At 63.6% G+C, this 57,671-nt stretch carries 46 protein-coding genes, 2 tRNA genes and 1 pseudogene (1 of these 49 running past the window's edge); 17 read left to right on the top strand and 32 right to left on the bottom strand.

Annotated elements, in window-relative coordinates; translation table 11 throughout:
* Nucleotides 1-110, bottom strand: partial view of a 5-(carboxyamino)imidazole ribonucleotide mutase gene (gene purE, locus HMPREF3172_RS03080; RefSeq protein ID WP_061943977.1) — the 5' end (the start) only. 412 nt of this gene lie to the left of the window's left edge; only the first 110 of its 522 coding nucleotides appear in the window; the start codon lies at nucleotides 108-110; its stop codon lies beyond the left edge, outside the window.
* A 14-nt stretch (nucleotides 111-124) separates the two neighbouring features.
* Nucleotides 125-1,273, bottom strand: a complete 1,149-nt coding sequence (locus HMPREF3172_RS03075; protein WP_026022823.1) for a 5-(carboxyamino)imidazole ribonucleotide synthase — start codon at nucleotides 1,271-1,273, stop codon at nucleotides 125-127.
* 97 nt (nucleotides 1,274-1,370) lie between these two features.
* Between HMPREF3172_RS03075 and HMPREF3172_RS03070 the strand changes: the two genes are divergently transcribed.
* Complete coding sequence (locus tag HMPREF3172_RS03070; protein ID WP_070515333.1) at nucleotides 1,371-1,919, top strand: GtrA family protein; 549 nt, start codon at nucleotides 1,371-1,373, stop codon at nucleotides 1,917-1,919.
* Here HMPREF3172_RS03070 and HMPREF3172_RS03065 read toward each other — a convergent pair.
* Both HMPREF3172_RS03065 and HMPREF3172_RS03060 read right to left on the bottom strand, forming a co-directional pair.
* Entirely contained in the window at nucleotides 1,878-3,041 is a 1,164-nt protein-coding gene (locus tag HMPREF3172_RS03065) for an alkaline phosphatase family protein (RefSeq protein ID WP_070515331.1), read from the bottom strand. The genes HMPREF3172_RS03070 and HMPREF3172_RS03065 overlap by 42 nt on opposite strands.
* Before the next feature lie 90 nt (nucleotides 3,042-3,131).
* Nucleotides 3,132-3,719, bottom strand: a complete 588-nt coding sequence (locus HMPREF3172_RS03060; protein WP_070515329.1) for a DUF5998 family protein — start codon at nucleotides 3,717-3,719, stop codon at nucleotides 3,132-3,134.
* 70 nt (nucleotides 3,720-3,789) lie between these two features.
* Between HMPREF3172_RS03060 and HMPREF3172_RS03055 the strand changes: the two genes are divergently transcribed.
* Together HMPREF3172_RS03055 and HMPREF3172_RS03050 are read left to right on the top strand one after the other, a co-directional pair.
* The gene (locus HMPREF3172_RS03055) at nucleotides 3,790-6,459 is read left to right on the top strand and encodes a bifunctional acetate--CoA ligase family protein/GNAT family N-acetyltransferase (protein WP_070515327.1); all 2,670 of its coding nucleotides are present in this window, start codon (nucleotides 3,790-3,792) and stop codon (nucleotides 6,457-6,459) included.
* Nucleotides 6,460-6,585: 126 nt separating this feature from the next.
* Entirely contained in the window at nucleotides 6,586-9,222 is a 2,637-nt protein-coding gene (locus tag HMPREF3172_RS03050) for a DNA gyrase/topoisomerase IV subunit A (protein ID WP_070515326.1), read from the top strand.
* Between the two features lie 51 nt (nucleotides 9,223-9,273).
* Here HMPREF3172_RS03050 and HMPREF3172_RS03045 read toward each other — a convergent pair whose 3' ends face one another.
* The gene (locus HMPREF3172_RS03045; RefSeq protein WP_070515324.1) at nucleotides 9,274-10,644 is read right to left on the bottom strand and encodes an adenylate/guanylate cyclase domain-containing protein; all 1,371 of its coding nucleotides are present in this window, start codon (nucleotides 10,642-10,644) and stop codon (nucleotides 9,274-9,276) included.
* Nucleotides 10,641-11,459, bottom strand: coding sequence for a biotin--[acetyl-CoA-carboxylase] ligase (locus HMPREF3172_RS03040; protein ID WP_176746122.1), 819 nt, complete (start codon nucleotides 11,457-11,459; stop codon nucleotides 10,641-10,643). The genes HMPREF3172_RS03045 and HMPREF3172_RS03040 overlap by 4 nt, the downstream gene beginning before the upstream one ends.
* Nucleotides 11,460-11,535: 76 nt before the next feature.
* On the opposite strand from HMPREF3172_RS03040, the gene HMPREF3172_RS03035 reads away from it, so the two are divergent.
* On the top strand, nucleotides 11,536-13,122 hold the full coding sequence (locus HMPREF3172_RS03035; protein WP_062019694.1) for an acyl-CoA carboxylase subunit beta: 1,587 nt from the start codon (nucleotides 11,536-11,538) through the stop codon (nucleotides 13,120-13,122).
* Complete coding sequence (locus HMPREF3172_RS03030; RefSeq protein ID WP_062019692.1) at nucleotides 13,119-13,316, top strand: hypothetical protein; 198 nt, start codon at nucleotides 13,119-13,121, stop codon at nucleotides 13,314-13,316. Before HMPREF3172_RS03035 ends, HMPREF3172_RS03030 begins: the two co-directional genes overlap by 4 nt.
* On the opposite strand, the gene HMPREF3172_RS03025 is transcribed toward HMPREF3172_RS03030, so the two are convergent.
* Complete coding sequence (locus HMPREF3172_RS03025; RefSeq protein WP_070515321.1) at nucleotides 13,304-14,506, bottom strand: MFS transporter; 1,203 nt, start codon at nucleotides 14,504-14,506, stop codon at nucleotides 13,304-13,306. The genes HMPREF3172_RS03030 and HMPREF3172_RS03025 overlap by 13 nt on opposite strands.
* 80 nt (nucleotides 14,507-14,586) lie before the next feature.
* Between HMPREF3172_RS03025 and HMPREF3172_RS03020 the strand changes: the two genes are divergently transcribed.
* Entirely contained in the window at nucleotides 14,587-16,263 is a 1,677-nt protein-coding gene (locus HMPREF3172_RS03020; protein WP_070515319.1) for a DUF885 domain-containing protein, read from the top strand.
* 69 nt (nucleotides 16,264-16,332) lie between these two features.
* Here the strand turns inward: HMPREF3172_RS03020 and HMPREF3172_RS03015 are convergent, their stop codons facing one another.
* The 6 genes from HMPREF3172_RS03015 to HMPREF3172_RS02990 all read right to left on the bottom strand — a co-directional run bounded on the left by HMPREF3172_RS03015 (nucleotide 16,333) and on the right by HMPREF3172_RS02990 (nucleotide 22,925).
* Nucleotides 16,333-16,692 carry a hypothetical protein gene (locus tag HMPREF3172_RS03015; protein ID WP_070515317.1) on the bottom strand — a complete coding sequence of 120 codons (360 nt, stop codon included), beginning with the start codon at nucleotides 16,690-16,692 and terminating at the stop codon, nucleotides 16,333-16,335.
* A gap of 1 nt (nucleotide 16,693) precedes the next feature.
* On the bottom strand, nucleotides 16,694-17,518 hold the full coding sequence (locus tag HMPREF3172_RS03010; RefSeq protein WP_070515315.1) for a Bax inhibitor-1/YccA family protein: 825 nt from the start codon (nucleotides 17,516-17,518) through the stop codon (nucleotides 16,694-16,696).
* Between the two features lie 118 nt (nucleotides 17,519-17,636).
* Nucleotides 17,637-18,836, bottom strand: coding sequence for an NAD(P)/FAD-dependent oxidoreductase (locus HMPREF3172_RS03005; RefSeq protein WP_070515314.1), 1,200 nt, complete (start codon nucleotides 18,834-18,836; stop codon nucleotides 17,637-17,639).
* A 59-nt stretch (nucleotides 18,837-18,895) separates the two neighbouring features.
* The gene (locus tag HMPREF3172_RS03000) at nucleotides 18,896-20,095 is read right to left on the bottom strand and encodes an NAD(P)/FAD-dependent oxidoreductase (RefSeq protein ID WP_070515312.1); all 1,200 of its coding nucleotides are present in this window, start codon (nucleotides 20,093-20,095) and stop codon (nucleotides 18,896-18,898) included.
* Nucleotides 20,096-20,135: 40 nt separating this feature from the next.
* Complete coding sequence (locus HMPREF3172_RS02995; RefSeq protein ID WP_070515310.1) at nucleotides 20,136-21,221, bottom strand: inositol-3-phosphate synthase; 1,086 nt, start codon at nucleotides 21,219-21,221, stop codon at nucleotides 20,136-20,138.
* Between the two features lie 120 nt (nucleotides 21,222-21,341).
* Nucleotides 21,342-22,925 carry a peptide chain release factor 3 gene (locus tag HMPREF3172_RS02990; RefSeq protein WP_070515308.1) on the bottom strand — a complete coding sequence of 528 codons (1,584 nt, stop codon included), beginning with the start codon at nucleotides 22,923-22,925 and terminating at the stop codon, nucleotides 21,342-21,344.
* Between the two features lie 80 nt (nucleotides 22,926-23,005).
* On the opposite strand from HMPREF3172_RS02990, the gene HMPREF3172_RS02985 reads away from it, so the two are divergent.
* Nucleotides 23,006-23,392, top strand: coding sequence for a hypothetical protein (locus HMPREF3172_RS02985; protein WP_070515306.1), 387 nt, complete (start codon nucleotides 23,006-23,008; stop codon nucleotides 23,390-23,392).
* A 63-nt stretch (nucleotides 23,393-23,455) separates the two neighbouring features.
* On the opposite strand, the gene hrpA is transcribed toward HMPREF3172_RS02985, so the two are convergent.
* Complete coding sequence (hrpA, locus tag HMPREF3172_RS02980; RefSeq protein ID WP_070515304.1) at nucleotides 23,456-27,628, bottom strand: ATP-dependent RNA helicase HrpA; 4,173 nt, start codon at nucleotides 27,626-27,628, stop codon at nucleotides 23,456-23,458.
* A 197-nt stretch (nucleotides 27,629-27,825) separates the two neighbouring features.
* Here hrpA and HMPREF3172_RS02975 point away from each other — a divergent pair, with 197 nt between their 5' ends.
* Together HMPREF3172_RS02975 and HMPREF3172_RS02970 are read left to right on the top strand one after the other, a co-directional pair.
* Complete coding sequence (locus HMPREF3172_RS02975; RefSeq protein ID WP_070515303.1) at nucleotides 27,826-28,755, top strand: AEC family transporter; 930 nt, start codon at nucleotides 27,826-27,828, stop codon at nucleotides 28,753-28,755.
* Between the two features lie 76 nt (nucleotides 28,756-28,831).
* Nucleotides 28,832-30,211, top strand: a complete 1,380-nt coding sequence (locus HMPREF3172_RS02970) for a TIGR01906 family membrane protein (RefSeq protein ID WP_070515301.1) — start codon at nucleotides 28,832-28,834, stop codon at nucleotides 30,209-30,211.
* Between the two features lie 74 nt (nucleotides 30,212-30,285).
* Here HMPREF3172_RS02970 and ppk2 read toward each other — a convergent pair whose 3' ends face one another.
* Nucleotides 30,286-31,188, bottom strand: coding sequence for a polyphosphate kinase 2 (ppk2, locus tag HMPREF3172_RS02965; protein WP_062019668.1), 903 nt, complete (start codon nucleotides 31,186-31,188; stop codon nucleotides 30,286-30,288).
* A gap of 236 nt (nucleotides 31,189-31,424) precedes the next feature.
* Here ppk2 and HMPREF3172_RS02955 point away from each other — a divergent pair.
* Nucleotides 31,425-31,498: transfer RNA gene (locus HMPREF3172_RS02955), tRNA-Leu, on the top strand.
* A gap of 443 nt (nucleotides 31,499-31,941) precedes the next feature.
* Here HMPREF3172_RS02955 and HMPREF3172_RS02950 read toward each other — a convergent pair.
* The 8 genes from HMPREF3172_RS02950 to mfd all read right to left on the bottom strand — a co-directional run bounded on the left by HMPREF3172_RS02950 (nucleotide 31,942) and on the right by mfd (nucleotide 42,343).
* Nucleotides 31,942-33,300 (bottom strand): NAD(P)/FAD-dependent oxidoreductase, encoded by a 1,359-nt coding sequence (locus HMPREF3172_RS02950; protein ID WP_019175672.1) that lies wholly within the window; start codon nucleotides 33,298-33,300, stop codon nucleotides 31,942-31,944.
* A gap of 24 nt (nucleotides 33,301-33,324) precedes the next feature.
* The gene (locus HMPREF3172_RS02945) at nucleotides 33,325-34,569 is read right to left on the bottom strand and encodes a S8 family peptidase (RefSeq protein WP_070515299.1); all 1,245 of its coding nucleotides are present in this window, start codon (nucleotides 34,567-34,569) and stop codon (nucleotides 33,325-33,327) included.
* Nucleotides 34,570-34,580: 11 nt separating this feature from the next.
* Nucleotides 34,581-35,534: a Ppx/GppA phosphatase family protein gene (locus HMPREF3172_RS02940; protein WP_070515298.1), complete on the bottom strand. Its 954-nt coding sequence runs from the start codon at nucleotides 35,532-35,534 to the stop codon at nucleotides 34,581-34,583.
* Complete coding sequence (locus tag HMPREF3172_RS02935; RefSeq protein WP_070429015.1) at nucleotides 35,531-36,031, bottom strand: DUF501 domain-containing protein; 501 nt, start codon at nucleotides 36,029-36,031, stop codon at nucleotides 35,531-35,533. Before HMPREF3172_RS02935 ends, HMPREF3172_RS02940 begins: the two co-directional genes overlap by 4 nt.
* Nucleotides 36,028-36,444: an FtsB family cell division protein gene (locus tag HMPREF3172_RS02930; protein ID WP_062019655.1), complete on the bottom strand. Its 417-nt coding sequence runs from the start codon at nucleotides 36,442-36,444 to the stop codon at nucleotides 36,028-36,030. The genes HMPREF3172_RS02935 and HMPREF3172_RS02930 overlap by 4 nt, the downstream gene beginning before the upstream one ends.
* A 254-nt stretch (nucleotides 36,445-36,698) precedes the next feature.
* Complete coding sequence (gene eno / locus HMPREF3172_RS02925) at nucleotides 36,699-37,979, bottom strand: phosphopyruvate hydratase (RefSeq protein WP_070515296.1); 1,281 nt, start codon at nucleotides 37,977-37,979, stop codon at nucleotides 36,699-36,701.
* Between the two features lie 57 nt (nucleotides 37,980-38,036).
* A complete protein-coding gene (locus HMPREF3172_RS02920; protein WP_070515293.1) occupies nucleotides 38,037-38,801 on the bottom strand; it encodes a MazG nucleotide pyrophosphohydrolase domain-containing protein in 765 nt (254 codons plus the stop codon).
* Nucleotides 38,798-42,343, bottom strand: a complete 3,546-nt coding sequence (mfd, locus tag HMPREF3172_RS02915; RefSeq protein ID WP_070515291.1) for a transcription-repair coupling factor — start codon at nucleotides 42,341-42,343, stop codon at nucleotides 38,798-38,800. Before mfd ends, HMPREF3172_RS02920 begins: the two co-directional genes overlap by 4 nt.
* 123 nt (nucleotides 42,344-42,466) lie before the next feature.
* On the opposite strand from mfd, the gene HMPREF3172_RS02910 reads away from it, so the two are divergent.
* On the top strand, nucleotides 42,467-43,159 hold the full coding sequence (locus HMPREF3172_RS02910) for a rhomboid family intramembrane serine protease (protein WP_070515289.1): 693 nt from the start codon (nucleotides 42,467-42,469) through the stop codon (nucleotides 43,157-43,159).
* Here the strand turns inward: HMPREF3172_RS02910 and pth are convergent.
* The 5 genes from pth to HMPREF3172_RS02885 form a co-directional block, all read right to left on the bottom strand.
* Complete coding sequence (gene pth / locus HMPREF3172_RS02905) at nucleotides 43,156-43,737, bottom strand: aminoacyl-tRNA hydrolase (RefSeq protein WP_070515288.1); 582 nt, start codon at nucleotides 43,735-43,737, stop codon at nucleotides 43,156-43,158. The two genes, HMPREF3172_RS02910 and pth, sit on opposite strands and share 4 nt — an antisense overlap.
* Before the next feature lie 105 nt (nucleotides 43,738-43,842).
* On the bottom strand, nucleotides 43,843-44,505 hold the full coding sequence (locus HMPREF3172_RS02900; RefSeq protein WP_070515286.1) for a 50S ribosomal protein L25/general stress protein Ctc: 663 nt from the start codon (nucleotides 44,503-44,505) through the stop codon (nucleotides 43,843-43,845).
* A 181-nt stretch (nucleotides 44,506-44,686) separates the two neighbouring features.
* Complete coding sequence (locus tag HMPREF3172_RS02895; RefSeq protein ID WP_019175683.1) at nucleotides 44,687-45,661, bottom strand: ribose-phosphate diphosphokinase; 975 nt, start codon at nucleotides 45,659-45,661, stop codon at nucleotides 44,687-44,689.
* Nucleotides 45,658-47,106 (bottom strand): bifunctional UDP-N-acetylglucosamine diphosphorylase/glucosamine-1-phosphate N-acetyltransferase GlmU, encoded by a 1,449-nt coding sequence (gene glmU, locus HMPREF3172_RS02890; protein WP_070515285.1) that lies wholly within the window; start codon nucleotides 47,104-47,106, stop codon nucleotides 45,658-45,660. Before glmU ends, HMPREF3172_RS02895 begins: the two co-directional genes overlap by 4 nt.
* A gap of 41 nt (nucleotides 47,107-47,147) precedes the next feature.
* Nucleotides 47,148-47,219: transfer RNA gene (locus HMPREF3172_RS02885), tRNA-Gln, on the bottom strand.
* A 75-nt stretch (nucleotides 47,220-47,294) separates the two neighbouring features.
* Here HMPREF3172_RS02885 and HMPREF3172_RS02880 point away from each other — a divergent pair.
* Complete coding sequence (locus HMPREF3172_RS02880) at nucleotides 47,295-47,699, top strand: hypothetical protein (protein WP_019175685.1); 405 nt, start codon at nucleotides 47,295-47,297, stop codon at nucleotides 47,697-47,699.
* A 118-nt stretch (nucleotides 47,700-47,817) separates the two neighbouring features.
* Complete coding sequence (gene pcrA / locus HMPREF3172_RS02875; RefSeq protein ID WP_070515283.1) at nucleotides 47,818-50,211, top strand: DNA helicase PcrA; 2,394 nt, start codon at nucleotides 47,818-47,820, stop codon at nucleotides 50,209-50,211.
* 9 nt (nucleotides 50,212-50,220) lie between these two features.
* Here the strand turns inward: pcrA and HMPREF3172_RS02870 are convergent, their stop codons facing one another.
* Genes HMPREF3172_RS02870 through purN form a run of 3 tightly spaced genes read right to left on the bottom strand, consistent with a single transcriptional unit; the run spans nucleotide 50,221 to nucleotide 52,783 of the window.
* A complete protein-coding gene (locus HMPREF3172_RS02870) occupies nucleotides 50,221-50,580 on the bottom strand; it encodes a hypothetical protein (RefSeq protein ID WP_070515281.1) in 360 nt (119 codons plus the stop codon).
* A 21-nt stretch (nucleotides 50,581-50,601) separates the two neighbouring features.
* Nucleotides 50,602-52,152, bottom strand: coding sequence for a bifunctional phosphoribosylaminoimidazolecarboxamide formyltransferase/IMP cyclohydrolase (gene purH / locus HMPREF3172_RS02865; protein WP_070515279.1), 1,551 nt, complete (start codon nucleotides 52,150-52,152; stop codon nucleotides 50,602-50,604).
* Between the two features lie 22 nt (nucleotides 52,153-52,174).
* A complete protein-coding gene (gene purN, locus HMPREF3172_RS02860; RefSeq protein ID WP_070515277.1) occupies nucleotides 52,175-52,783 on the bottom strand; it encodes a phosphoribosylglycinamide formyltransferase in 609 nt (202 codons plus the stop codon).
* A 217-nt stretch (nucleotides 52,784-53,000) separates the two neighbouring features.
* Here purN and HMPREF3172_RS10260 point away from each other — a divergent pair, with 217 nt between their 5' ends.
* From HMPREF3172_RS10260 to HMPREF3172_RS02845, 3 genes are all read left to right on the top strand, one after another.
* Entirely contained in the window at nucleotides 53,001-53,363 is a 363-nt protein-coding gene (locus HMPREF3172_RS10260) for a Cd(II)/Pb(II)-sensing metalloregulatory transcriptional regulator CmtR (RefSeq protein ID WP_081499761.1), read from the top strand.
* Entirely contained in the window at nucleotides 53,360-53,959 is a 600-nt protein-coding gene (locus HMPREF3172_RS02850; protein WP_070515275.1) for a cadmium resistance transporter, read from the top strand. Before HMPREF3172_RS10260 ends, HMPREF3172_RS02850 begins: the two co-directional genes overlap by 4 nt.
* A 141-nt stretch (nucleotides 53,960-54,100) precedes the next feature.
* The gene (locus tag HMPREF3172_RS02845; RefSeq protein WP_062019630.1) at nucleotides 54,101-54,553 is read left to right on the top strand and encodes a hypothetical protein; all 453 of its coding nucleotides are present in this window, start codon (nucleotides 54,101-54,103) and stop codon (nucleotides 54,551-54,553) included.
* Between the two features lie 15 nt (nucleotides 54,554-54,568).
* Here HMPREF3172_RS02845 and HMPREF3172_RS02840 read toward each other — a convergent pair whose 3' ends face one another.
* The gene (locus tag HMPREF3172_RS02840) at nucleotides 54,569-55,744 is read right to left on the bottom strand and encodes a cell division protein PerM (RefSeq protein ID WP_070515272.1); all 1,176 of its coding nucleotides are present in this window, start codon (nucleotides 55,742-55,744) and stop codon (nucleotides 54,569-54,571) included.
* 122 nt (nucleotides 55,745-55,866) lie between these two features.
* On the opposite strand from HMPREF3172_RS02840, the pseudogene HMPREF3172_RS10735 reads away from it, so the two are divergent.
* Nucleotides 55,867-57,671 (top strand): annotated as a pseudogene (locus tag HMPREF3172_RS10735) (hypothetical protein); the annotation flags it as partial.

Here is a 57,671-nt window from a genome sequence, read left to right as displayed (position 1 = left end):
TCCGCCGTAAACTCAATGCCCAGTTCCTCCAGGACATCCGCGGCGGCGCTCATGGTGGGCCAGTCCGAGTCGGACCCCATGACGATGCCGACTTTCGGCTTGGTGCTCATGTCTGCGTCCTCCCTCAGGGCAGGTCAGGGTGCGGGTTGGTGTCAGTTCCGGCAATGAAGTGCGCCGCGTGGCGGGCGCGCGCCAGAACCGATTCGACGTTGTCACCGCTGATGTTGACGTGTCCGAGCTTACGACCGGGACGTACACCCTTGCCGTACATGTGGACCTTGACCTGCGGGTCGTGAGCCAAAACGTGCAGATAGGCCCGGTAGAGGTCTTCGCGGTCGGCACCGAGGACATTCGCCATGACCGTCACGGGTGCTTTCGGGGCCGGGTCACCCAGCGGGAGATCGAGGATGGCCCGCAGGTGCTGTTCGAACTGGCTCGTGATTGAGCCGTCCTGTGTCCAGTGACCCGTGTTGTGCGGCCGCATGGCCAGTTCGTTGACCATGTAGCCGTCAGCGGTTTCGAACATCTCCATCGCCATCACACCGGTCACGCCGAGCGATTCGGCGACCGTGAGCACATCAGCGGTGATTGCCTGGGCCTTCGCGGGATCGAGGTCGGGAGCGGGTGCGACGGCTTCAGTGCAGATGCCGCCTTCCTGCAGGGTTGCCACAACCGGCCACACGGCGGTCTGGCCCATGGGCGAACGGCCGACCATGACGGACAGTTCGCGGGTGAAGTCAACGGCCTCTTCGGCCAGCAGCGGGCCCTTGCCGAACCAGTCGGCGGCTTCGTCGGCGCTGTTGATGAGCTTGACCCCGTGGCCGTCATAGCCGCCGCGGGGTGTTTTCACGATGATCGGCCAGCCGATCTCATCGCCGAAGGCCTGCAGGGAATCAGTGTCTGTTACTTCGCGCCACGTGGGATTGGGCAGGCCGAGTTCGTCCATTTTGGCGCGCATCTTGAGCTTGTCCTGCGCGTAGACGAGCGCATGGGGGCCGGGGTGGACGCTGTGACCGGCTGACACAAGGGCTTCGAGGTGCTCAGTCGGCACGTGCTCGTGGTCGAAGGTGATGACGTCGACCGTTTCAGCAAACGCGCGCAGCGTGTCGAAGTCCTTGTAGTCCCCGACGGTCACCTGAGAGGAAACCTGCGCGGCAGAAGACCCTTCTGCCTCCGACAGAACATGAAAAGCAACACCGAGAGCTTCGGCAGCCGGCGCCATCATGCGCGCCAGCTGACCGCCGCCGATTACACCAATACGTGGAAAAGACACGCCCTCACTCTAGCGCCCGCCACCTGACCAAGCCCTGAGTGACTCGCACCCAGTGTCGACCAACCCGCAGTGGGTGCAGCCTGCCTATAGTGGGCGCGTGGGCAAGAAGAGACGCGAACTCGTCAAAATCGGCCGCTTCACGGTGGTCGGGACTGTCGCATTCTTCGTCGACGTCAGCGTTTTCAACCTGCTCATGCTGACTGTCCTGCAGGGCCACCCCGTGTGGTCGAAGACCGTGGCGGTTCTGTGTGCAACAGCTGTTTCATGGATCGGGTCGCGGCGCTGGACCTTTGCCGACCAGGAGTCGCGCTACCGGCCCGCTTTTGAGGGCATCCTGTTCTTCGCCGTCAATGCCGCGGGGATGGGCATCGCGCTTCTCACCCTCTGGGTCTCCCACGATGTTCTGGGCTTCACATCGCTGCTGGCCGACAACATATCCGGCAATGTCATCGGACTGCTGCTGGGCAACATCATGCGGTACTTCGCCTACCGGTCCTGGCTGTACCGCGGAAAGTCGCACAGGCGCGAGGTCCTGACAGACACCTCGTCAGATTTCGGCAACCCGGTACCTGCCCCAGAATCAGACTCAGCCCAAAAAGCAGACTCAGCCGTGCAGAACGAGCAGCGGGATGGTGAGCTCGGCTGAGCTCACTCCCCCGTGGTGGCCCAGCAGGCTCAGAGCCGAAGGCGAATCATTGCGCGAATCGACAATGGCGGTTGTTTCGTCACACACCACCACGAGGTCGCCGATGCGAGCGCGGAAGGCATCGGCGACTTCCCCGAACCAGCCTTCGCGAATGGCTTCGTCACGGGTCATGACGCGTCCCCGACCGGCCAGCTGTGCGCGGAGGGCTTCCGCTGTGTCGTCGCGAGCGCCGTCGCGGGTGTAGAGGTGTGCCGCCCGGGGCTCTCCCCCGACGGCTGTCAGTCCCGCCGGCAGCTCAGGGTGTTCGGCCAGGTCAATGCGGTTGTCGTGGGCGACATCGACCATGCCGTGATCGGCGGTGATGATCATTGTCATGTTCGGCCCGAGCGCTGAGGCGAGGCTGCTGAGCATCTGGTCGACCTGTTCGAGCTGTTCGATCCACTGGTCGGAGTTCCAGCCGGCCTGGTGTCCGGTTTTGTCGAGTTTGCCCCAGTAGAAGTAGACCAGCCGGCGGCCGGGAGCGCGCATTTCTTCGTGTGCGTGACGCACCCGCTGCTCCCAGGAGTCAGAGCCGCGGAAGCGACCCCCGCGCAGGGTTGCCGCATTGAGTCCGCCGCGGCTGAACTTCGGTTCGCCCAGCTGCACGACGTCAAGACCGGCGGCGGTCAGCCTCTCGAACAGCGTGGTGTCCGGCACCCACCGGCTGGGGTCGACTTCGCTCGAACCTGTCAGCTGATTGAACACCTCGCCGCTTTCGGGGTCGAGGAGTTTGTAGCCCATGATTCCGTGCCCACCGGGCAGCATTCCCGTACCGAGCGACGACAGCGAGTTCGCGGTGGTCGACGGAAAGCCCGCACTGCCGGCCCGCAGGTGCTGGCCGACGGAACGCAGAAACGGCGTGTAGGCCTTCCGGGCGCGCAGCAGTTCAAGCCCCATACCGTCGATGAGCACGACAACCACAACCCGAGCTTCGGCCGCACTGCCGCTGAGAATCTTCTCGGTGCGCAGTCGCTGATCGGCTGACAGCACACTCTGGGCATCGAGTGCGGCGGCCGCTGCCGGAACGATGTCCGACAGCAGCGGGCTGTTCGCGTAGTCCGGCGGCTGAAACTGGTGTGTCACGCTGGGCTTTCTGACGTTGCGTACGGGATTTCTCTGACGAGGCGGAGGCCCGGTTCCGCACTGCCGTGCGGCCTGGGCGGGATGTTGGGTTTATCGGCGCTGGGTGCGTGCGGCGTGGATGACCCGGCGCAATGTGTTCGCGAAGCTGACGGTCGCATCGACGGCCTGCTGGCCTTCGGCCTGGGCGGATACGCGCAGGGCGACGTCTTCGCTGAACGTGCCGCCGCTGAAACCGTGGTCGACATCGCAGTCGGGGTTGCCGCAGTTTTCGGGGAACACCTCCAGGCGACTGCGTGCACCCCAGGACATGATGAGCTGCACTTCCACAGGGCTGTCACCGGGGCGGTAGTGGGCGGGATCAGCGTAGGTGGCGAAGATTGCCGGGGCCGCGAGCTTGTCGAGTTCCACTTCTTCTGTGCTGCACAGGGCACGCGGTTCGCTCCACCCCGGTTCGGGATGTGGTTCGTCGTCAACGCGCGCAAGCACCAGTCGGGTGGGGGTGAGCACGAAAACGCTCACCAGCCGGTGGATGGTGTCGAGGTCCATGTGCGTGTCGGTGTAGACAAGGTGGTCGAGCACGGGTTCGTCCAGCAGGGCTTCCGCTATTGCGGTCGCTGCTATCTGCGGGTAGTAGCCGGCGTCTTGGATGTCGGCGATGAGTCGCTGTGGAAGGTCCATTGCACCATTGTCTACTGCCGCCCGCGCGTAGGGCTAGGCGGGAGGCCCCGCGGGGCATAAGCTGGGTGGTATGAGCGCCTATCCACAGTCTTGGGAAGCCGACGTTGTCCTCCGCGATGGTGCGACGGCGCGTCTGCGCCCCATTCTTCAGAGCGATGCTGACGGTGTGCAGGCTATGCACTCGAAGCAGTCAGCCGAATCCATCTACATGCGGTTCTTCGCCCCGATCAAGCAGATCCCGGAAAAGGACCTCGAGCGGTTCGTCAACGTCGACTACCGCGACCGCGTTGCCTTTGTCATGACGATCCGCGACGAGATCATCGGCATAGGCCGCTACGACCGGCTGGATGAGAACTCTGCCGAGGTGGCGTTCAACATTGCGGATGCGCACCAGGGCCGCGGCATCGGCTCAATTCTTCTGGAGCACCTGGCCGCTGCGGCCCGCGAAATGGGCATTGACCGTTTTGTTGCCGAGGTTCTGCCGCAGAACCGCCCTATGCTGCAGGTGTTCGCCGCCGCCGGCTACGAGGTCACCCGCGAATTCGATGACGGGGTTGTGGCTGTTGCTTTCGACATCGACCCCACGGAGAAGTCCCGGCAGGTGCTGGCATCGCGTGAGCATCGTGCTGAGGCCCTGTCGGTGCGCGGCATTCTGCACCCCGAATCGATTGTTGTATTCGGGGCTTCGCGCAGCCGTGCGTCGATCGGCAATCTGCTGCTGCGCAATCTGACCGCCGGCGGCTTCCGGGGTCGGCTCAACATCGTCCACCCGGAGGCTTCCGAAGTTGCGGGCCTGCCCACCGTGTCGAGCTTGGATCAGATTGAGGGCGACATCGATGTCGCCGTCATCGCGGTCCCTGCTGTCTCTGTCCCCCAGGTTGTCCGCGACTGCGCGGAACGAGGCGTCAAGGGCGTTGTCGTGGTCTCCTCTGGTTTTGCGGAGACTTCAGAAGAGGGTGCGCGACTGCAGGAGCAGGTGCTCACCACCGCCCGCACGTGGGGCATGCGCCTGATCGGCCCAAACTCCTTTGGTGTTCTCAACTCCGACCCCGAAGTTGACCTCAACGCTTCACTGTCGCCGTTCCTGCCCGATCCCGGCCACGTGGGCGTGTTCAGCCAGTCGGGTGCTCTGGGCACGGCAATGCTGGCGGCTGCCCGCGAGCGCGGCATCGGCATTTCGACTTTTGTGTCTGCCGGCAACCGTGCGGACTTGTCGGGCAACGACATGATGCAGTACTGGCAGGAAGATCCCGCCACGAACGTCGTGTGCCTGTACCTCGAATCGATCGGCAATCCGCGAAAGTTCTCGCGCATTGCCCGCAGGGTCACCCGCAATAAGCCCGTCATCGTCATCAAGTCCGATCTCACCGGAGGTGAGCTCCCGCCGGGTCACGCGGTGCGCGTGTCGTCCCTGTCTGCCAGCGCCATGGATCAGGTTCTTGCGCAGGCGGGTGTTATTCGCGCCCGCTCGGTCAGCCAGATGTACGACATTGCGCAGGTGTTCGACACGCAGCCGCTGCCGGACGGCAAGCGCGTGGGCATTGTGGGCAACTCCGCGGCCCTGTCAACACTTGTCGAACAGTGTGTGCGCGCAGAAGGGCTGAAGCTCGGCACCGCCCCGGTGTCCATGCACCCGGAGGCCACGGTCGATGACTTCGAAGCTCAGCTGCGGCAGGTGTACGCCAACCCGCACGTGCATTCGGTCGTCGTCATCATCACGCCCTCCCCCAGTGTTTCGTCATCCCAGATGGCGCAGGCCATTGCGGATGCAGCAGCCCAGTCGGGCAAAACCACGGTCGCGTGCTTCCTCGGGGTGTACGGCAAGGACGAAATGCTCACGTCCTACACCCGGTCTGCCGACGGCGAGCGCACCAAGCACGTCGTCCCGTCCTACGGCGGTCCCGAAGCTGCCGTGTGGGCGCTTGCCCGGGCAACCGAGTACGCGGTGTACAAGAAGTCCGATCACGGCCACTACCCGATCTTCACGGACCTGAAGGTTCGCGAGGCTCGCCGGATCATCGAAAGCAGCCTGGCGGAAGCCGATTCGCCCAGGGTGACCATGACTGATGAGGCCGCGCACGCTCTTCTGGGCGCCTACGGCATCGACGTGCTGCCCTATATATCCACCTCGACTGTCGAGGAAGCCAAAGAGGCCGCCGCGAAGATCGGCTATCCGGTAGCGCTGAAGGCTGTCCACAGGAAGCTGCGTCACCGCTTTGAGTTCGGCGGGGTGCGCCTTGCCATTCAGACCGAGGCGGAGCTCGTGGGCGACTGGAATGGCATCGCCGAGGTCATCGCGCAGTCGCTCGATGACGATGATGACCGCCGCATCGACGTGCAGGCGATGGCGCCGGCGGGTGTCGGGTGCGTCATCCGCGCCGGTGAGGACCCGCTGCTGGGGCCCATGGTGTCGTTCTCCATTGCCGGTGACTCCACCGAGCTGCTGGACGATGTTGCCCACCGGGTCGCTCCCCTGACCGACCTCGATGCCCGCAACATGGTGCGCACTCCGGGAGCCTCACCTCGTCTGTTCGGCTACAAGGGCCTGCCGGTGGCCAACGTCGAACCGGCCGAAGAGATCCTGTTGCGCCTGGCGGCGCTGGTTGACGAGTTCCCCGTCATCCGCAGCATTGAGATCCGCCCGATCATGATCACCACCGATAAGAGCTACCTCCTGTCGGCCCGCATTCAGCTGGCGGCTGATGCGGACCGCATGGATACTCTGCGCCGCAGGATGTGAGCCGCTGACTGACTGACGCTTAAGCGCGCTCAGCCGACGCGGCGACCGTGAAATCAGCGGTTTCTGCCCTGCTGAGCGCTACACTGACCTCCTGATGGCACAGCCGCTGCACAAGGAGGAAGCCGCGTGACCGACGGTCAGATCGTCGATATCGATGTCACCCAGGAAATGGAGACGTCGTTCCTCGAATACGCGTACTCGGTCATCTACTCCCGCGCGCTGCCGGATGCTCGCGACGGCCTCAAGCCCGTCCAGCGCCGCATTCTCTATCAAATGTCGGAAATGGGGTTGCGCCCCGACCGCCCGTACGTCAAGTCCTCGCGCATTGTCGGCGATGTCATGGGCAAGCTGCACCCGCACTCCGACACCGCCATCTACGACGCGCTGGTGCGCATGGCTCAGTCCTTCGTCATGCGCGTCCCGCTTGTCGACGGCCACGGCAACTTCGGTTCGCTTGACGACGGCCCCGCGGCTCCCCGCTACACGGAGGCCAGGCTGGACCAGGCGGCCATGCATATGCTGCGCAACCTGGACGAAGACACCGTCAACACTGTGCCGAACTACGACGGTTCACTCACTCAGCCCGAAGCGCTGCCCAGCGCACTGCCGAACCTGCTGGTCAACGGGGCCTCCGGCATTGCGGTCGGCATGGCCACCAACATGGCCCCGCACAATCCCGGCGAAGTCATCGCCGCCGCCCGCCACCTGATCTTCAACCCCGACGCATCCCTGGATGAGCTCATGCGCTTCGTCCCGGGTCCGGACCTGCCGACAGGCGGCCGGATCATCGGCCTGTCGGGTGTGCGGGATGCCTACGAAACCGGCCGCGGCACCTTCCGCACTCGCGCAACCGTGAAGTTTGAGAACATCACGCCGCGTCGCCGTGGCATCACCGTGACCGAACTTCCCTACCTTGTGGGCCCCGAAAAGGTCATCGAAAAGATCAAGGACAACGTCCAGGCCAAAAAGCTGCAGGGCATCAGCTCGGTTGATGACTACTCTGACCGCAAGCACGGCCTGCGCCTGGTCATCGGCATCAAGTCCGGTTTCAATCCGGAAGCTGTTCTCGAAGAGCTGTACCGCCTGACCCCGATGGAAGACTCCTTCGGCATCAACAACGTCTGCCTGGTGGACGGCCGTCCCCGCACCCTGGGACTGAAGGCCCTGCTCGAGGTGTTCATTGCCCACCGGATCGACGTCATCCGCCGCCGCAGCGAATTCCGCCTGCAGAAAGCACTCGACCGCCTGCACCTGGTGGAGGGTCTGCTCATTGCGATCCTCGACATCGACGAGGTCGTCCAGCTGATCCGCTCCTCTGACGATGCCGCACAGGCGCGCACCCGGCTGATGGACGTCTTCGACCTCTCCGAGATCCAGGCGACCTACATCCTTGACCTGCAGCTGCGCCGCCTGACGAAGTTCTCCCGCATTGAGCTTGAAGCTGAGCGCGACGAACTGCAGGCCACGATCGAAGACCTGCGGGAGATCCTCGGCGATGAACACCGTCTGAAGACCCTCGTGTCGGATGAGCTCGAAGAGACCGCGGAGGCTCTTGACACCGGCCGCCGCACGGTGCTCGTTGAGGGCAGCCTCAAGGAGATCAAGGCCGCCGGCCGCAAGAAGGGCAAGAACCTGCAGGTTGCCGACGAACCCTGCTGGGTGCTCATGTCCACCACCGGAAAGATCGCCCGCACGGCCACAGCCGGCGAACTCTCAGCCACCGGCCGCAGGGCCGCCAATGACGCTCTTATCGCGCAGATCCCCTCGAGCACCCGCGGATCCCTGGGTGCTCTGACGAACAAGGGGCGGGTCCACAAGATCGACATCATCAACTTGCCGTCCCTGCCGGACCAGGCCACCCGCCCCGTGCTGTCGGGCGGGGTGAAGATCACCGACTTCATCGAACTCGAACGCGGAGAACAGGTCATCACGCTTATCGACCCCACTGCCGAGGTGGTGCTCGGCACCCGCTTGGGCGTGGTCAAACGCGTTGCCGCAGGTGAAATCCCCAATAACCGCGACGTGTGGGACATCATTTCCCTCAAGGGCAAAGACACCGTCGTGGGCGCCGGCCAGCTGCCCAACCTCGATGAGGGTGCAGCTGTGTTCATCACCCAGGCGGGCAATCTGCTCAACTTCACCCTCGACGGTGTTCGCGCACAGGGGCCCGGTGCTGGCGGTGTCGCGGGCATTCGCCTGCCGAAGGACATCGAGGTCATCAGCTTCAGCGTTGTCGACCCAGCCGTGGAAAACCGGGTTGTGACGGTTGCCAAGGGCGTGAACTTCAACGGCGAGGAAACCGAATCCGTCAAGGTTTCCCTGCTGTCGGACTTCCCCGCCAAGGGACGTGCCACCGCGGGTATGCGCAGCCACCGCTTCCTCAAGGACGAAACCGAGCTCGTAACAGCCTTTGCCGGACCCAACCCGCAGGCGGCCGCCAAGACCGGCGGTGCACGCGCACTGCCGGACGAACTGTCTCGCCGCGACGGTTCGGGCGCTCCCGTTGAAGGCCGGATCGATGCGATCGGCACCCTGCCGCGCACCGGCATTGCCGCAGATCCAGCGGCAGCCGACGGCACCTCGGCAGAGGGAACCGCACCCGCCGGTGGTGGAGAAGCCGCGAAGAGCGGTGCCAAGAGCACAGCCAAGGGCGCTGCAGGCGCACCTGATTTCAGCGACGACGACCGCTACGCGCAGATCGGCCGGGACAAGGATGACGACAGCGGCGTCATTGTGTCCCACGACGACGAACAGCTGTTCTGACCGGCGCACTGCTCTGACAGGGCACGCTCAGCCGACCGTCAAAGCTCGATCTCAGGGTTCGACGTCGACGACCATGCGCGGCGCCTGGCCGCGGTGCATGTCGACGATCGTGATATCGCCCAGTCCCTGCAGGCTCACGGTACGGCGATTGGAGAACTCATAGGCCTCCGTCTGCGCAATGACGGACGAGGTTTCCCAGTCGGTGGTGACCGTTCCGGGTTCGCCGATTGAAGTCAGGCGGGCTGCCAGGTTGACGGTCGAACCGAAGATGTCGCCCAGGCGGGACAGAACCTTGCCCCACGAAAAGCCCACGCGGGCTTTCGGCAGGTCAGGATCTTCGGTAATGCGCTCCATGAGCCGCACTGAGATCTCGGCACCCGAACGCGGAGTTTCGGCGGCGAAGAACACTTCGTCGCCAACGGTTTTGATGACGCGGCCGCCGCCGGCGGTCACGATGTTGTAGCACAGGGTTTGGAAGCGCTTGACCAGGCTGGCAAGCTGCCTGGGCTCCATCTGCTGCGATAGTCGGGTAAACGACACGAGGTCGACAAAGCCGATTCCGCGGGCAAGCGGCATGGCTGAATCATAGAAACCTGGCTGGCCGGCGTTCTTGCCGCCGGGACCGGCGTCGTCGCCCAGGTTCACGTTGAGCCGGCCGAAGACGTTGGCCATGTTGTGCTTCCACGCGTACAGCATGACCTTTTCCAGCGACGGCAGGATCTGCTCAAACAGGCTCAGCGCAACCGCACGCGCCTGACGCTCATCCAGCTGGCGTGATTCAGCGAGGTATTCGACAACCGTCTCCATCTGCCACACCACCAGACGGTCGGTGGTCTGGCCGATGGCGCGAGCGAGCGCCACCGCGGTATCTTCGTCCACCATGTTGCGCGCCACAAGATCAGCCATTTCGGCCAGCGCATTGACATCGCGAATCGTGAAGGCGGGTGTGCCCTCTTCTGCGATTGGCAGGCCGAGGGCTCGCCAGAACTTCTTGGCAGACACAGTAGAAACACCTGCCAGCTGGGCTACTTCGCGTCTGGTCAGGACCCGTTTGCCGCCCAGCAGCTGTTCTTCCAGCAGCGACGCCGCCGCGCGCAGTCGCTGTATGCGCTGCTCGATGAGCTCCGGGTTGTCCAAAAGGTCCGGTACCGCTTCTGTCTGCGGGTTGGGGTCGTCCGCCAGTCCTTGCGAAAACTCCAGGCGGTCGCGCAGTTCAGAGACGCTGGAGTCATCGGAAGACCGCGCGTTGGCGCGTGCGCGCTCTTCCTGGAAGCTCGAACTGAACTCTTCGGAGGTTTCGGCAATCCGCTGGATTTCGGTTGTTGCCGTAGCGTCGCGGTTCCACGGTGCGTCCGGCCGTGAGAAAACGGTGTGCTCGTTGATCTGCGGCAGAGCTCGAGTGCGCGGATCAGGTTCGGTCACAGCAGCCTCGCGTGTATGACATCCCCGGCGGTAACGGTCTGCAGGCCCTCAGCGGTTTCAATGACGAGCCCCCCGTGCTTGTCAAGGCCAACTGCCCGCGCGGTGAGGGGTTCCTGGCCGGGCAGTTCAACCCGAACGTCGCGGCCAATGGTGGCCATGGAGGCAGACATGTCCGCACAGAATTCTGCTGTTCCGACCGCCGGACGGCTGAACGCCGAGTCCAGGGCCTCGCGCAGCCGGCTGACAACAGCGGCCAGGAGCGCTTCGCGGCTGAACTCGAAGCCCTCAACGAGCAGCGACGTGGCGGTCTCAACCGGAAGGTCGTCCTGTGCGAGGTGCACATTGATGCCGGTGCCGATGACGACTGTCTTTTCGCCGTCAGCTCCGATGACAATCCGAGTGAGGATGCCGACGAGCTTGCGGTCGCGGATAAGGACGTCGTTGGGCCACTTGAGTTCGGCCGGAACTCCCTCGGCGCGCAGAGTGTCAACAACAGCGCGGCCCGTGATCAGCGGAATCCAGCCGAGGTCGTCCGCGGCGACTGTCGACGGGACTGGAACGGCAATGGAAAAGGTCAGGCACGTGTTCGGAGGTGTCGTCCACGTGCGCGCCAGGCGGCCGCGGCCGGCCTGCTGATGGTCCGTGCCGATAATGCTGAAAGGTGCTGCGCTTCCGCTTTCTACGGCTGCAACGAGGTCGTCGTTGGTCGAGCCGGTTTTCTCCGACCACTCGATGTCCGGCTGAGGCAACCGGCTTTCCAGGCTCCAGGCTTCGCTGAAGCGGCTGAGGTCAAAAGGAGAAACGCAATCATGCACTACATCACTGTAGGCTGTTTTATCGGCCGGACACAACACCGGCCCACCGTGTGAGAATCACCGCTAGTCTAGTGACATGAGTCCTTCTACCGCACCGCAGACGACAGCGCAGCGGTTGGCCGCTTTCATTGAGCGCCGCCGTAACGCGCACACTCCCGATCCCCAGGCTGCTGAACGCCAGCACAACCGCGGCAAGCAGACCGCCCGCGAACGCATTGCGGAACTCCTCGACCCCGGCTCTTTCCAGGAGATCGACGAGTTCGTCCGCCACCACAGCCACCAGTTCGGCATGGAGAAGAAGCGTCCCGACGGCGACGGCGTGGTCTGCGGTCTGGGCACAATCGACGGCCGCACCGTTGCGGTCTTCGCCCACGACTTCACTGTGCTCGGCGGTTCGCTTGCCGAAGCCAACGGCCGCAAGATCGTCAAGGTGCAGAAACTCGCGCTGAAGATCGGCTGCCCCATCATCGGCATCAACGACTCCGGCGGTGCCCGCATCCAGGAGGGTGTCGGATCGATCGCCCTGTTCGCCGAAATCTTCCACTGGAACGTCAAGTCCTCCGGTGTGATCCCGCAGATCAGCCTCATCATGGGACCCTCGGCAGGCGGTGCCGTCTACTCCCCCGCTCTGACCGACTTCACGATCATGGTCGACGGCACCTCGCACATGTACATCACCGGCCCTGACGTCATCAAGACCGTCACTGGTGAAAACGTCGGCCACGAAGAACTGGGCGGCGGGTACACCCACAACACGGTGTCCGGCAACGCGCAGTACCTCGCACAGGACGAAGAAGACGCACTGAACTATGTGCGCGACCTCCTGTCCTTCCTGCCGTCGAACAATATGGACCCCGTTCCGACGGTGCCGGCCCCGGCCGACCTTGAACTGACGGAAGCCGACAACGCGCTCAACACGATCGTGCCGGACTCCGCATCGCAGCCCTACGACATCCTGGATGTCGTCACGACGGTCCTCGACGACGGCGAGTTCCTCGAAACCAGCGAACTCTTCGCCCCGAACGTCGTCACCGGTTTCGGCCGCGTGGAAGGCGAAACGGTCGGCATCATTGCCAACCAGCCCATGCAGATGGCCGGCACGCTCGACATTGACGCATCAGAAAAGGCAGCCCGCTTTGTGCGCTTCCTCGACGCGTTCAACATTCCGATTCTGACCTTCGTCGACGTTCCAGGCTTCCTGCCCGGCACCGACCAGGAGTACAACGGCATCATCCGCCGCGGCGCAAAGCTCATCTACGCCTACGGTGAAGCGACCGTGCCGTGCCTGACGCTCATCACCCGCAAGGCCTACGGCGGCGCGTACTGCGTCATGGGCTCCAAGCAGCTCGGCGCTGACCTCAACCTGGCCTGGCCGTCGGCACAGATTGCCGTCATGGGTGCGCAGGGTGCTGCGAACATCGTGTACCGCCGCACGCTGAAAGAAGCAGAAGCCGCAGGCGAAGACGTCGAAGCCAAGCGAGCCGAACTCGTCCAGGAATACGAAGACGCTCTGCTCAACCCCTACCTGGCTGCGGAAGAGGGCTACATCGACGCGGTCATCGCACCGTCTGAAACCCGCGAACGGATTGTCCGAGGCCTGCGCGCCCTGCGCAACAAGCACGTGCAGGCACCCGCCCGCAAACACGGAAACATCCCGCTGTGAGAGAAAAACCGAAGACCGGAACCCCGAAGGAGCAGCGCCTGGCGCGCTCGGCGGCATTCGCCGCCGTCATGGCGCTGCGCCACTCCTCCGGTGGAAACGAAAACACCAGCCAGCCGGGCACCGGCTACAGCAGCCCGGTTCGCCGCATGCGCGAACCGGGTGCTGGCACCTGGGCTCGGCGTCAGCGTCCCTGAGCGACTGAGCGCCGGCCAGCCCAGTAGACAAGCAGTCCGAACAACACGACAAACGTCGAAACGCCGAACATGCCCCGCTGACCCACCACGGGTTCCAGCGCACCCAAAACGACGGAGCCGATTGCCGTTCCCAAATCGAGCATGATGAAGAACGTCGACACGACAACCCCGTAGCGGGCCGGCAGCGCATCGGCGACACACACGGCCTGCACTGCAGGAAGCAGAGTTCCAAAGCCTGCTCCCACGAGCGCACCCGCAACGACGATGGCGAACTCACCGTGAGCAAAGGTAAGCACCGCGAGTGATGCAGCGTAAATGAGGATGGCTGGGTAGATCACCCAGCCATCCCCGTACTTGTCCTGCAGGCGGCCCACAAAGGAACGGCAGATGAGCATAGCGGCAGCGAGCGCAACAAAGAACCAGCCTGCCGCCTCGGACGCCCCTATAGCCTCCGCATAGGAGCCCAAAAAGGCCATGACGACCGAGTACACGAGACCGGCGAAGAACATCACAGAAGAGGTCTTCAACGTGTCCTTCTCAAGGAACGAACTCGGGGTCAGCCGCCATTTATCAGCTCGCTGTTCAGCACTTGGCGGGTTCTCCGGAAGAGTCAGCAGAAGCGACAGCAGCGAGGCGACGACGGCAATTGTCGCGCAGATGTAGAACAGCGGCTGGTAGCCGTGTGACGCGGACACCGTCACCGCGAGGAACGGGCCGCTGGCCATTGCCAAAGAGGTTGCCATGCCGAAATATCCCGTTCCTTCGGCCCTGCGGTGCGGCGGGATGACGGTCTGCACAGCGGCCGACGTTGCCGTGTGGTTGAACCCGAACGCAAAGCCGTGCAGGAAGCGCACCGCAATGAACAGGTCGAGCGTGCCGGTCGGAATGTACGCCAGGGACAGCAGAATCTGGATGATCGAAGACAGCAGGATGACCCGCTTGCGACCGATGAAGTCGAGGTACTTGCCCGCAGGGACGCGGGACACCACAGCACCCAGAACGAAGGAGCTCGAGGCGAAGCCGGCCGCCGCCTGCCCCGCACCGAACGAAATCACCGCGTATGCCGCCATGGACGTCAGCAGCATGTAGAACACCAGTGAGCCCATGAGGCTGATGCTGAAAGACAGGATGAAGTTCTTGTTCCACAGTCTGCTCGGGGTCACCGCGGCATGCGCCTCCAATAAAGCCATTGAGAAAGTCGGCGCACAAACCGCTGTTCGCCGACTGGGCAATGGTAGATCACGCGGTTTCCGCCGTTTACAGTGGGACCATGACTGAACTATCGCGAACCCCTTCGGCAGTCGATGAAGTCGCCGAAGACTACGCCCGCTCCCTTGTTGACCTGTTCCCCACCCTGTCCGTCACCGCTGGTCTTGACGGAGATCGCGCGCGCCTGGATTCCCAGAGCCGCGAAGCCGCAGACCAGCTCGATGAGCTCAACGCCCGCACGCTGCGCGAACTCGACAAAGCAGAACGGGAAGCGCAGAACCTCGACGAGGTCGATGCCGTCACGCTCGATGCCATGCGGGAGCGCCTGGGCTGTGAGCGCGAACTGCACGCCGCCGGCCTGACGTCCGGTGAACTCAACGTCATTGCATCCGCACCGCAGGATGTGCAGATGCTCTTCGACCTCGTGCCCACTGACACGGAAGACGACTGGAAGGACAACGCCGTCCGCCTATCGCAGGTGCCCAGGGCACTCACCGAGTACCGACACGCACTGAGCCAGGCCGCTCACGACGGCCGGCCGCCTGCGCTGCGGCAGGTCAAGCGCGTCATCGAACAGTGCCGCGACCATGCGAAAGCCGACGGCAGCTTCGACCGCTTCGCCCAGCAGGCAGCCGACACCGCCTCTGAAGCCCTGGCAGAAGAGGTCCGCACAGCCGCTGACGGCGCGCGGGAAGCCTATGAGTCGCTCGCTGACTTCCTCGGCGACATCATCGCTCCCCTGGCCACCGAAACCGACGCCTGCGGTCGCGACGACTACGCCCTGTTCTCTCGCCAGTTCCTGGGAGCCGAGGTCGACCTCGACGAAACCTACGCCTGGGGCCTCGAACAGCTGGCCACCATCGACGCCGAACAGCGCCGCGTGGCAAACGAGCTCTACCCCGGTTCCACCGTCTCCGAATGCTTCGACAAGCTCAATGCCGATCCGCAGCGCCAGGTGCACGGTCTGGATGCTTTGCGCGCCTGGATGCAGGACAAGGCCGACCGGGCCATTGAGGAACTTGCGGGCGTGCACTTCGACATTCCCGAACCGGTCAAGAAGATCGAATGCATGGTGCTGCCCGACGGCACGGGCGGCATCTACTACACCGGCCCAACTGATGACTTTTCACGCCCGGGCCGCATGTGGTGGTCGGTTCCGGCCGGGGTTGAAACATTCAACACGTGGCAGGAGCTCACAACCGTCTACCACGAGGGCGTTCCCGGACATCACCTGCAGGTGGGCGGGGCGACCCACATGGCTGACAGCCTCAACACATGGCGTCGTCACCTGTGCTGGGTGTCCGGTCACGGCGAAGGATGGGCCCTGTACTCCGAGGCGCTCATGGCCGAACTCGGCTTCCTGGACGATCTGGGCGACTACATGGGCATGCTCGACTCCCAGCGGCTGAGGGCAGCCCGGGTGTGCCTCGACATCGGCGTGCACCTGGGTCTGCCGGCTCCCGAATCAATCGGGGGCGGCACGTGGGATGCGGACAAGGCCTGGACGTTCCTGACCGACAACGCGGCCATGGAGCGCAGCTTCCTCGCGTTCGAACTCGACCGCTACCTGGGCTGGCCGGGCCAGGCGCCGTCCTACAAGATCGGCCAGCGCCTGTGGGAGCAGACCCGCAACGCGGCGAAAGCCAGCGACCCGAACTTCACACTCAAAGACTTCCACACCAAAGCCCTGGCAATCGGCTCGGTCGGTCTCGACACCCTCAAGCGCGCACTCACCTGATGTGCACGGGCACTGGAGCCGTACGGCTCCAGTGCCGCACAGAAACGGACGAGGTGCCGCAGCAGCTCCTCACAGACTGCGCCTGAGGTTTTCGGCAAGGGCAAGTGCTTCTGCCGTGTGCCCCTCGCCGGCTCCCCTGCGCGGCTGTGCCGCTTCCAACAGAGCGAACAAGCGGAACGGAAGCTGCGCCTCGTCAGCCCTCCAGATCTCTGGTGCGCCCTCCGGTGGGCCTGTCAGATCACACAGCTGACGAACAGCGGCAGCGACCAGCTGCCGACGGTTCAGCTGCTGGCCGTCGGGCACCTGAGACCATGCGTCGACCGTAAGCGAAACCAGCCGGACACGAAGACGGCGGACCTCAGTTTCGAGGTCCGCCGCTTTCTGTCGGTGCTGTTCGCCCACCGGTCCGGCAGCGAACACGTCACTCATGTCAGTCCTGTCGGAAGTAGGACAGCAGGCGCAGGATTTCGACGTACAGCCAGATGAGCGACACCATGAGGGAAAACGCCATGGTCCAGGAGTAGCGCTCCGGGATCTTGTTGTCGACGCCGGCTTCGATTGCCTGGAAGTCAGTGATCAGGGTCAGCGATGCCAGCACCACGGCGACAACGCCGATGATGACGCCCAGCGGGAAGGTCATGCCGAACAGTTCAATCTGCACGTTGCGCGCACCGCCGTTGCCGGTGAACAGAACGTAGAAGAAGTTGATGAGCGAGAACACCGCGTAGCCGCCGACGGCCAGCATGAGGAACTTCATGCCCTTGGCACCGAAGCGGATGACCTTGAACTTGAACAGCGCGAACATCACGGCGAAGACGCTGAGTGTTGCCAGCACCGCCTGCATGACAATGCCGTCGTATGAGGTTTCGAAGATCTTCGAAATGCCGCCGAGGAAAACACCCTCAACGGCGGCGTAGGCCAGGATGAGGAACGGGACGGGTTCGCGCTTGAACGCGTTGATCAGGCCGAGAACCAGGCCGATGAGCACGGCTGGCAGCGCCAGAGCAGGCATCACCCAGCCGACGATTGCGCCAACGAGAAGAACACCGAAGCAGGCCAGCGACTTCATGAAGACGTCGTTGTACTGCATGGGGCGCTCTGCGGCTGGAGCCTGCGGCTGGACTGGCTGGCCGGGGCCGGCGTTGCGGTTCTCTGCCGACGGGGCCATGTACATGGAGTTGAGGTGATCGGCCGAAGGGGTCTGGCGGTCTTTCACGCCTTCGTTCAGGGCCCTGTTCATCAGCGGGTTTGCCATGAGACTCTTTCTGATCGCTTCCGTTGCACGGGAGTTTACTGTCTTTGCTGTTTCAACAGCAAAGTGCCGCCGCAGAATTCCCCTGCGGGAGGATTCTGCGGCGGCACTCAGGAAAGCATCACTTGAGGGTGCGCTTGACGATCTGTGCGATCTGCTCACCGGCACGCGGTCCGTGGGCAATGCCCCACATGCCGTGGCCTGCGGCGACGAAGCTACGCGGCGAGAGGGCTTCGATCTTCGGCGGACCGGTGGGGCTGACCGGGCGAGGACCAACCCAGTGGTCGGTGGTGTTCTCGAGGTCGATGCCCTTCATGTACTTGCTGGCCACGCGCTTCATAGATTCAATGCGCTCGGGACGCAGCGGAGCATCCGGGTCGAGGAACTCCATGGTTCCGCCCACACGCACGCCACCGCGGTACGGAGTGAACACAACGCGCGTGGTGGGCAGGTACACGGGGGTGGTCGGCAGGTACTCGGGGTCGACCTGAGCGGTGAACGAGTATCCGCGGCCAGCGGCCATGCCGATGGTGGCGGACTTGCCGTGCAGCTTGCGCAGCAGTTCGTCCGACCAAGCGCCCGCGGCGATGACAACACCGTCGAAGCTGTAGCTGCGGCCCTGAGCGTCGACCAGGCCGACGGCGTCCGCACCGACGTGGCCGGTGACGATCTCGGCGTCGGTCACGATCTTCACGCCCAGCTTCTGGGCGGCATCTGCGATCGACTGGACGAATGCCGGCGGGTCGATGTACGCCTGGTCCTTCACGATTGCACCGTGGGTGACGAGGTCCGTGAAGTACGGCTTTTCGCGGGGGTCGAAGGTTTCCACAACAGAGGGCACACCGGCGTCGCGGTTGATGCCGGTCTCTTCGATGAAGTGGTGGAGTTCGGCTTCCGAACCCAGGCCGACGGTGAAGTCGGAGTGGTTGAACTTGCCTTCGACGCCGAAGTCCTTGAGACGTTCGAACGATGCGATGGAGTCCTTGAGGTCCGGTGCGAGTTCGTCGACTGCGCGCTTGAACTTCTTTTCGGTCATCTGCAGCGTGAAGGTCGTGAGGAACTTCCACAGCTTCGGGTTGAACGGCTGCGGCAGGGCCAGCGGGGCATCCTTGTTGGTGACGGCGTCAAAGCCGTTCTTCCATTCGCCCGGTGCCGACAGTGGGAAGGTCATCGACGGGCAGATGAAGCCGGCGTTGCCCCAGCTTGCGCCGGCGGCAACACCCTTGCGGTCGAGTACGGTGACGTCGTATCCGGCGTCAGCCAGGTTGAGTGCACTTGCCAGGCCGACCATTCCGGCCCCGACTACTGCAATGTGCGTCATAGTCTCCTCCTTGACTATAGGAACGCGAGGGGACGCTCTCCCCTGTGAATTCTAGTGCGTCAGCGACCCAGTCGCTCTGTGACGAGCTTCGCAATGATTTCGCCGGCCCGCGGGCCGAGCGTGATGCCCCACATGCCGTGGCCAGAAGCGACGAAGGTGCGCTGAGATACAGCTTCGACGCGCTCGCTGCCGTCGGGGCTGACCGGACGGGGACCCATCCAGTGATCCGTGGTGTTCTCCAGGTCGATGCCGCGAACCAGCGGGCGCAGGGCTTTCTTGATCGAGTCGATGCGCGCTGGGTTCATGGGGGCGTCTGCCGGCAGGAACTCCATGGTTCCGCCCACGCGGACTTTGCCGCGGTAGGGCGTGACAACAACGCTGACCGAGGGGAAGCGCACCGGTTCGGTCGGCAGGAACTCGGGGGCAACCGAGGCCGTGAACGAGTAGCCGCGGCCCGCTGCCATGCCGATGCGGGCCTTCTTGCCGTGGAGGGTTTCCAGCAGGTCGTCCGACCACACGCCGGCAGCGATGACAACCGCGTCACCACCATAGGAGCGGCCTTTGCGATCAACGAGCCCGACACCGGAGTCGCCCTCATAGCCGGATACGACGTCGGCGTCTTCGATGATGTTCACACCGGCAGTGCGGCAGGCCTCAGCGAGAGCCTCCATGTAGGCCGGCGGGTCGATGTAGGCCTGATCGCGCACCTGAGCGGCGTGCGTGATCTTGTCGGAGAAGAACGGCAGAACGTCCGGCGATACAACGTCGACGCTGCCTTCCAGGCCAACCGAGTTGCTTTCGGCCATGCCGGCTTTCAGACCCTCAAGACCGTCGGCGGATTCAAAGCCCATCGTGAAGGTGGCCCGCGTCAGCGACGCCTTGACGCCGAGCTCTTCCATCCGACCGAAGGCCGCGAAAGCGTCCTTGAGAGCAGGTGCTTCGGCGCGCACGGAAGCGGCGTAGCGCTTCTTCGTCATCTGGGATGCGAACTTCGCCAGGAACAGTGCCAGGCGCGGCGAGAACGGCTGCGGCATGGACAGCGGGGCGTCCTTGTTGAGCATCATGTCGAAGCCGTTGACCCACGCGCCGGGAGCGGCGAGCGGCTTCGTCATCGGGGGAACAATGAATCCTGCGTTGCCCCAGCTGGATCCGGCGGCGACACCGGTGCGCTCCAGGACGGTCACCTCGTGGCCGTCCGCGGCCAGGTGGAGTGCGCTGGAAAGCCCGACGAATCCGGCTCCGACTACGATGACGTGCATTGGAGATCTCTCCTCAGAGTGTTCTGTGTGTTGTGGCAGGTCAGTTGTCGGCTTCGCCGGCAATGAAGGCTTCTACGGCCGCGTGTGCGGCTTCGTCGTTCTGCTGGTGCGGCGGGGACTTCATGAAGTACGAGGATGCCGAGATGAGCGCACCGCCGATGCCGCGATCCAGGCCGATCTTGGCTGCGCGCACGGCGTCGATGATGACGCCGGCGGAGTTCGGCGAGTCCCACACTTCGAGCTTGTATTCCAGGGACACCGGGGCGTCGCCGAAGTTGCGGCCCTCCAGGCGCACAAAAGCCCACTTGCGGTCATCCAACCAGCCCACGTAGTCGGAGGGGCCGATGTGGACGTCGCGTTCGGCGAGTTCTGCCGAGGTGTTCGAGGTGACCGCCTGGGTCTTCGAGATCTTCTTGGACTCGAGACGCTCGCGTTCGAGCATGTTCTTGAAGTCCATGTTGCCGCCGACGTTGAGCTGGTAGGTGCGGTCGAGGATCACGCCGCGCTCTTCGAACAGGCGGGCCATGACGCGGTGGGTGATCGTCGCACCGATCTGGCTCTTGATGTCGTCGCCGACAATCGGCACGCCGGCTTCCTTGAACTTGTCGTCCCATTCCTTAGTGCCTGCGATGAACACCGGCAGGGCGTTGACGAATGCGACCTTCGCATCGATTGCGGCCTGCGCGTAGTATTCGACGGCCTTCTGCGAGCCAACGGGCAAGTAGCACACCAGAACGTCGACCTTCGCGTCGCGCAGAGCCTGCGCAACGTCAACCGGTTCGGCGTCGGATTCGGTGATGGTTTCGCGGTAGTACTTGCCGAGGCCGTCAAGCGTTGGGCCGCGCTGCACTTCTACCCCGGTGTGCGGGATGTCGGTGATTTTGATGGTGTGGTTCTCGCTGGAGTAAGCGGCTTCGGAAATGTCCTTGCCGACCTTGTCAGCGTCGACGTCGAACGCTGCGACGAATTCGATGTCGCTGATGTGGTAGTCGCCGAACTGCACGTGCATGAGTCCCGGAACCTTCGATTCGGGATCTGCGTCCTTGTAGTATTCAACGCCTTCGATGAGTGACGTTGCGCAGTTTCCCAGGCCCGCGATGGCGACGCGGATCGACGTGTTTCCCACTTGTCCTAGCTCCTTATTGCAGACATGACTGCGGGCAGGGTCCTGAGCAGCGACGCAGTCAGGACCAGAGTCTGCCCGGCTTTTTATTCTAAACCCCCGCCGCGAGGTGCTCGCAGTCGGTCAGGTGACCACCAGGGGCTCGAGTGTGATGCCGGGGTTTTCCCGCTCCACACCGCCCAGGCGCCACCGGTCTGAGAAGAGAGCCAACAGTGTGCCGTCGGAGCGTTCGAGCACTTCGACGCTGCGCTCTTTCGCCAGTTTGGGGATGTCGTCCTTCACTGTGCGGCGGGCCAGCGTGTAGGGCAGGGACTCCAGGCGGCACGGTGAGTTGAATTCGTTGACCATGCGGTCTTCGACCACTTCGAACTGAATTGGGCCGACGGCTCCGAGCACGGGGGCCTGATCGCCGCGCAGGTCGGAGCGCAGCACCTGGATGACGCCTTCGTGGTCCAGCTGGTCGATGCCGCGGCGGAACTGCTTGTACTTCGACGGGTCTTTCGCGCGGATGACCATGAAGTGTTCGGGGCTGAATGACGGGATTGGTGGGAACTGCACGGGCTCGTCGACGTAGAGGCTGTCGCCCACGCGCAGGGCTGAGGCGTTGACCAAGCCGACGACGTCTCCGGGGAAAGCAGTCTCAACGGAGTCGCGGTCACGGCCGAAGACGTGCTGAGCGTGTTTGGTGGCAAACGGCTTTTTCGTTTCGGCGTGGGTGACGACCATGCCGCGTTCGAAAACTCCGGAGCACACGCGGATGTAGGCCAAAAGGTCGCGGTGGTTGCGGTCCATTCCGGCCTGCACTTTGAACACGAAGCCGGAGAAAGGCGCATCGACGGGTCGAGGTTCGCCGTCGCGGTCCAGGCGAGGTTCTGCCGCCGGAGCGCGGTCGATGAGCGTGTCGAGGATCTTGGCCACACCGAAGTTGAGAACGGCGGAAGCGAACATCACCGGGGTGTGCTTGCCTGCCCGGAATTCGTCGTAGTCGAAGTTCTGCTCTTCCAGTTCCAGAAGCTCGGATTCTTCGACGGCGGTGGTCCACACGTCGCCTTCGACTTCTTCGGCCCGTGCGGGGTCCATGGTTTCAGCACCAGCGATGGTGGCGCCGCCGTCGGTGCGGGTGAACTTGGTGTACTCCCCCGTTTCACGGTCAAGCACGCCGCGGAAGTCACCGGAGTCACCCACGGGCCACGTCAGCGGTGTGGGCAGCATGCCGGTCTTCTGCTGGATTTCGTCCATGAGCTCCAGCGATTCCAGACCGGGGCGGTCCCACTTGTTGATGACCGTCATGATCGGGATGTTGCGGTGGGAGCAGACTTCGAACAGCTTCATGGTCTGCTCTTCCATGCCCTTGGCCGCGTCGACGAGCATGATGGCGCAGTCGACGGACGACAGCACGCGGTAGGTGTCTTCTGAGAAGTCGGCGTGACCGGGGGTGTCGATGAGGTTGACCACGCAGTCGCGGTATTCGAACTGCAGAGCGGCTGAGGAAATCGAAATGCCGCGGTCCTGCTCCATCTGCATCCAGTCGGACACGGTGGCGCGACGGCCTGCTTTGCCGTGGGTTGCGCCGGCCTGGCCGATGGCGCGCGCGTGCAGGGCGAGTGCTTCGGTCAGGGTTGATTTACCGGCGTCGGGGTGGGCGATGACGGCGAATGTGCGCCGTCTGGCGGCTTCGTCACGAATGGTCTGCGGGGTGGGAGTCACCCGGCCAGTCTAGGACAGCCTGCCCAGCGATCCGGCGGAAGGTGGGCGGCACCTCGTGCTTGGTTCCGTAGGATGGTTCCGTGGCCAAGAGGAACAGAACCAGCAGACAGCGCACCGAGGGCGCCGAATATTCGGTGGCTGCCCGCCCGGTCAGCCGCGACCGGCGGGTGCTGTGGGTGTTCATTGCCTCGGCCATTGTGTCTTTGGCGCTGTGCTTACTGGGCATCGCGATGTCGCTCATGGCCGCGCACTTCATGCAGCCCATGCAGCAGCTGGGCGTGCCGAACAGCCAGCTGTTGGGCATGTGGTTTTTGGCTTCCGCCGGCTGGCTGATGACGGCGGCAACGATCATCGTCTACTGGGTCGCGCTGACCCGCAAGACCGCCAAGAAGCGCATCCGCTGGGCGATTGCGGCGGTCTGCACCGCAGCTCTCTTCCCGGCGTCCTGGATCTTGTTCTACATCTGATTCACGAGGCGCCGCCGGCCTCCCGCTGCCCCTTACGGGGCCGCTGTTCTCGCCTGAGAGGCCCTACAGTTTTGCGAGCGCTTTGGTGATGCGCTGTTCGGACACGGTGTGTGCCGTGCCGACGTGGGGTGCCCACAGTGATACGCGCAGCTCTTCGACGTCCCAGAGGACTTTTTGCCATTCGGCGGGTAGAACGGCGCTGAATCGCTCAGCGTCGTCCCGGGCCGCACTGCCGAGCACCCGGCCGAGCTTGTCGTCGATCTGGGTGCGCACCTGCTGGATGCGGTCCATGAACTGGCGGTCACGGCTGGCCTGTGTGCCGAGTTTGTCCAGACGGTTCGCTGCAGCCTCGAGGTATGCCGGCATGCGCAGCACGTAGTCGGGTGCGACTTGTGTCAGGAAGCCCGGCTGCAGGAGGGCCGCCAGGTGGGCCTGTTCGTCGGTTATCGAGGCGAGCACTGTCAGTGAGCGGGTGTTCTTGATGGTCCGTTCGATATCCGCCGCGAGCGTGTAGGTGCGGGTCAGCGCCTGGTAGACCCTGTCGAGTTCACCGGTGATGCGGCTGGCCACTTCGCGCTGAAGCGCTTTGTATTCCTCTTCTGTCCGCGGGTGGTCGCCGCCGCCGGGCAGTCCGTGGTCGTCAGTGCGGTTCAGGCACTGTGCGGTGCGCACGATCCTGCCGACCGCGGTGAAGACGGCGTCTTCCAGCGGGTCGGAGTCCTTGGTGCGGCGGGCCCCGAGCACAAGCTTTGCTGTGTTGTTCAGGGCGTCTTGGCAGTAGCGGGCGGCTTCTTTCTGTCCGAAGCTCAGCAGCCGTGTGACTCCCAGGATTGTTGCCTGGTGCGCCCAGGTTTCATCTGCTGAGTAGCGCAGGGTCACGGAGGTTCCCTCGTCGACGAGTGCTGGGAAGAATCGGCGGCCGTCCGCCTCGATTGGCTGCGGGAAGGCGCCGAAGTCCCATCCCCGGATCCCCTGACGAGGTGCCGGCACCGCGGTCTGCGTCTTCACCTTGGTCGTGCGGGCAGGGGCGGTGGGTGCGGGTGCGGGCTGTCTGTCAGCTGCCGCGTCAAGGTTTTTGGCGCGCTGCTGCAGCTCTGCGAGGTTCTCTCCGCTGGCGAGTGTTTTTCTGCCGCGCCGGATGACGAAGCTCATCCGCAGGTGGCTTGGCAGCCGCACAAGCTCGAAATCATCGGGTGTGACGGTGATGGGCACGCGGTCCATGAGTCCGCCTCCTCCGGCGCGACCCGTGAGTTCTGCTGCCAGCACTTCGAGGGCGTGGCCGGCAGGCCGGTTCAGCAGTCGGCTGTCGTCTTCCGGCCCCGTCACGCCTACAAGGATTTCAGCTGCGACGTCGGGAGCCGGGACGAAGTAGGTTCTTTTCGCCTTCGGCAGGGAGCGGATGAGTGCGGTGATGTATTCCAGGCGCAGTCCCGGCACCTGCCACGAAAAATCGTCGGCGTCGACGCTTCGCAGCTGTTCGGGGCTGAGGAAAACGGTCACGCCGTCGCGGCGGGATCCGGGTTCATAGGCGTAGCTGAGGCGAACGCTGCTGCCGTCGGCCAGCTGCACCTGCAGCGGGTAGTCGTCCGCAGCACTTTCGAGGTCGGTTCCGTCAGCGGCCAGCAGGCTGTTGGGGTCGATGTTGAGGAAGTCGGGTTCTTCCGCCCGCTTGCGCTTCCACCAGCCGTTGAAGTGCCCGGCGGACACGATGTTCTCCGGCAGGCGTTCGTCGTAGAACTCGAACAGCACATCGTCTTCGGCCAGCAGTCGGCGGTCGCGCAGGCGGCTGGCAAGCGCCTCGGCCTTTTCCAGCGCCTGGGCATTGTGGGTGGCGAAGGCGTGTTTTTCGTTCCAGTCGCCTTCGATGAGTGCGTGGCGGATGAAGAGGTCACGCGCGGCTTCCCGGTCGATCTTGCCGTAGTTGATGCGCGCGTCGGAGATCAGCGGGACCCCGTTGAGGCTCATCCTGTCGTATGCCAGGGCGGCTGCCGAACGGGATGACCAGTGGGGTTCTGAGTAGCTGTGGGTGATGAGCTCACCGGCGGCCCGCACTACCCACTCGGGTTCGATTGCTGCGACCGTGCGCGCCCACAGGCGGGAGGTTTCAACGAGTTCGGCGGCCATGACGAAATCGGGGTTGGCACCGAAGACGCCTGATCCGGGGAAGATCCTGAACTTGGTGCCGCGAGCGCCGATGTAGTCCTTGCCTTCGACGGTGCGCGCACCGATTGTGTCGAGCATGCCGGTGAGCAGGCTTGAGTGCACGGCCTGTTCCGTGGCCGTATAGGGCCCGCGCTTGTTCGTGCGGCGTCCCTTTCGCCTGCCGCGGCTTTCATCTGCCTGCACCGCCTCAGACGGTCGAGTGCCGAGGTCGCTTCCGGGCCGGTCGATGTGCTTGCCGATGTTGCCGAGCATCTGACGGATCTGCTGGACGAGGTCCTGCCATTCGCGCACCCGCACAAAGTGGATGAACTCGGACTTGCACAGCTTCTTGAACTTCGAGGTTGAAAGCTCATCCGATCTGCGCTGCACGTAGTTCCACAGGCGCAGCACCGACAGGAAGTCAGACGACGGATGGTGGAAGCGCTTGTGTTTTTCATCGGCTTCCTGCCGCTGCTCCGTGGGGCGTTCACGCGGGTCCTGACCGGACAGGAAGGCGACGATGACGGCGGTTTCCGGGCCGACCCCCGCCTCGATCCCGGCCAGCACCATGCGCGCCAGCCTGGGGTCCAGCGGCAGTGTCGCCAGTGTCCGGCCCAGTTTTGTCAGCGTGAGGGTGCCGCCCGATTCGCGCAGCGCACCGAGTTCGACGAGTGCGTTCTTGCCGTTCTTGACCGCCCGGGGTTCCGGTGGGGTGAGGAACGGGAAGTCGAGGATGTCCTTTTCTGTGCGCACAAAGCCCAGCTGCGCCATCATGAGCAGCACGCTGGCGAGGTTTGTGCGCAGGATCTCTGGGTCGGTGTATTCGGGCCGGGCGTCGAATTCGCCTTCCGAGTACAGCCGGATGGCGATGCCGTTGCTGGTGCGGCCAGACCGGCCGGAGCGCTGCCGGGCAGACGCCTGAGAGATCGGCTCGATCGGCAGGCGCTGCACTTTTGTGCGCGTGGAGTAGCGCGAGATGCGCGCCGTGCCGCCGTCGATGACGTATTTGATGCCCGGAACGGTCAGTGAGGTTTCGGCGACATTGGTCGCCAGAACAATCCGCGGGGTGGAGTGGGGTGCGAAGACGCGCTGCTGCTCCCCTGCTGACAGTCGACCGTAGAGGGGGACGATTTCCCAGTTGCGCCGCTTGGTGCGCATGTGGCCTTCGAGTTCTGCCTGCGCGTCGCGGATTTCTGCCTCACCGGATAGGAACACGAGGATGTCGCCGGGGGCTTCGCGGTCGAGTTCGTCAACGGCTCGCAGCAGGCCGGACATGAGCGCATCGGCATCCGGGACGTGCGGGACCGCCGCGCGCGGCTCGGGCTGCTTTTCTTCGAGGAGTCCGTCAGGGTCTTCTGCGACGTCTTCGTCAACTGGCCGATACCGGATCTCCACCGGGTAGGTGCGCCCGGATACCGACACGATCGGTGCATCTCCGAAATGCTCGGCAAAGGACTCCGGGTCGATGGTCGCCGAGGTGATGATCACCTTGAGGTCGGGCCGTTTCGGCAAGAGCCGGGCCAGATAGCCCAGCAGGAAGTCAATGTTGAGGCTGCGTTCGTGGGCTTCGTCGATGATGATCGCGTCATAGGCCTCCAGCCGCTTGTCGTGCTGCAGTTCGGCCAGGAGGATGCCGTCGGTCATGACCTTCACGCGGGTCGCATCAACGACGTCCGAGGTGAAGCGCACCTGATAGCCGACTCCCTCACCGAGTTCCGTGAGGGTCTCTTCTGCCAGACGGGCCGCCACCGAACGGGCGGCAATGCGCCGCGGCTGGGTGTGCCCGATCAGCCCGTTGATGCCGTAGCCCAGTTCCAGCAGGATCTTCGGAAGCTGCGTTGTTTTTCCCGAACCGGTTTCGCCGGCCACAACGACAACCTGGTTGTCTTCTATGGCCTGGGCGATGTCATCGCGGCGGCTGCTGACGGGAAGTTCATCGGGATATTCGATGTGGAGGTCGGTCCGCAGGCGCGCTTGGCGCAGACGCTGCAGGCGTTCGGCCTGCTGTGGAGAATTGCCGCGGGGACGGCGCCGCTTCCCGCGGCGGCGCGCAGGCCGGCGGGATGAGGGCTGTGAAGACGAAGCGTCAGACATATCCCCACAACAGTAGCCGGATCCCACCGCAAGATGAGACCGCGGGCGCGTCAGCGCTCCCCCGACTTCCAAGAGCAGCCCTCCCGGCACCTCGTCAGTCAGTCCGGCACCTCGCCCACCCGTCCGCGTTTCGGGACGTCTGCGCGCACAAGGTGAGACAGGCGTAGAGTGACGACTGATCGAAGAAAGGACATTCTGTGCTCGGCGCTCTCGAAGGCTTTGCCGTCATCGGCTTCATCATCTTCGTGGGCTTCCTCTTAGGGCGCAGCGGAGTTCTCGGCTCACAGGGCCAGAGGGTTCTGGCGTCCACCGTCTTCTACGTGTCGACCCCGGCGCTGCTGTACGACCTCATTGCAGAAGCCCCGCTCGAGCGGATCTTCTCCCCCGCCATCTTCGCCACGGCAGGTTCGGCATCACTCGTGGGCATCGCGTTGTTCACGTTCTCGTATTTCAAGCACCGGTCCTTGGGCAGGGCGGTGATGAGCGGCTGGGCGGTGTCCTACGTCAACATCGGCAACTTGGGCATTCCGATCGCGATCTACGTTCTGAAGTCCAGTTCGTACGTACCGCCGATCATGCTGTTCCAGCTGGTGATCCTCGCGCCCCTGGGCATGGTGATTCTCGACATTCACCAAGCCAAGCACGCCGGTACTCTCGCCCACTGGTGGACCCCGCTGCTGCAGGTGATCCGCAACCCGATCCTCATCGGTGCGGCCGTCGGACTGTTCTTCGCCATCACCGGTCTGCGGCTTCCTCAGATCATCCACGATCCCGTCTCAATGATCGGCGCGACCTCCGTGCCGCTCACCCTGCTGGCGTTCGGCATATCCCTCAAGGACGGTTGGGCGGTGCCGGCCCGCGGAACACGTACGGATCTGACCCTCATCACGGTGGTCAAACTCGCGATCCAGCCGCTCCTTGCGTGGGTGATCGGCGGCCCGCTGCTCGGCTTCACCGGGGTCGACCTCATGGCGATCGTCGTCACCTCGGCCCTGCCGACCGCGCAGAACGTGTACGTGTACTCCATGCGCTACCGCATGGCAGAAACGCTGGTGCGCGATGCCGTTTTCGTCACAACGATCCTCTCCTTCCCCACGATCGTGCTGCTTTCAGCCCTTCTGTCCTGAGGTCGCCGGTCCGCAGTCGGCGCTGATTGCGCGTGTCATCCGAGCGCTTGCCGCCCACAATTGGCACCATGGTTCTGTGGCTGAAAAATCGAACACTCCAGAAACCTCCGACGACCTCGTGGCCAAGCGGATGAAAACCGCTGAGCACGCGCAGGACGACGCTGCCGCACGCAGCGCCGGTGAGCGCGGTGCCAAGGCGGCCGGTCGATCCTCCGAACTCGACGACACCGCGCAGTTTGAGGCGTACCCGTCGGTGCGCCGGCAGGAGTCGCGTGTGCGCAGGCCCGCCGCGCTGTCGGAAGAAGAGTGGCGCTACCTGGGCGACCGGGGTGCCGGTCGTGCAGCTCAGACCGAACAGCCGCCGGTCGAACTGCTCAGCCAGACGCGCCTGTACCGCAGGTTCACGTTCCTCGATGTTCTGGCAACCGCGTGGGTCATCCTCGCTGTTCCGTTCATCACGCTCGCAGTCGCTGTCCGCACGGTAGCCTCCGGACTGTTCCTGAAGTTCGAGTACTTCCACCGTCCCGGCTTCCCCGTCGACGAATTCGGCTTCAACGCCTCGGACCGTCTGCACTTTGCGTCCTACACCGTCGACTACCTGTACAACGCCGATTCCAAGCGGTATCTGGCCGATGTTGTCGCCGGCAACGGCGTTGCCGTGTTCAACGACGCCGAAATCGCCCACATGGCCGACGTCAAGGGCCTCATTCAGATCCTCATGCTGGTGGCGATTATCGGACTCATCGGCGCAGTGCTCGCTGGCCTCTACCTCAGCCGCGCACACGGTCCGGGCCTGCGCATCGGCATCCGCTTCGGAGCGATCCTCACACTCGTGTCGATCCTCGTTCTGGGTGTCCTCGCACTGGTCAGCTGGGACACGTTCTTCCGCGGTTTCCACAGCCTGTTCTTCTCGGCCGGCACGTGGGAGTTCTACCTTGACGATTCGCTCATCCGCCTGTTCCCGCAGACGTTCTGGATGGACGCGGGAATCACCGCGGGCCTCGTCATCCTGCTGGGTTCCGGCCTGCTTATCGGCCTGTCATTCATCGGCCACGGCCACCGCAAGAAGGCCCGCGCTGCAGTGAAGGCACTGCGCGAACGCCAGGACGACTACAACCGCCAGAGCGAAGCTCAGCACAAGGCGCACACTGCGGCAAAGACCGGAGCCAAGGCTGACAGCAAAGCACACGCTCAGACCACCGCGCAGGCTGACGAGCAGACGCAGGCCGCCGCACCGGTTTCGGCAGCTTCAGCCAGCGCACGCGGCACCGAGGCACGCAGTGCCGAAACGCCGATTGAAGACCAGCCGACCGAAGCCTACTCCCCCGACGACATCGCCTCGGCCGGCAAAGACGCACACACTGCACGGAAGAAGGGCAGCCTTCGCAAGAAGGACGCCGACTACTCCCTGGGCCGCAAGCGCGTCGGAAAGGATGACGATCAGCCGAAGCACTGATCCTCAGACGACCACATAACGAGGCGGGGCTGGAGATTTCTCCAGCCCCGCCTCGTGTGTTCTGCGGTCAGGCGTCAGTCGCCGACGGCTTCGATGCCGCGCATCACGATGTTGGCATCCGGTTCGTAGACGACGCTGGTGTCCTTGTCGTCGTATTCGACCGTGTTGAGGAAGTAGCGCATGGCGTTGAGCCGGGCTCGCTTCTTGTCGTTGGACTTCACCGAGATCCACGGGGCGTGATCGGTGTCGGTGCGCAGGAACGTCTGCTCTTTCGCTTCCGTGTAGTCGTCCCAGCGGCCCAGCGATTCGAGGTCCATGGGCGACAGTTTCCACTGGCGCACGGGGTCGATCTGACGGATGGCAAAGCGGGTGCGCTGCTCGGCTTCCGTCACGGAGAACCAGAACTTGGTCAGGTGGATGCCGGCCTCAACGAGCATGCGCTCGAATTCTGGGGCCTGGCGCATGAAGACTTCGTACTGGTCGTCAGTGCAGAAGCCCATGACGCGCTCAACATTGGCGCGGTTGTACCAGGAGCGGTCGAACATGACGATCTCACCGCGCGTGGGCAGGTGCTGCACGTAGCGCTGGAAGTACCACTGGCCCGACTCTTCTTCCGTCGGCTTGGCCAGCGCCACGATGCGAGCTGAGCGCGGGTTGAGGTGCTCCGTGAAGCGCTTAATGGTTCCGCCCTTGCCGGCAGCGTCACGACCTTCGAACACGATGACGTTGCGCAGGCCGTTGTCTTCGGCGAAGTACTGGTACTTCAGAAGTTCGATCTGCAGCTTGTACTTCTCGATTTCGTAGGCTTCCCGGTCCATGAGGGTGTCGTACGGGTAGCCTTCGCGCCAGGTTTCAACGGCTTTGCCGTCAGGGCTGATGAGGTGCGGGTCAGGAGTGTGCCCGTCTACAACCGTGTAGCCCTCCGTGCGGAGTTTGTCGATGTATTCGCGCAGGTTTTCTTTTGGGTGGGGGTGCATACAGGCTCCTTAACTTGCTTCTCTTTCCACTTTACGCACCGAGATTGACACGAGATGAACTGGCGCACAGATTGCTGCTGTTGAAGGTTCGGCGGATGGGCGCGGATGGGCGGTAGGGGTCAGGGAGCTGCAGATTCTTGCTCTGGGCACCCGGCACTGATTCCGCCTTCCGCGGCGCAGTCCTGCTAAGCTCGAGGGGCTGTTCGAGCACGTTTTCGGCCAGCATCTGCACCACTCCCCCTATAGCCCAATCGGCAGAGGCAGTCGACTTAAAATCGATTCAGTGTGGGTTCGAATCCCACTAGGGGGACTTTTTCTGCCCACACAGCGCGTACGCCCACACCCCGTAGCCGGATTCTGCGCTTTAGCAACAGCTTCTACGGCGACATTTTCCGGCTAACGGGAGTCTTTTTGCGGCTAAAGGATGGATTCCGGCTAACGGGTGTTTTTGCTGCCAACCGGAGCCTCGCCGCCGAGCCACCACCCCACACCCCGTAGCCGGATTCTGCGCTTTAGCAACAGCTTCTACGGCGACATTTTCCGGCTAACGGGAGTCTTTTTGCGGCTAACGGGTGGATTCCGGCTAACGGGTGTTTTTGCCGCCAACCGGAGCCCCGCTGCCGAGCCACCACCCCACACCCTTTAGCCGGATTCTGCGCCTTAGCAACAACATAAGGCGGGGCCACCGGAAATCGGCGGCCCCGCCTCGTGAGTGATCGGGCAGGCTGGCTGTCAGCCCTTCAGATCAGCGCGTCACTTCTTCGGTGCGGGCTTTGAGTTGGCTGCTTCGACGAAGTTCTTGCGCGGCACGTCGAGGTCCTTGACCGGGGTGAGGTCGCGGCCGAGAACCAGGTTGAGGCCCCAGTTGACGAACACGCGGACCTTGCGGTCGACGGTCGGGATGGCGTAGCCGTGGTAGGCACGGTGCATAGCCCAGGCAATGGGTCCGCGCAGTTCGGTCTTGCCCATCTGCGAAACACCCTTCCACAGGCCCATGCCGGCAACAACGCCGAGCGACTTGTGGTAGTACTGCTTGAATTCGGTTTCGCCGCGCAGCGAAGCCAGCAGGTTTGCGGCCAGAACCGGAGCCTGGCGGACGGCGTGCTGAGCGTTCGGCACGCAGAAGCCGCCGGGGCCGTCACCGGTGAGGTCCGGAACAGCGGCGTTGTCACCGGCAGCCCATGCGCCTTCGACAACACCGTTTTCATCTTCGACGCGCAGGTCGGCGCGAACCGTCACGCGGCCGCGGTCGTCCAGCGGAAGGTCGGAGTCGACGAGGACCGGGTTGGCCTTGACACCGGCGTTCCACACGATGGTGTCAGCGGTGAACTGTTCGCCGTTGGAGAGCTTGCAGACCTTGTCGGTGCAGTCTTCCAGGAAGGTTTCGAGGTAGACGTCGATGCCGCGGCTACGCAGGTGGTCGACAACCCAGCGGGCCTGAGCTTCGCCGACTTCCGGCATGACGCGCGGCATAGCTTCAACAAGCACGAAGCGCACGTCGGCGTCGGTGAGGGTTTCGCGTTCGCGAACACCCGCACGGACCATGTCTTCGAGTTCTGCGAGAGCTTCGATGCCTGCGAAGCCACCGCCGACGAACACGAAGGTCAGAGCCTTGCGACGCTCTTCGTCGTCTTCCATGAGAGCAGCTTCGTCAAGGCGGTTGAGCACGTGGTCGCGCAGTGCGACTGCTTCTTCGATTCGCTTGAGTCCGATGGCTTCGTCAGCCAGACCCGGAATCGGCAGGGCGCGAGCGACGGCACCTGCGGCCAGCACGATGTAGTCGTAGTCGAGTTCGAACGCTTCGTCACCTTCGGGTTCGATGGTGACGAACTTTTCAGCGTGGTTGATGTTGCGAACCGAGCCGATGACGACCTCTGCGCCCTTGAGGTTGCGGCGCAGCGGAACAATGGCGTGGCGCGCTTCAATCGAACCGCCGGCAACTTCCGGCAGGAACGGCGCGTACGTCATGTACGGGTTCGGGTCGACGACGGTGACGGTTGCTTCTCCGCGACCGAGGTTCTTCAGGAGGTTCTGGGCTGTGACGAGACCCAGGTAGCCACCGCCGACGATGAGGATACGAGGACGTAGTTTGCTGTTGCGAATCAAAGCCATACCCCCAGTCTAGACCCAAACGTCTTAGTGATTGCGACCACGGTTGTGCAACCGCCTGCCCACGCCGATTCCGGCGGTCACAGCGGCGCCGGCAAGCAGGATGGTGAAAACCGCGGGACCGCTGCGAGCACCTCGGGCTTCAGCTTCTGTCAGGGTGCCGGCGGCATGGGTTTCCGGGCCCGAGGTGGAGCCCGCCTCTTCCTGCTGCTCAGGTTTGGCTTCGGCTCGCCTGTGCATGTGAATCCAGTCGGTGAGCGCTTTTTCTGCCGACGGGGCTTTGTCGATGTTGGCTTTCAGCGCTTCGACGGGGCGGATGCGGCCGTAGCCGACGGTCGTGTCGAAGTCATCGCCGTTTGTCACGCCGTCGTGGTCTTTTACGGCTGCGGCGGTTGAGCGCAATGCTTCGGCGGTCTGGTCGGCCGTGTAGTCGGGGTGCGCTGAGCGAATGAGTGCCGCGGTTCCGGCGACGATCGGTGCGGCGAAAGAGCACCCTTCGGCGGTTCCGTAGCTGCCGCCGGTCAGTGGGACGGGAATGCCCTGGCTGGGTGCCATGAGGTCAACGTCAACACCGGGTGCTGAGGACTGTTCGTCGACTTTTCCATCGCGGCCGACACCGCCGACTCCGATGACGCCGGGCACGGTTGCCGGTGACCACACGCGTTCAGCACCCTGCGAGGCGTTGCCAACGCACGCAATAACGAGCACGTCCTTTTTGTAGGCGTGCATAAACGCTTTGTCCCATGATTCTGGCCAGGCGGGATCAGCCCAGCCCAGGGACATGTTGATGACTTTTGCGCCGTTGTCAGCAGCCCAGATGACCGCGTCGGCCGCCTGGTCGCGGCTGTCGGATTCGTCAGGGGTGTCTGAGCCCAACCATATCGAGGCCGACATAATGCGCGAATCCGGCGCGATACCCACCGGTCCGACGCCCTTTCCGGTGCCGGCGATGACACCGGCGACAGCGGTGCCGTGGTGGATGGTCTCCTGCGGTCCGACGGGTGTCGTGCCGTCCTTCTTCGCCCCGGAGAAGTCTTTTGCATCGACCACGCGACCCTTGAGGTTTTCGTGGCTGTCGTCAGTTCCGGAGTCGATGACGGCGACTTTGACGCCCTTGCCGGTCGAGGTTTTCCACGCCTCTTCCAAGCCGAGGTCGTCAGCGAACCACTGGCCGGGTCCGGGTTCGATGGCAGCGGCCGGCTGCGCTGTTCCGGCAAGGAGTACCACGGCGGCAACAGCTGCCGTGGCCACAGCGCGCTTCATACGCGACATGGCCCGCATTCTCAGGCCGTTCGCTGTGCCAAGTCGATGGCGATGCCGTCGAGGATGTCTGCTTCCGAGGTGATCAGCGGAATGCTGTGGCCGACCGCCTCTTCGATCCGGTGGACCAGACGGCGATAGACAATCGCGCCGCCGACGATCACGTCGACGCGTCCCGGGTGCATGTAGGGCAGCTGCGCACGGTCGGCCGAGGTGGCAGAAAGGAGGTCCTGTACCGCCCGGTCTGCTTGTTCGCGACTGAGCTGAGCCCCGTGGATGACGTCCGGCTGGTATGCCTCGAGGCCGAGTGCGGCCGCTGTGATCGTGGTGATGGTGCCTGCAACTCCCACGAGGGCGCGCGCGGATGCAATGTCAACGTGCTTAGCCGCCTCGTCGAACGCGGCGTCGACGTCGGCTTCGATCGCGGCGATGTTCTCGGCACTCACGGGGTCCGAGGTGATGTGGCGCTCGGTCATGCGGACACAGCCGATGTTCATGGAGTACCCGCCGTCAACGGTGTGTGAGCCCACAACGAGTTCAGTGGAGCCTCCCCCGAGGTCCATGACAAGCACCGGTTGGGGCAGTCCCCCGTCGATGCGCGAAGCAACACCGGCGGTCGCCCCGAGGAAGCTCAGCGCCGCCTCGTCGTTTCCGCTGATGACTTCCGGTGTGATGCCCAGACGCTGCTGTACTCCGGCAAAGAATTCATCGCGGTTGTCTACGTCACGGCTGGCGGATGTCGCGGCAAAGCGGACGGGCATGGGCCCGTGTTCGCGGATGAGTTCAGCGAATTCGTCGCACGCGGTGAAAACCCGTTCGAGTGCTTCATCAGCGAACCGTCCGGTGGCGTCAACACCCTGGCCCAAGCGCACAATCCGCATGCACCGCACAACGTCGACAACATTGTTGCCCTCGACATCGGCGATGAGCAGGCGAATGGAGTTAGTGCCGCAGTCAACGGCTGCCGCGCGGGTCATCGGGCGACCTCGGGAACGTTTTCCATGAGCGACAGCGCGCGGTCGCCGATCGGGTTGATGCCCGGACCGGCAGCAAGCGAGTGGGCTACGAGCGCGTGCAGGCACTTGATGCGGGTGGGCATGCCGCCGGCGGAGAAGTCCTTGATCTCCTCAACCTCGGGGATGCCTGCTTCCAGGCCGATCTGCCGGCGGTCTTCCAGGTAGAAGCGGTGCGCGGTGCGGTAGGCCTCAGCCAGTTCGGGAAGTTCAGACAGCTGCGCGGTCCATTCGGTCATGATGCCGCTGGACTCCAGGCGGGAGCATTCGCGCACGTAGTCGGGGTGGGTCAGGTAGTACACCGTGGGGAACGGCGTTCCGTCTTCCAGCCTGGGCGCGGTTGCCACGACGAGGGGCTCGCCGCTGACCGAGCGGGCTGCAACACCCAGCATGCCGCGGGGGAAGCGGCCGAGCTGTTCTTCGACGATCGCGCGGTCCTGCTCCGAGCTTGAAAACTTCACTGATCCTCCGATGCCATTCCCACTGTCGACATGTAATCGGCCAGTTCCTGATACCAGGGCCTGTCGACCTGCCCCTTGTTTGCCTGACCTGCCGCGGTGTCTTCGCGGTCTTCATCGACAACGATATACAGCGTTTCGCCATCTTCTGCGTACAGGTGCTTTTCCCGGGCGAGCTTCTTGACGTACTCGGGGTCATCGAAGTCTTTGCGGCGCTTTTCCAGCTGGTCGATTTCCTCTTGCGTCTGGCTGTTCTGCTTTTCCAACGCCCGAATCTGCTGGGCCTGGCGAACACCCGCGCTGACCGACGGCAGGAAGCCGACGGCCAGAAGCACGAGGATGATCGAGAAGACGGCAATACGAGCCGCAGACCAACGGGAACCGCGGTTTGTGCGACGTTTGTCTGCGCTGCTCATATGCACCTCATTCGTGCGTAGGGGAAGGGAAGAAGCACGAACACAGTCAAGTGTGCCGTGTCAGTGCCGGATGTTATGGGAAGCAGTCGGGGTGTGTCGCAATCATTCGCCCACACCCGCAAGCACCCGCAGCCGCAGCGGCGGCACGCAAAAAGCGAGCGGGGTGTGTTTCCACACCCCGCTCGCTGGGCGGTCAGTTCAGCGTCACCGGCTGGGCAGAACCAGCTCAGCAGACCCGACCGGCAGAAGTCCGGTCAGCCCTGGAAGCGCGGGAAGGCACCTCGTCCGGCGTAGCGGGCGGCATCGCCCAGGATTTCCTCGATGACCAGCAGGCGGTTGTACTTGGCCACGCGCTCAGAGCGTGCCGGGGCACCCGTCTTGATCTGTCCGGCGTTGACGGCAACCGCGAGGTCCGCGATCGTCGTGTCCTCGGTTTCGCCGGAGCGGTGCGAAATTATCGTGGTGTAGTTGTTCGACTGCGCCATGTTGACTGCGTCGAGCGTTTCGGTGAGCGTGCCGATCTGGTTGACCTTCACGAGCAGCGAATTGCCTGCACCTTCGTCGATGCCGCGGGCCAGGCGTTCGGGGTTGGTGACGAAGAGGTCGTCGCCGACCAGCTGCACGCGATTACCCAGCTTTTCGGTGATGGCAATCCAGCCGTCCCAGTCGTTTTCGTCCAGCGGGTCTTCGATCGACACGAGCGGGTACTTGTCGACGAGTTCGGCGTAGTAGTCGGCCATCTGCTCGGCGGTGCGCTTTTCGCCTTCGAAGCTGTACACACCGTCGGAGAAGAACTCGGAGGAGGCTACGTCGAGGGCGAGCGCAACATCCGAACCGGGCTGGTAGCCGGCGTTCTTGATGGCTTCGAGGATGAGGTCGAGCGCTTCTGCGTTGGAACCGAGGTTCGGGGCGAAGCCGCCTTCGTCACCCAGGCCGGTGGACAGGCCGCGTTCCTTGAGAACGCTCTTGAGCGAGTGGTAGACCTCGGTGCCCCAGCGGAGTGCTTCGCGGAAGCTTGCCGCACCGATGGGGGCGATCATGAATTCCTGGATGTCGACGTTGGAGTCCGCGTGGGATCCGCCGTTGAGGATGTTCATCATGGGCACCGGCATGAGGTGCGCGTTCGGTCCGCCCAGGTAGCGGAACAGCGGCAGGTCCGAGGAATCTGCCTGTGCGCGGGCTACGGCGAGCGAGGTTCCGAGCATGGCGTTTGCGCCCAGGCGGGACTTGTTGTCGGTGCCGTCAAGGTCGATGAGGATCTGGTCAACGATCCGCTGGTCGTCGGCTTCTTCGCCTTCGATGGCGTCGTTGATTTCACCCAGCACTGCTTCAACAGCTGCCAGCACGCCTTTGCCGTCGTAGCGTTCGGGATCGCCGTCGCGCAGTTCGACAGCTTCGAACTCACCTGTCGATGCTCCCGACGGAACACCTGCGGTGCCGACGGAGTCGTCTTCCAGCAGAATCTCAACTTCGATCGTCGGGTTGCCGCGCGAGTCGAGGATCTCGCGTGCGTTCGCGGCATCAATCCTTGCCATCTGGGGTACTCCTTGTTGTTGTCGTCCCGGGCCACCCCGAGGGGTGCGGGTTTAAGTCTATCCACGCTTATGAGCGTTGTGGCTCAGTGTGGCGTCTTCGGCGGCTTCCGTTGCCCGCCGCAGGGCTTTTTCGGGGTCCACTCCCCTGCTTCTTGCTTGTGTCACCAGGTCGAGCAGTTCCCTCCCGATCCGCTCTTCTTCTGCCGAGGTGCCGGCTGGATTGTCTGCCGATGTGCCGGCTGGCTTCTGCAGTTGCCACCCCATCCGCTGGGCTCGGTCGACGACGGCTGCAGCGCGAGCCAGTGCGGGCATGGTTCGCGGAAGCGAATCGAAGGAGCTTTTTGCCGCCTGCGTTCCTTCGGCCTGCCGTTCGCGGGCTTTTGTCTTTTCATACATGTCTTCGACTTCCTCGAGCGTCCACGGTGCTGTGGATTCGAAGACGTGCGGGTGGCGGCGGACGATCTTGTCTTTCAGCAGCTGTTCAACTTCGGCAAAGGCTACCGGCTGAGCTGCCTGTCCCGTCGGCTGGCTGTGCGGTTGAGGTGCATCGAGTACAGCGGCGTGGAACAGAACCTGGTAGAGAACATCGCCGATTTCTTTTTTCAGCTCTGCAAGACTCTGCGCGTCCCAGTCCTCACTGTGCTGCTCGATCGCTTCGAGCAGTTCGTAGGTTTCCTCCAGTAGGAACGGCGCAAGGCTTTCGTGCGTGTGCTCAGCCGCCCACGGGCAGCGCGCCCGCAGCAGGCTGAGCACTTCGGCCAAGGTGAGCCCAGCGGGATCCACGGGATCCCAGGAAACCGGTTCCGGCGCCTCGTGAGTCATACGGCCTCATCCAGCGGGAAGACCTGATCGAGCAGCGTGCGGCACCATTCCAGCAGCTCCGAACCAGTGAGTTCGCGCTTGTCGAAGCCCTTGCCGGGGCTGACCGGCTTGGGCACGAGGATTGAGCGCAGCGCCGGTTTGATGAGCGCTTTCGGGTACAGGCGCTTGAGCCTGACCACCTGCCATTCGGCCAGTTCTGCCGGGCCGAAGCGGATGAAGTTGCCCTGCGTGACGATGTCGCTGATGCCGGACTGGCGAGCGCGAATGCGCAGGCGCGCCACGTCCGCGAGCACCGCAACTTCGTCCGGATAGGGGCCGTAGCGGTCGGTGAGCTCTTCGAGGACTTCCTTCAGCGCCTCCTCTGTTTCGGCGGAGGCGAGTTTGCGGTAGGCCTCCAGACGCAGTCGTTCGTGCTCAACGTAGTCGGTCGGCAGGTGCGCATCGATCGGCAGTTCGACCTTCATGGGCGGCGGCTCTTCTTCGCCGTCGCCCTTGAAGTCGGCAACCGCCTCGCCGACCATCCGGATGTACAGGTCAAAGCCGACACCCTCAATGTGGCCGGACTGCTGACCGCCCAGCAGGTTGCCGGCACCCCGGATTTCGAGGTCCTTCATGGCCACCTGCATGCCGGCACCCAGTTCTGTGTGCGCGGCTACCGTCTGCAGACGATCGTGCGCGGTTTCGGTCAGCGTGATGTCGCTGGGATACAGGAAGTAGGCGTAGGCGCGCTCCCGGCCGCGTCCTACGCGACCGCGCAGCTGGTGCAGCTGAGACAGGCCCATGCGCTCGGCGCGGTCGACGATGAGCGTGTTCGCATTCGAAATGTCGATGCCGGTCTCCACGATCGTGGTGCACACAAGAACGTCGTAGCGCTTCTCCCAGAAGTCGACGATCACCTGTTCCAGCTGGCTTTCGTTCATCTTGCCGTGGGCCACCGCGATGCGGGCCTCCGGTACGAGCTCCGCCAGGTGGCCGGCGACCTTCTCGATGTCCTGGACGCGGTTGTGGATGTAGAAGACCTGGCCTTCGCGCAGCAGCTCACGGCGAATCGCAGCGGCAACTTGCCGGTCTTCGTACTTGCCGACGTAGGTCAGAACGGGGTGGCGCTCCTCTGGAGGGGTTGCCAGTGTCGACATTTCGCGGATTCCCGTAACCGCCATTTCCAGGGTTCGCGGGATGGGGGTTGCGGACATGGCCAACACGTCGACGTTGGTGCGCAGCGCCTTGAGGGTTTCCTTGTGTTCAACCCCGAAGCGCTGCTCTTCGTCGATGATGACCAGGCCCAGGTCCTTGAACCGCACTTCGCCGGACAGCAGCCGGTGAGTGCCGATCACCAGGTCGAGTTTACCCTCTTTGAGGTCGTCCTTGATCTTCTGGACTTCCGTCGGAGTTTGGAAGCGCGACATCGCACCGACCGTCACGGGGAATCCGGAGTAGCGTTCGGAGAACGTGTCATAGTGCTGCTGAACAAGCAGGGTCGTCGGCACGAGCACCGCGACCTGTTTGCCTTCCTGGATGGCTTTGAAGGCCGCGCGCACAGCGACTTCCGTTTTGCCGTAGCCCACGTCACCGCAGATCAGCCGGTCCATGGGAATCTGCTTCTCCATGTCCTCTTTGACTTCGTCGATCGTGGTCAGCTGATCGGGTGTTTCGTCATACGGGAAGGCGTCTTCCAGTTCCCGCTGCCACGGGGTGTCCGGGCCGAAAGCGTGGCCGACTGTCGCACGTCTGGCCGCGTAGAGGCGGATGAGCTCACCGGCGATCTCCTTGACAGCCTTGCGCGCCTTCTTCTTGGTGTTCGACCAGTCCGAACCGCCCATTTTGTTGACCTTGGGGTCTTCCCCGCCGACATAGCGGGTCACCTGGTCAAGAGCATCCGAAGGGACGAACAGGCGGTCACCGGGCTGCCCGCACTTTGAGGGCGCGTACTCGATGACGAGGTATTCGCGAGTGTGCTGGTCCTTGCCGCGCCCCGTGGTGCGCTGCATGAGCTCAACGAAGCGACCCACACCGTGCTGGTCGTGGACGACGTAGTCACCCGGTTTGAGGTCGAGCGGATCGACCTGGTTGCGGCGCCTGCGGCTGGGCAGCCGGCGCATGTCCCTGGTCGAGGTGGCAGCGGCACGACCGAGCACCTCGGCTTCCGTCAGCACGGCGATGTGGTGCTGGTCGAAGACGAAGCCGGCGTAGGCGGCCGCTGTTGTCACGAGGATCGTGCCCTCGGCTTTTTCTTCCAAGTCAGGTTCAAAGCGCGCCGGGAGGTCGGCTTCGCTGAAGACCTCCACCAGGCGCTCACCCGGCCCCTTGCCCTCTGTGAGGACGTAGACCTGCCAGCCGTCTTTGATGTGCTGACCGACATCTGCGAGCACCGCCTGAACATCACCGGAATAACCACGAGGTTCACGTGCCCCAATGGTTAGGACAAGGCGGTCGGATTCGAGTTCGTCGTCGATGGCGAAACCGCCCAGGTCCCACCATGAAAAGCCACGGTCCTGCGCGGCCTGCTGCACCTCGGCGTAGCTTGCGAAGCTGGCAGCCGACAGATCGACGGGGCTCTCGGCACCCGCGGCAGCCGACGTCCAAGCAGCGGCCAGAAACTCCTCGGTTGTTGCCACCAGGTCAGCAGCACGCGCCTCGACCTTTTCCGGGGCCGTGACAAACACGGCGGTGTTCTCCGGCAGCACCGCCATGAGCGGCTCCATGCCGTCAGCCAAGACCGGGGCGAGTGACTCCATACCCTCAACCGCAATGCCGTGGGAGATCTTCTGCAGCAGGTCAGCTGCCGCCGGGACTTCGGAAATGAGGTCTGCCGCGCGGCGCCGCACGTCCTCCGTCAGCAGAACTTCACGGCACGGTGGGGCCCACAGGTCGTATTCGGCCGCCTCCACAGTTTCGAGCGAACGCTGATCCGCAACCGCGAAGGGGCGGATCTCTTCGACCTCATCGCCGAAGAACTCAATGCGCAGAGCATGATCGGCGGTCGGCGGGAAGACGTCGAGGATGCCGCCGCGCACAGCGTATTCACCGCGGCGGGACACCATGTCCACGCGGCTGTAGGCCAAACCGGACAGCCGTTCAGCAAGCTCTTCCAGATCAGCTTCGCTGCCGACGGAAAGTTCGACCGGCTCAAGGTCGCCCAAGCCCTTGACAAGCGGCTGAGTGACAGCGCGGACGGGCGCGACGATCACCGACAGCGGAGCGTCTCCCGGGTGTGCCAGGCGACGCAGCACGGACAGGCGCTGGCCGACAGTGTCCGAACGCGGGGACAGTCGTTCGTGCGGCAGAGTTTCCCACGACGGGAACATGGCAATGGAGCGCGGGCTTAAGTGATCGGCTAAAGCGTTGACGAGCTCATCGGCTTCGCGGCCGGTTGCGGTGATGACCAGAACCGGGCGGGCCTGTGCGGCGGCCGCCGTGATGTGTGGCCACAGCCCTTTGACGGCTTGGATTGCGCCGCTGCCGTGTTTTTCGCCGACAGCATTGACGACGTCGGTGAATTCAGAAAGCTCGGACAGGGCAGAGGAAATACCGCGAACAGACACCCCCACAGTCTAAACGCCCGGCGTTCTGGGCTCTTTCGGCCGGTCTTCGCAGCCAGCCAGCGGCCGAGCTTCAACGCTTCCCGGCCCAGCGCGCTCTCATGTGCTTTTGACACCATGGGGCGCATGAGCTCACAGCAGACCCGCGGTGTGACCCTGACGATCCCCGCGCACTACTTCGCCCCCATCGTGATGCTCGCGCTCATGTGGATTATGCGCGTGATCAGCACGGTCGCACCCAGCACCGTCCACGCCCTCGGGGTGCGCGCGTGGAGTCCATCAAGCCTGTGGGCAATTGCAACATCGCCGTTTGTGCACGTCAGCTGGTTCCACCTGTTTTCGAACTCGGTCCCGTTCCTCATTCTGGGGCTCATCGTCGCCTTTGACGGCGCCAAGCGCTTTGCGACCGTCACCGTGCTCTCAGCCCTTGCCGGCGGGCTCGGGGTGTTCTTCGTCAATCGGCCCGGAACCGTCACGGTCGGCGCTTCCGGCCTTGTTTTCGGGTATTTCGGCTACCTTGTTCTGCGCGGTCTCTTTGCCCGCGGCATGCTGCGCAAGGTCATCTACATTGCCGTCGCGGTCTTTGTGACCGGCCTGTACGGAGTGTCGATGGTCATCGGTCTGATCCCACGCGGCACCTCGATGTCGTGGCAGGGCCACCTGTTCGGGCTCATCGGCGGATGCGTGGCGGCGTGGCTCGTCGGCTCTACCGGGAAGCAGATCACCCCGCAGAACGCCCGCCCCAGCAACCAGACCGAGTCTCAGCAGACGGGAGATCCTGAACTCGATCGGCTGCTGCGGGACCTCGACATCGACTAGCCGCGTGAACGGCCGTGATAGCGCTGCTGGGTTTCCGTCAGTCCCAGGCGCACCAGGTCTTCGCAGGCGTCTGCAAGATCGCTCACGAAGATCGGCAGGTCCGCAGTTTCGTCACTGGAAAAGGGACGAAGAACGAAATCGGCGGTGTCCATGCGTCCGGGCGGGCGGCCCACACCGGCGCGCAGCCGCAGATAGTCGCGAGTCCCGATGTGCTGGGTGATGGAGCGCAGGCCGTTGTGGCCGCCTTCTCCTCCGCCGATCTTGAGTTTGATGCTGTCGAAGGGAATGTCGACGTCGTCGTGGACGGCGATGATCCGCTCGGGGTCAACCCCGTAGAAGTCGGCCAGACCGCGCACCGCGATCCCGCTTTCGTTCATGTAGGTCATGGAGCGCATGAGCACCGCTTTTTCGCTGCCGATGCGGACGGTGTCGGCAAAGGCGCGGTGTTTGGTTTTGCTCAGCGCACCGCCGGTGCGGCTCAGCAGTTCGTCAACCACCATGTAGCCGATGTTGTGCCTTGTGCGCTCATAGCGCGGCCCCGGATTGCCCAGGCCGACAATCAACCAGGTTCCAGCCATCGCCGTTCTCCTCGAAAAGCTCGCAGTGCTCAGTGTTGTGCTTTAAGACCGTGTATGTGCGAAAGGCCCCGCACTCAGGCGGGGCCTTTCACAGAGATCAGAAGATCAGTCTTCGGATTCTTCTTCAGCTGCGTCGTCGCCGGCTTCTTCGGCGTCGCCCTCAGCTGCTTCGGGTTCGTCAGGCTGAGCGTCGGATTCGAGTTCAGCTTCGAGCTCTTCAGCCGACATTTCCTGCGAAACGTTGACGACCATGAGCTCTTCGTCGTCGACCAGTTCGACATCGCCGGCGAGCTTGACGTCGCCGGCGTAGATGTGGTCGCCTGCTTCGCGGCCTTCGACCGAAACGATGACTTCTTCCGGCAGGTCGGTAGCGTCGGCCAGAACGCGGATGGTGACCGCTTCGAGCGAAACGATGGTTTCTGGTGCGGATTCGCCTTCGAGGGTGACCGGAACGTCGACCTCGATCTTTTCGCCCTTCTTGACCTTGATGAGGTCAACGTGGACGATGTCGCGGCGGACCGGGTGGCGCTGCACTTCACGAGCAACCGCGAGCGACTTGAAGCCGTCGTCGTCGTTCTTGATTTCCAGAAGAGCGTTCGAGACCTTCATCGCCATCATGATGTCGTGGCCGTCGATGGTCATGTGAACGGGGTCGATGCCGTGACCGTACATCACAGCGGGAACGCGGCCGGCACGGCGTGCGCGGCGGGATGCGCCCTTGCCGTGCTCATCGCGCGGCTTAACGTTGAGAACAAAATCAGCTGCCATTGTGTCTCCTTCGTGGTGAATACAATCCCACGGCGGACGCAAGATAACCCGCGTCGATAACGGGAGTCTGAGCTCCCCTCGCCGAGGCAACCACACAAGAATACACTACGCCCCGCCCACGGCAGAAATGCCGCGAACGGGGCGAGTGCGAAAGCTCTGGCGCTCAGCGCCCAAGCCTGCCTCAGATGTCGAACAGGCTGGTGACGGATCCGTCTTCAAAGACTTCGTGGACTGCGCGCGCCAGAAGCGGTGCGATCGACAGTTCGGTGAGCTTGCCGAACTTCTTGTCGTCTTCGATCGGCAGGGTGTTGGTCACGATGACCTCTTCTGCGCAGGAGTTCTCCAGGCGCTCAACCGCCGGGCCGGAGAACACGGCGTGGGTGGCGACGATGATGACGCCCTTAGCGCCGGCGTTCATGCACGCGTCAGCCGCCTGGACGATCGTGCCGCCGGTGTCGATCATGTCGTCGACGAGCACGCACATGCGGCCTTCGACATCACCGACCACGCGGTTGGCCTTGGATTCGTTCGGACGGTCGATGTCACGGGTCTTGTGGATGAAGGCCAGCGGCACACCGCCGAGCGCTTCCGACCAGTTCTCTGCGACCTTGATGCGGCCGGCGTCCGGGGAAACAACCGCCAGGCTGCTGTCGCCGTAGTTGTCCTTGACGTAGCCGGCCAGGGTCGGCAGGGCAACGAGGTGGTCGACGGGGCCGTCGAAGAAGCCCTGGATCTGGGAGGTGTGCAGGTCGACCGTGATGATGCGGTCAGCACCGGCGGTGCGGAAGAGGTCGGCCATGAGGCGGGCGGAGATCGGTTCGCGGCCGCGGTGCTTCTTGTCCTGACGGGCGTACGGGAAGAACGGGGCGATCACGGTGATGCGCTTGGCGGATGCGCGCTTGAGCGCGTCGAGCATGATGAGCTGCTCCATGACCCATTCGTTGATGGGCGTGCAGTGCGACTGCAGAACGAACACGTCGCTGCCGCGCACGGACTCGGAGTAGCGCACGTAGATCTCACCGTTGGCAAACGGCCGGATTTCGGTTTCCAGCAGTTCCGTGCCGAGGTTCTCGGCGACATCGGCGGCCAGTTCCGGGTGCGAACGCCCCGTAACCAGGACGAGTTTCTTTTCGCCGGTAGTTGTAATCTCGTTCACTTGCCCTCAGACTCCTTAGCGCGCTCTGCGGCTTCTGCTGCTGCTGTTCCGGGTCGGTTCTTCTGAACCCACCCCTCGATGTTCTTCTGTTCAGCGTAGGTGATGGCCAGTGACCCCGCGGGAACGTCCTTGCGGATGACGGTGCCGGCGCCCGAATAGGCGCCGTCGCCGACGGTCACCGGTGCGATGAACATCGTGTCCGAACCGGTGCGGCAGTGGGAGCCGACAACAGTGCGGTGTTTGGTCTGTCCGTCGTAGTTGACGAACACGGAGGAAGCTCCGATGTTGGAGTAATCGCCGATTTCGGCGTCCCCCACGTAGGTCAGGTGCGGCACCTTGGTGCCGGTCCCGATCTGCGCGTTCTTGGTTTCGACGAAGGTGCCGATCTTGCCGTCGGCACCCAGTTCCGTGCCGGGGCGCAGGTAGGCGAACGGACCGACCGAGGCGCCCTCACCGATCACCGCGAGCTCGCCGTGGGTGCGAATGACGCGGGCTCCTGCCTTCACCTCGGTGTCGGTGAGTGTGGTGTCCGGCCCGATCACGGCACCGGTGCCGATGTCGGTGGCTCCGTGCAGCTGAACGTTCGGCAGGATCGTGACGTCGGGGCTGAGTGAAACGTCAGAGTCGATCCACGTGGTTTCGGGGTCAACGACGGTCACGCCTTCGCGCATCCAGTGTTCGACGGTGCGGCGGTTGAGTTCGCGGCCCAGCTGGGCCAGCTGCACGCGGTCGTTGGCGCCCTCGACCTGCCACAGGTCATCCGTGACCATCGCAGCGACCGAAGAGCCCGCATCGCGAGCCAGGCCGATGACGTCGGTGAGGTACTTTTCGCCCTGCGCGTTGTCGGTGCTGACCTGCTCGAGGGAGGACCGCAGGACGCCCGCGTCAAAGGCGTAGATGCCGGAGTTGATTTCGGTGATCTTCCGCTGAGCGTCGTCGGCGTCTTTTTCTTCGACGATCTTCTCGAGCGCACCGGCGGCGTCGCGGATGATGCGACCGTAGCCGTGCGGGTTGTCCACGTGGGCAGACAGAACCGTGACGGCGTGGGAGTTCTCTTCGTGGAAGCGCACGAGGTCCGCAATCGTCTGCGAGGTCAGCAGCGGGACATCGCCGTAGGTGACGACGACAGTGCCGCGCAGGTCCTGCGGAAGCTGGGTGAGAGCGCATTCGGCGGCCCGGCCGGTGCCGGGCACGCTGTCCTGGTCGGCAACGATGATCGACTGTTCGACAGCCGCCGTCACCTGGTCGAGGTGGTCTGCCACGAGTTCGCGTTCATGGCGCAGCACAACCACGAGGTGTTCGGGAGCAACCCCGGCTGCCGCGCTGACCGCGTGGTGCAGGAGGGACCTCCCGCCGATCTGGTGCATCACCTTCGGTGTTGCGGACTTCATCCGGGTTCCGGCGCCTGCTGCCAGAACGATGACAGCTGCGGGATGGTCAGCCATGCTGCTCCTCGGTGTTGACTGCGTGCGGATTTCCGCTTCAGCTCCGCCCTTAGGATTCGAACCTAAACTGCACGGCTCCAAAGGCCGGCGTGCTGCCATTACACCAGGGCGGATCGATCCGACGTGGGATACGGCCCCGAGCTGGCCCGCTCAGGGTGCTCTCATATCTTGCCACTAGAATCTGGGCTATGGAAATCGTTCAGAATATCCTCGTTCTTCTTCACCTTATCGGCATGGCGATGATCGTCGGCGGCTACCTCGTCACGGTCAAAGCACCGCGAGTTCTGCCCGGTATGCTCCACGCGGCCGGCCTGCAGGTCGTCACCGGCATCCTGCTGTTCGGAATGCTCGAAATGCAGGGCAACCCGACCATGTCGCTGCGAGCAGGTGCTGGCATCAAGATCCTCCTGGGACTTGTTGCGCTCATCGTGTTCATCATCGGCAACAAGCGCGAAAAGGCTGCCGCACCCGCTGCCGGTGCCGACGTTGCCGCTGACGGCGCGGTCAAGACCGCTGCCCCGTCGGCCACTATGGCGCACATCGGCTTCGGCGCGGCTGTGCTCGCCGTGCTCGTCGCAGTCTTCACCCTCTGATTTCGTCGGACTGCAAGGGGCGCCGTGAGTACGGCGCCCCTTTTCTGTGCCTGTTCTCTGCGTCCGAATCGCACTCGCAGGCCCTGCGTCAGCCCCTCCTGCCATACTGGGAAGCACCATGAGCTCACCGTTCGATTTCCTCAATCCCCATGCTTCCGCTGCCGCCGAAGCCGCAGCCTCGCCGACCCCGGAATCCCCCGTCCCCGCAGACGGTTCGGTGCCTGCCGCCTCGGACCCGGAAGAGCTGCTGGCCGGACTCAATCCGCAGCAGCGCAAAGCCGCTGTGCACCAGGGCGGCCCTCTGCTGATCGTGGCCGGGGCGGGTTCGGGCAAAACTGCGGTGCTCACCCGCAGGATCGCCTACGCTCTGCGCACCGGACGGGCGCACCCCGGGCAGATCCTCGCCATCACATTCACCAACAAGGCAGCCCGGGAAATGCAGGAGCGCGTCGAACAGCTCATCGGCACGCAGGCCCGCGGCATGTGGATTTCGACCTTCCACTCGGCGTGCGTGCGCATTCTGCGCCGCGAAGCCAAAGCGCTGGGCCGCAGCTCGAACTTCACTATCTACGATTCCGCTGACTCGCTGCGGCTGATCACCCAGGTGGCTCGCGAACTCGACCTCGACACCAAGAAGTTCTCTCCGAAGTCACTCCAGCACCGCATTTCGAACGTCAAGAACGAACTCATCACGGCTGAGGACTTCGCCGCGCAATCAGCGAACAACCCGTATGACTCGACGATCGCGTCGGTGTACACCCGCTATCAGCAGCGGCTTGCCACGGCCAACGCCTTCGACTTCGACGACCTCATCATGGAAACCGTCCACATGCTCGGCGCGTTTCCGGAAATCGCGGCCAGCTATCGGGCGCGGTTCCGCCACATCCTCGTCGACGAATACCAAGACACGAACCCCGCGCAGTATCAGCTGGTCAGGGCGCTTGCGGGAACTGATTCGGACGACAACCCGGCCGAACTCACGGTCGTCGGCGATGCAGACCAGTCCATTTACGCTTTCCGCGGCGCCACGGTACGCAATATCGAAGAGTTCGAAGAGGACTTCCCGCAGGCAGCCACGGTTCTGCTCGAACAGAACTACCGGTCCACGCAGAACATCCTGTCAGCGGCCAACGCCGTCATCTCCAACAACGACGACCGTCGGGTCAAGCGCCTGTGGACGGACTCCGGCAGCGGTGATGTCATCACCGGCTGGGTTGCCGACAGCGAACAGTCAGAAGCGCAGTTCATCGTCGACCGCATTGACTCCGTCATGGACGACAAAGGCTTAAGCTACGGCGACTTCGCGGTCTTCTACAGGACCAACGCCCAGTCCCGGGCCATTGAAGACGCGCTTGTGCGCTCCGGCATCCCCTACCGGGTCGTCGGCGGCACCCGCTTCTACGAGCGCCGCGAAATCAAGGACGCGCTGGCCTATGTCCGCGTCATCGACAACCCGGATGACGACGTCAACCTCAGTCGCATCATCAACGTTCCCAAGCGCTCCATCGGAGATCGCTCCCTGGCGCTGCTGCAGGCCTTTGCCTCGCGCGAACAGATTTCCCTGTGGGCGGCCCTGCAGCGAGTCGACGAAGCCCCGGGCATGACATCCCGCACGCTCGGTCCGCTCAAGAAGTTCACGGTCCTCATGAACGACCTCATGACTTCAGCTGACGGTGCGCCGGCATCCCGCGTCATCGAATCCGTTTTGGAACAGACCGGCTACCTGGCTGAGCTGAGCGCCAGCTCGGATCCTCAGGACGAAGCCCGGGTCGACAACCTCGCCGAACTCGTTGCCGTGGCCGAAGACTTCCACGCGCAGCACCCGGAAAGCACTCTCGGAGACTTCCTTGAGCGGGTGTCGCTGACAGCGGATGCCGATTCGATTCCGGATGCCGAACTGGGCGAAGTCACCCTCATGACCCTGCACACGGCCAAGGGCCTCGAATTCCCGGTGGTGTTCCTCACCGGTCTGGAAGACGGCACGTTCCCCCACCAACGCTCTTTCTCCAACCCCACGGAACTGGCCGAAGAGCGCCGCTTGGCCTATGTCGGTCTGACCCGGGCCGAACGGAAGCTGTTCCTGTCCCGCGCTGAAACCCGCTCTATGTGGGGCCAGCCGCAATACAACCCGCCCAGCCGCTTCCTGGGCGAAATCCCGGAAGAGCTCATCAACTGGGAATCGACGGGCGCGCTGAGCCCCGCGGCAGCTGCCGAGCGCGAAGAATCACGTTCCGGTGCGCACGGATGGTCGGGCACTCTGGGCCGCAGCATGCGCTCAGGCCGGCCCAGCCAGTCCGCGGCGAGTGTTGGCCGCAGCTTCCCCAACCGCATTCGCCCCAATCGCGAAGCCGTTGTCGTCGAAACCGGGGACAAGGTTTCCCACGACTCCTTCGGGGTGGGAACGGTTCTCGAAGTCTCCGGAAGCGGCGACAAGGCAGTCGCGACGGTCGACTTCGGTTCAGAAGGCACCAAGCGCTTGCTCATGCGCTACGCGCCGGTCGAAAAGCTGTAACCGGTGCCGTCAGGTTGACGGCAGGGTCAAAGTCAGAAAAACCAGGAGGGCTGCGGCAAGCAGCGTCGACACAGCATCAGTGGCAGCGCTTCGGTTGACCCAGGTTTTCTGCCAGGAGCTCGGAACAATGCGCAGGAGCCCCACGGCGGAGATTGTCGCGGCGAGCATGATGCCGCCCACGCGAACGTTCACCAGTGCACCAACACAGGACAGCGCAATCCCGATGAGCGTGTACAGGAGAACCCAGTCGCGCCGCACCGGGTTGGAATAGCGGCGCTTCCAGTAGATCCACCGTTTGGAAATGGGCCCGCGGCCTCCCGTGCGAGCGCGGCTCGCACGGGAGGTTCGAGTTTTGCCGGCCTTAGCCATGTGTGCTCTGGCGACAGCCGATCAGTGGAAGAAGTGGCGGGTGCCGGTGAAGTACATCGAAATGCCCGCGGCCTCTGCAGCGGCGATGACCTCTTCGTCGCGAATCGAACCGCCGGGCTGAACGACAGCCTTGACACCGCCGTCGATGAGCACCTGCAGGCCGTCTGCGAACGGGAAGAACGCGTCGGATGCCGCAACCGAGCCCTGGGCACGTTCAGCACCTGCGCGCTCAACGGCGAGCTTCGCCGAGTCCACGCGGTTGACCTGGCCCATGCCCACGCCGACCGCGGCCCCGTTGGATGCCAGCAGGATCGCGTTGGACTTCACGGCCCTGCATGCGCGCCAAGCAAATTCGAGGTCGGCCAGTGTCTTGTCGTCAACGGGCTTGCCCGCTGCCAGTGTCCACTGGTCGGCGCGATCACCAGTTGCCTGCAGCGCATCGCGGTCCTGCACCAGCAGGCCTCCGCTGACCTGTCGGTACTCCATGGGCGGCACGTCGTAGCCGTCGATTTCCAGGATTCGCAGGTTCTTCTTGGTCTGTAGCAGCTCGAGAGCGTCGGCGTCGTAGCCCGGCGCAATGACGACTTCGGTGAAGATCGGCTTGATGGATTCGGCCGTGGCCAGGTCGACCGGACGGTTACACGCGATAACACCGCCGTAAGCGGACAGCGAGTCTGTGGCGTGGGCCAGGCGGTGTGCTTCGGCAATGGTGTCAGCCGTTGCGATGCCACACGGGTTGGCGTGCTTGATAATGGCCACGGCGGGGCCTTCGTGGTCGTAGGCGGCACGCAGCGCGGCGTCCGTGTCGACGTAGTTGTTGTACGACATTTCCTTGCCGCCGTGCTGCACGGCATTTGCGATGCCGCCGGTGCCGGGAGACGCGTAGACGGCCGCCTTCTGGTGCGGGTTTTCGCCGTAGCGCAGGTCGTTCTTCTTGTCAGCGGTCATGCCGAAGAAGTCCGGTTCGACGTCTTCGCTGCCCAGCTGCTGGCCAAACCAGGCGGCAACCGCGACATCGTATGCGGCGGTGTGTTCGAAAGCGGCCTTGGCAAGTTCACGGCGGGCAGCAAGATCAAAGCCACCGGAAGCTGCGGCTTCGATGACTTCGCCGTAGCGGGCCGGATCGGTTACAACGGCGACCGTGGGGTGGTTCTTTGCGGCTGCACGCACCATGGAGGGTCCGCCGATGTCGATCTGGTCGACAACGTCGTCGTAGCCGGCACCGGAGGCCACAGTTTCGACGAACGGGTAGAGGTTGACCACCACGAGGTCGAACTGTTCGACACCCAGCTGTTCCAGCTGGTCCATGTGGTCGGCCTTGCGGGAGTCGGCGAGGATGCCTGCGTGGACCTTCGGGTGGAGCGTTTTGACGCGCCCCTCGAGGCATTCGGGGAATCCGGTCAGCTGTTCGACCGGGGTTACGGACGCTCCTGCGGCTTCAATGCGCGCCGCGGTCGAACCGGTTGACACGATGTCGACGCCCTGGGCTGCCAGTCCGGCGGCCAGCTCTTCGAGTCCGGTCTTGTCATAGACGCTGATAAGTGCCCGTCGGATGGGACGCTGGTCGTTCACTCTGCTCCTCGGTCAGGTTGTTTCAGGAAGCCGACGGCGTGTACCCGGACACGTGCCGCCCACTCACCTCGATTGTGCTGTGCTCAAGAAAGCGCAGGAAGCGCACAAGTTCGCGGCGCTCAATTGTCTTGATTCTTTCATGCAGGGCGACTTCGTCTTCATCCGGTTCGATCGCGATCGGGAACTGCGCGATGATCGGGCCGGTGTCCACGCCCTCGTCAACCAGGTGGATGGTGGTCCCTGTGACTTTCGCCCCGTAGGCGATTGCGTCACGCACCCCGTGAGCGCCGGGGAAGGACGGCAGAAGAGCGGGGTGGGTGTTGATGATCCTGCCACCGAAGCGGGACACGAAAGCTGTTCCGAGGATCCGCATGAAGCCGGCCGAAACCACCCAGTCGGGGCGGTAGTCGGCAACAGTCTCAGTAAAAGCCTGGTCCCATGCCGCACGGTCGGTGTAGTCACGCGGATGTGCGCTGAAGACCTCAATGTCTGCTGCACGCGCCTTCTGTAGGACCGGTGCATCTGCCAGGTCTGAGCCGACGGCGACGATTTCGATGCCCGTGTCAGCAAGCCCGTCAATGACGGCTTGGACAAGAGAACCGGTGCCGGAGGCTAGGAGCAGTAGTCGCACATGCGGAATTATATGCCAGCGTTTGCATCAACCCCTATACGCCTTGGTCAGCTCCGGCACTCTATGTGGTGCATTTGGCCAGCAACAGAAGAGGTGAAAGCAGGCCACCACATGAAGCTGCGAAAAACCGCCGAGCAAAGTCAACAGCCGCATATACCTCTTGTCGTTCCCGTAAAATCTAGTTGCACTATTCAGTGGTTGCTGTATAGTTCACTACATGCTGACCAATTCTGCTCGTTTAGATGTCATGAACCGGTTGGGTCGAGCCATGGCCGATCCCACGCGATCCCGAATTTTATTAACGCTGTTGGAGGGGCCTGAATATCCGGCGGTCCTTGCCCACGCTCTGGACCTGACACGGTCTAATGTGTCCAACCACCTGGCCTGTCTGCGCGATTGTGGCATTGTGGTCGGCAAGCATCAGGGACGCCAAACCCGCTACGAGATCGCGGACCCACACTTGGCGCAGGCACTGACTGCCTTGGTGGACACGACCCTGGCCGTTGACGTAGCTGCCCCTTGCATTGATCCGGTCTGCACTGTTGCCGGTTGTGCTCATGATGAGGAGCTCAGCGCGTGATTTCTTCCATCGTGCAGGCGATTGGCCTGTTTATCGCCACCAACATTGATGACGTCGTCATCCTGTCTCTGTTTTTTGCCCGAGGCCAAGGACAACCAGGAACCACCCGCCGCATCCTGGTGGGACAATATCTAGGATTCCTGGGTATTTTAGGCGCTGCAGCAGCAGCAGCCTTTGGCGCCCAAATACTGCTGCCGGAAGCCATCCTGCCGTACTTTGGCCTGATTCCCCTGGGGTTGGGTCTCTGGGCGGCTTGGCAGGCCTGGCGAAATCGCGGCGAAGACGATGATGACGAAGCACAACTGGAAGGCAAACGCGTCTCGATCTGGGCCGTGGCGGCCGTGACCTTCGCCAACGGCGGCGACAATCTCGGCGTCTATGTGCCAGTGTTCGTCAGCGTCAGCTGGGGTGCAGTGCTGGCCTGCTGCATCGTCTTCTTAGTACTGGTGGCCGTCCTGGTGTTCCTGGCCAAATGGATCAGCTCAAGAAAACCTATTGCCGAAGCCCTGGAACGGTGGGAAGACATTCTCTTCCCAGCAGTGCTCATCGGGCTGGGCATCGTCATCCTCGTCAGCGGTGGAGCCTTCGGACTATAAGCAACCCACAGCACAGTTGAATCGCCCATGAGTGACAGACCCGCGCAAGACACTGTCCACCAGGTAGAGCAAATCTGAGCGGGGCGGACCGCCAAGCGGCCAGCAGCCACATCTGTCACGAGGTATGCCAAGATAGACAGCGTGACTCAACCCGACGCAGATACCCAGAAGCCGAAGAAGGATTCCGAGCAGCCCAGCCGCGCCGCCCAGCTTGGAACGACGCTCAGCATGCTCGTCATCGGCGGTCTCCTGGTGTCCATGCTCGGTGTTCCCATCAAGGTGGCGGCCGGCGTTCTCGCTGTTGCCGCCGTCGTTGTGGCCATCCGCTTCTTTGCCGCATCGAGCCGGGAGAACCGCCCCGCGTCGTGGTTCATCATGGGCGTCATCAGCATCATCGTGTCCGGCTACGTGGGCCTGGGCACTGTCGGCACCCTGCTCACCTACCCGGAGCAGGCGGATTACCAGGAGTGCGTCAGCTCAGCACTGACCGAACAGGCTTCAGCTTCGTGCACCTCGGAGTACAACACGGCGCTGAACGACAAATTCAAGAAGCTCACGGGCATCGACATGCCCGGCCTGGCTCCGCAGAACTGATTTCCTGCGCGCACTTCACTCAGCTTCGGAGTAGCGGTCGCGCAGCCACACCATTCCCGTACCGGCAAAGACAACGGCGCACGTGCCCAGGCCGGCGAGGAACATCATCGGCACAACGTCCACGCCGACTTCACTCAGCCCCCCCCCGCCGATGCCGCCGGAGAAGAACAGGCATAGAACGGCAAATCCGATGAGGATCTGCACGGAAGAGAACACGGCCGGCCACAGCTGAGCGGCTGACTGCCACGTGCTGCGCCCGATGACCGCGGCGGCTACCGCGGCAACCGGAATGAGTACGAGCAGACCAGCCCACGGGCCCGGATCAGGCGGGAACACGTACGCGATGGGGAACGGGGGCACAATGCCCTCGGCACCTTGGTATGCCGACAGTTCGACACCTCGGGCCAGGGCGACCCCGGCACCGGACGCCCAGGCAATTCCGGCCGCCCAGATGGTCGGCGCGTAGGCCAACTGGATCACGCCCAGTCCCACTGCGGCAGCAGTCGGCGATGAGTACGCGTCAAGAACCGCTGTCACTTCGCGGAAGCGGACGGCAATCAGGACGGCAAGAACGACATTCGAGCTGATGGCCAGTGCCGCGAAAACGCGTAGGGTCTGTCCACGCGACATACGCAGGGCTTCCAGCGCCGCTGATCCCATGTAGTCGCGGACGGCCTGGTTGATGAGCTCACCAGCCGGCCGCAGGGACACGAGCACGGGAACACTCACGAGTACGAAGACCCGGATGATACCCCGCAGGTCCGCGGCGGCGCCCCCGATGATCGCGGCGATGACGACCAGCACCGCAAAGATTCCGAAAACGGACGCCGCACCGATGATCTGCGAGCGCAGACGGTCACGGCCGTCTGTTTCGTCTTCAGCGTCTTCGGCTTCCAGCATCCGGCGCAGACGCGCACCGCTCCAGTAGATCGCAAAGAACAGAGCGAGGTTGGCTAGCGTCGGCGGCAGCGAAAGCACTGCCGAACCCAGCGGCACAGCAAGGCCGGCGGCTGCCGCGAGCCCGCGCATGGCCCACACGATGATGACCGAAGTGGGCATGAGATGTGCGGCGGCTATCGTCCAGGCGGCCGCACCCGACAGGAACGCAACGGCACCCACCACGATGACAGCCGGGAGTGCCGAGCGAATTGCGAGGAGGGGGATGCGAAGTCTGTGTGCCGAGGGGTCCATTGGTCCTATGTTGCACCAGCTTTGCCGCGGTTCCCAGCTTCCACGCGGAAAGAACGTGCAGACTGGGCCCAGCTGATAGATTGAGGCGCAGGCCTCACACAGTCAATGCGAAGAAGGAAGCAATGAGCAAGCCAACGCCCGAAGAAGGCAGCAACAGCTCGTCGTCTCCCGAGCCGAATACCGGCAGCGGACGGCCATCTGAAAAGCCGACACCTCCAAGCAGCTCTAAGAGCGGCTCTGGACAGCAGACTCCCGCACAGGCGCCGGGCGGCAGCGCGCCCACGCCGAAGCCCGCGGGCGGCCCTGTGCCGAGTGAGGACCAGCCCACCCAGGCGTTCAAACCGTTCCCCGGTGGCTCGCCCGCGCAGAAACCAGAGCAGAAGCCGGAACCGAAGCCTGCTCCTGAAGCCGCACAGGCAAAACCAGAGCAGAAGCCTGAACCGAAGCCGGCACCTGAAGCTGCGCAGAAGAAAGCCGAGCAGGCTGGCCCGCAGAAGCCTGCGGAATCTGGCAGCTCCAAGCCGGCGATGGGAACTCCCCGTGGCAGCGAAGACGCAAAGACCACGGTCCTTCCGCCCGCCGCCCCGCAGGGACCGGCACAGGCTCCTGGCCAGCAGCCCGGGCAGAAGCCCGGACAGCCGCAGGGACAGAACGACCCTCACTCCACCTCGTCCCCCTCTGGCCCCGCCGGTGACAACACCGCGGTCATGCCTCCCGTCCAGCAGCGCCCGGCCAGCGGACCCGGCGCGGGTGCCGCGGCAGGAGCAGCTGGTGCAGGTGCTGCCGCCGGTGCAGGCGCGGCCGCTGGAGCAGCGGGCGCTGGCAACACGGCACCTCCCCCAGGCCCCGGCGCTGGCCCGGCTTCAGGCCCGGGTGCGGGCACCCCAGCGGGTGCCGGCAGGACCACGGTTGCGGCCTCCCCGGTTCGCGAACGCCCCAAGAAGAAGTCCAACACGGCAGCGTGGCTTGTCCCTGTGATCGCAGCGTCCGTCGTGCTGATCCTGGTGATTGTCGGCGCCATCGCACACTTCATCATCAACCGCACCGTGTACGGTCCAGACGCCACCGCCGAAAAGTTCGTCGAAGCCCTCAACGAAGGAGACTTCGAAAAGGCGCGGTCCTTCGCGTCGTTCGATGTCCCCGAAGAGGCCTACACGGACCTCATCGACGACCCTAAGTACGCAAAGGCCGCCGCTGACACTCTGTCGGACGCCCAGGTGACTGCTTCGGAGCGCAACGGCGACGAAGCCAACATCACCGTCGGCTACAAGCAGGGCGGAGAAAATAAGCACATCAAGCTCACCGGCCACAAGGACGGAAAGCAGGGGCTCTTCTTCGACAAGTGGAAGCTCAACGCCCCCGACCTTGGCACCGTGAAGATCACCGCCCCGGCCGGAGCGAACGTCAAGATCAACGGCGAGGACTTCACGGCGTCGAACCCCGACACCGAGTACGCGGTGCTGCCCGGCACCTACGAAATCTCGACGGAAGGTTCGAAGTTCATCGAAGCGACTTCGGCAAAGGCCACGGTCGGCTTCGGCGGGGATGACGGCGGCGCAGAGCTCAAGGTCGACCCCAAGCCCACGAAGGCGCTCGGCACAGAAGTGCAGAAGGCAATCGATAAGCGCATCGACGACTGCAAGAAGGCCAAGGAGTTCGAAAAGGACGGCTGCGGCCCGATCAAGCTGCCGAAGAAAGCACAGAACACCAGCATCAAGCCCGAAAAGGACGTCAAACTGGACACCGTGTCGTGGAAGGTCAAGAACCCGAAGGTGTCAGCAAAGCTTGACGGAGGCAGCGGCAAGGGCACCTTCACCACCACTAAGAAGGGCGAAGCCACCTTCACGGCCGACTCCAAGAGCCGCGGCAAGAACGCATGGAAGCTGGCAAGCCCAGCACCGAGCTTGTCCATCTTGTTGACGAAGCA

Origin of the sequence: Brevibacterium sp. HMSC08F02, from assembly GCF_001807555.1 — a bacterium.
Lineage (GTDB): Bacteria > Actinomycetota > Actinomycetes > Actinomycetales > Brevibacteriaceae > Brevibacterium > Brevibacterium ravenspurgense.
This window is presented reverse-complemented; position numbering and strand designations above follow the sequence as displayed.

Coding starts and splice junctions, on each gene's coding strand:
- HMPREF3172_RS03060 (WP_070515329.1), bottom strand. CDS start 3,719: ATGGACCTTCCACAGCGACTCATCGCCGACATCCAAGACGCCGGCTAC.
- HMPREF3172_RS03055 (WP_070515327.1), top strand. CDS start 3,790: ATGAGCGCCTATCCACAGTCTTGGGAAGCCGACGTTGTCCTCCGCGAT.
- HMPREF3172_RS03035 (WP_062019694.1), top strand. CDS start 11,536: ATGAGTCCTTCTACCGCACCGCAGACGACAGCGCAGCGGTTGGCCGCT.
- HMPREF3172_RS03025 (WP_070515321.1), bottom strand. CDS start 14,506: ATGGCTTTATTGGAGGCGCATGCCGCGGTGACCCCGAGCAGACTGTGG.
- HMPREF3172_RS03020 (WP_070515319.1), top strand. CDS start 14,587: ATGACTGAACTATCGCGAACCCCTTCGGCAGTCGATGAAGTCGCCGAA.
- HMPREF3172_RS03015 (WP_070515317.1), bottom strand. CDS start 16,692: ATGAGTGACGTGTTCGCTGCCGGACCGGTGGGCGAACAGCACCGACAG.
- HMPREF3172_RS03010 (WP_070515315.1), bottom strand. CDS start 17,518: ATGGCAAACCCGCTGATGAACAGGGCCCTGAACGAAGGCGTGAAAGAC.
- HMPREF3172_RS03005 (WP_070515314.1), bottom strand. CDS start 18,836: ATGACGCACATTGCAGTAGTCGGGGCCGGAATGGTCGGCCTGGCAAGT.
- HMPREF3172_RS03000 (WP_070515312.1), bottom strand. CDS start 20,095: ATGCACGTCATCGTAGTCGGAGCCGGATTCGTCGGGCTTTCCAGCGCA.
- hrpA (WP_070515304.1), bottom strand. CDS start 27,628: ATGTCTGACGCTTCGTCTTCACAGCCCTCATCCCGCCGGCCTGCGCGC.
- ppk2 (WP_062019668.1), bottom strand. CDS start 31,188: ATGCACCCCCACCCAAAAGAAAACCTGCGCGAATACATCGACAAACTC.
- HMPREF3172_RS02950 (WP_019175672.1), bottom strand. CDS start 33,300: ATGGCTTTGATTCGCAACAGCAAACTACGTCCTCGTATCCTCATCGTC.
- HMPREF3172_RS02945 (WP_070515299.1), bottom strand. CDS start 34,569: ATGTCGCGTATGAAGCGCGCTGTGGCCACGGCAGCTGTTGCCGCCGTG.
- HMPREF3172_RS02940 (WP_070515298.1), bottom strand. CDS start 35,534: ATGACCCGCGCGGCAGCCGTTGACTGCGGCACTAACTCCATTCGCCTG.
- HMPREF3172_RS02930 (WP_062019655.1), bottom strand. CDS start 36,444: ATGAGCAGCGCAGACAAACGTCGCACAAACCGCGGTTCCCGTTGGTCT.
- eno (WP_070515296.1), bottom strand. CDS start 37,979: ATGGCAAGGATTGATGCCGCGAACGCACGCGAGATCCTCGACTCGCGC.
- HMPREF3172_RS02920 (WP_070515293.1), bottom strand. CDS start 38,801: ATGACTCACGAGGCGCCGGAACCGGTTTCCTGGGATCCCGTGGATCCC.
- HMPREF3172_RS02910 (WP_070515289.1), top strand. CDS start 42,467: ATGAGCTCACAGCAGACCCGCGGTGTGACCCTGACGATCCCCGCGCAC.
- pth (WP_070515288.1), bottom strand. CDS start 43,737: ATGGCTGGAACCTGGTTGATTGTCGGCCTGGGCAATCCGGGGCCGCGC.
- HMPREF3172_RS02900 (WP_070515286.1), bottom strand. CDS start 44,505: ATGGCAGCTGATTTTGTTCTCAACGTTAAGCCGCGCGATGAGCACGGC.
- glmU (WP_070515285.1), bottom strand. CDS start 47,106: ATGGCTGACCATCCCGCAGCTGTCATCGTTCTGGCAGCAGGCGCCGGA.
- HMPREF3172_RS02880 (WP_019175685.1), top strand. CDS start 47,295: ATGGAAATCGTTCAGAATATCCTCGTTCTTCTTCACCTTATCGGCATG.
- pcrA (WP_070515283.1), top strand. CDS start 47,818: ATGAGCTCACCGTTCGATTTCCTCAATCCCCATGCTTCCGCTGCCGCC.
- HMPREF3172_RS02870 (WP_070515281.1), bottom strand. CDS start 50,580: ATGGCTAAGGCCGGCAAAACTCGAACCTCCCGTGCGAGCCGCGCTCGC.
- HMPREF3172_RS10260 (WP_081499761.1), top strand. CDS start 53,001: ATGCTGACCAATTCTGCTCGTTTAGATGTCATGAACCGGTTGGGTCGA.
- HMPREF3172_RS02840 (WP_070515272.1), bottom strand. CDS start 55,744: ATGGACCCCTCGGCACACAGACTTCGCATCCCCCTCCTCGCAATTCGC.